Source organism: Stenotrophomonas sp. HMSC10F07 (genome assembly GCF_001807895.1).
In the GTDB taxonomy this organism is placed as follows: Bacteria; Pseudomonadota; Gammaproteobacteria; order Xanthomonadales; family Xanthomonadaceae; genus Stenotrophomonas; species Stenotrophomonas sepilia.
The window spans coordinates 1-57275 of the sequence record NZ_KV791320.1 but is presented as its reverse complement, the minus strand read 5'-3'; the positions used below and the strand labels follow the sequence as shown (position 1 = coordinate 57275).

The following is a 57275-nucleotide window of genomic DNA, read 5'->3' as shown; positions in this document are numbered from 1 at the left end:
CGGAATCACCGGTGCCACCATCACGCCCACCGGGATACCCGCGTCATGCAGGCGCTTCATCGCGCGCAATCGTGCATGGGGTGCTGATGCGCGCGGTTCCAGCTTCGCGGAGAGATGCGGGTCCAGCGAGGTCACCGAGAAATGCACACTGACCAGGTTCTCCGCCGCCAGCGGCGCGAGCAGATCAATGTCGCGCTCGACCAGTGCGTTCTTGGTGATCAGCGAAAACGGATGCCTGGTTTCCAGCATCACTTCGATCAGCTGGCGGGTCAGCTTGAACTTGCGCTCGATCGGCTGATACGCATCGGTGTTGATGCCCAGCGCGATCGGCTGCGGCACGTAACCGGGTTTCGACAGTTCCTTGCGCAGCAGCTGAGGCGCATTGGTCTTGGCGAACAGCTTGGTCTCGAAGTCCAGGCCAGGTGACAGGTTCAGATAGGCATGGGAAGGGCGCGCGAAGCAGTAGGAACACCCATGCTCACAACCGCGATACGGATTCACCGACTGGCTGAAGCCGACGTCCGGCGAATTGTTGCGGGTGATGATGCTGCGCGCGGTCTCGGCGCGCACCTCGGTGCGCAGGCGCGGCGCGAGGAACTCCTCACTCTCATCGACCGCCCAGCCGTCGTCCACCGCCTCGCTGACGGTGCTTTCGAAGCGTCCGGCGAGGTGGGACGTGGAACCTCGGCCCTTGATCGCAATACCCATTGCGGCAGCGTACGCCGGGGCTGTCTCAATGGCTGCGACGGCCGCCTGAAGGGTTCAGGGCAAGTCTGAGCCGAGCGTGGGCTCGGCTCTACAGTGGATACGGATACCTTGTAGAGCCGAGCCTACGCTCGGCTGCAATGCATCAAAGCAGCGCCAGGTACCCGCGCACGGTGGCATCCAGCCCGTCATACAGTGCCTCGCCGATCAGCGCGTGGCCAATCGACACCTCCAGCACGTCCGGCACGTGGCCCAGGAAATCGCGCAGGTTGTCCTGCGACAGGTCATGGCCGGCGTTGACGCCCAGGCCCACCGCCTGCGCCCGCCGCGCCGCAGTGGCGAACAGTTCGAGCATTGCCGCAGCGTCGCCCGCCGCATGCGCCTCTGCGTAGGGGCCGGTGTACAACTCGATGCGGTCGGCACCGACCTCGGCGGCCTGCTCCAGCGACGGGTTGCCCGCATCCACGAACAGGCTGACCCGGCAGCCCATCGCCTTCAGTTGGGCAATCAACGGGCGCAAGCGCTCGGCGTCGCGTTCGAAGTCGAAACCGTGGTCGGAGGTGATCTGGCCATCGCCGTCGGGCACCAGGGTGGCCTGCGCCGGACGGGTCTGTTCGCACAGCGGCAGCAGCCCCGGGTACCCCTCGCGCGGCGGCGCAAATGGATTGCCCTCGATGTTGAATTCCACGCCACGCGCGCGGGTCAACGTGGACAGGGCCAGCACGTCCTCGGCGGTGATGTGGCGGCGGTCCGGCCGCGGATGCACGGTGATGCCATGCGCGCCGGCATCCAGGCAGGCCTGGGCGGCGCGCACCACGTCCGGTTCGGCACCGCCGCGCGAATTGCGCAGGACGGCGATCTTGTTGACGTTGACGCTGAGCTGGGTCATGGAACGGAACTACTTGGAAAGAGGGGACGGATCGTTGTCGTTGGCGTCATCGTTGCGGCGCGCCTGGGCCTGCTCGCGCAGGCGGCGCAGTTCCTCGGCATCGATCAGGGTGGCCGGGTCGCGCTGCAGGTCGCCGAAACGGGCCACGTAACGACCGCGTACCCAGGCCAGCAGGAAGCCGAGCGCAGCCAGCAGGCACAGGGTCATCAACCCCGCGCTTGGGGTCTTCAGCGCGAAGGCAAAGCAGCCCAGCGCCAGCAGCAGGTACAACCAGTACATAGTCGGGCTCCCCGGATGATCGCCGCAGTGTAGCGCTGCGTCAGAGCAGCGGCGAGGCCAGCCGGGCGAAGGCCTCGGGCAGGCGGTGCAGCCACAGCGAGCGCCCGGCCTGGTCATGCACCCGGGTGGCGCGATCGAATTCACCCTGCAGCAGCTCGGCCAGGGCCGCCACGCGGTCCCGGTCGCTGATCATCATCGACAGCTCGAAGTTCAGGCGGAAGCTGCGGTGGTCGAAGTTGGCACTGCCGACAATGCAGACGTCGTCGTCGGCGATGAACGCCTTGGTGTGCAGCATGCGCGGGCCGTACTCGTAGATCTTCACGCCGGCATGCAACAGTTCGTCGAAGTACGAGCGCGCGGCCTGGGTCACGAACCAGGAATCGCTCATTTTCGGTACCAGCAGGCGCACGTCCAGGCCGCCCAGCGCGGCCGAAGTCAGCGCCATCCGTGCCGCTTCACCCGGCACGAAATAGGGCGTCACCAGCCACACCCGCTCGTGCGCTTCCTGGATGGCGGCGACGTGCAGCCGGTGGATCGTCTCCCAGCCTGAATCCGGGCCGGACACCAATACCTGCGCGTTGATCGCGCCATCCCCGCGCAGCGGCATATCGGCCGGCCACAAGCGGGCGATATCCATCCGCGAGGGTTCCTGGCCACTGGCGTAGAGCCAGTCCTCGGCGAACACCAGCTGCAGACTGCGCACCACATGACCGCGGATGCGCATGTGCAGGTCGCGATAAGCGTCGGGCCTGCGGCTTTCGTCTTCCTCGTCGGTGATGTTGATGCCGCCAGTGAAGGCCAGGCGGCCATCGACAATCACCAGCTTGCGGTGCGTGCGCAGGTTCAGCCACGGGCGCTTGAACGGTTTCAGCAGCTGCCGTGGGTGGAACCAGATCGCTTCACCGCCGGCGTCGAGCAGGGGCTGCAGGAAACGGCGGGGCAGGGCGGATGAGCCCACCGCATCCAGCAGCAGGCGCACCTGCACACCGGCACGTGCGCGCTCGACCAGGGCATCGCGCAGGGCGGTGCCTGCGTGATCCGGATTGAAGATGTAGTACTCCAGATGGATGTGATCGTGCGCCTGTGCAACGGCTTCCAGCAAGGCCGCGTAGGTCGCCGCACCGTCCACCAGCCAGGTCACTTCGGTGGCACTGCTTGGGGCCAGTCCGGTCGTTGCCTGGGCAACCTTGGCCAGTTCGGTGCAGTCCGAATCGGGCGGGCAGACATCGCTGTAGTGCTCCATGCCCGAGCGTGCACGGCCACGACGCAGCCGTTGCCGCTTCACCTTCTGCGGGCCCAGCAGGTAGTAGATGAAGAGCCCGAGATAGGGGAGCAGTGCCAACGAAAGGATCCAGCTCAGCGTGGCCACCGGCTCGCGCTTCTGCAGCATGATCCAGCCCGCCAGCGCGAACAGGTACAGCAGGTAAGCCACCGCCAGGATCGTGCCGAGGTGGGCGATACCGTCGAGCCAATGGCGCAGGGAATCGAAGAGGGCAAGCATGCGCCGATCATAGCGGCGCATGCTGCCGGATGGGGTCAGATCCCTTTTCCGAAGGAAAGGCGTTCTGACCTCATCCCATGTGCCAGGACGAGGACAAAAAAAAACGCCCCTGTCTCCAGGGGCGTCTGCAGTCGCGTCATGACTGTTGTGTTGCGGTGTCGCGTTTACTGCTGCACAAAACCGATCTTCTTCATCTGAGCATTCTTCGCGGCGGCCAGAACCTTGGCCATCACGTCGTACTCGGAATCCGGGCTGGCGTCGATGCGCAGTTCCGGCTGGTTGGTCGGGTCACGCTGGACCTCCTGCTCCATCCGCTGCTGCAGCTCGCTGGTATTGATCGGGCTGTTGTTCCACGAGACCTGGTTGCTGGCGTCGATCTTCAGTTCGATCGGCGGCGGCGGTTCGACCAGCTGCGGCGGTGGGTTGAGCACGCGCTGCGGCAGGTCCACGGCGATCGGGTACGTCATGATCGGCGCGGTCACGATGAAGATGATCAGCAGAACCAGCATCACGTCCACGAGGGGCGTGACGTTGATGTCTGCCATGGGGCCCTTGCCACCACCACTACTGAATGCCATGGCTTATTGCCCCTTTTCTTTGGTCGCAACGAAGCCGACGTCCAGCATGCCCTGTTCCTGCGCCACCTTGGTCAGGTCGTTGATGACGCGCATCTTGGTGGTGCGGTCACCACGCAGGTTCAGCGGCGGCTGCGGGGTCTGCTGTGCGGCGGTCGCCAAGCGGGACTCGAGAGTCTGCTTGTTGATTTCTTCGTCGTTCCAGTAGATCGAGCCGTCTTCCTTGACTGCCAGCGTGATCGGGTTCGGACGCTTTTCAGCATCTTCCGGCTTCTGGATCAGGTTGGCTTCCGGCAGATCCACCTTGACCTTGTGGGACATCAGGGGCGCCGTGATGATGAAGATGATCAGCAGCACCAGCATCACGTCCACGAGGGGCGTAACGTTGATGTCGGCCATGGGGCCGCCGCTGTTACCACTACTGAAAGCCATAACGGGCTCCGTCTAGATCTTGGTGACTACTTACTTCGTCGCTGGGTGACGCGCGCCGCAATTAGCGGACGCGCGAACCGGTGGCGAAGAAGTCGTGCAGGTCGTGCGCGAAGGTATCGAACTTGCTGATGGTCGCGCTGTTGATCTTGCTGAAGAAGTTGAAGGCGAACACGGCCGGGATTGCGACGAACAGACCGATCGCGGTCATGATCAGCGCTTCACCCACCGGGCCGGCAACGGCGTCGATCGAAGCGGAGCCGGTGGCACCGATCTTGATCAGCGCGCCGTAGATGCCCCACACGGTACCCAGCAGACCGACGAACGGAGCGGTCGCGCCGACGGTGGCCAGCAGGGTCATGCCCGACTGCAGCTTGTTGCTTTCGCGGGTGACGGCCTGACGCAGAGCGCGGTCGACGAACTCCGAACGGCTCAGGTTCTCACCGACGCCGCCGGTAGCACCGCCTTCAGCGCGCTGGTGGTGGGCGGCTGCCTGGGCAGCGTCCAGGGCGATCTTCGAGAACGGCTCCGAAGCCGGCTGCTCTTCCATCGCACGGATGGCGTCCTGCGCGTTCGGGGTGTCCCAGAACAGGCTGACGACGCGATCAGCGGCGCTCTTCAGGCGGGTGGCACGGAAGATGTTGATGACGGTCCAGTACCAGGACATGGCCGACATGGCGATCAGGGTCAGCAGCACGACCCAGGAAACCGCGAAATCACCCGGCTTGGTGGTCATTTCGTGGATCAGGTGCTCGAAGCCCATCTGCGACAGGGCGTTGGACGGATTGCCCCCGGCAGCAGCGGCGATGAAAATTTCCTGCAGCATGACGCTTACCTTTGTTGTGTGTGGTGATAAAGGGTGTAGCTAAGCTAAACAATCGAACCGGGAGCGGGGGTGGCCAGGTGGCCACCCGGGCGCATCAGTTCAGCGCAAAGTTGACCGGGACGCGAACGCGACCTGCCGTCTTCTTACCGCCTGCTTCAGCGGCGTTGAAGCGCCACTTGCGAGCCGCTTCCATCGCAGCACGGTCCAGGTCGCGGTTACGGCTGGACTTTTCCACCGTGACATTGGTGACGTTGCCGCTGGCATCGACATCAATGATCAGGATCACTTCGCCCTGGATACCTGCGCGGAAGGCTGCCGGCGGGTAGCGCGGCGGATTCATGGCCTTCGACGAGATGTCCACGCTGGCCTCGATCGAGGTCGGCGGTGCCGGCGGCGCCGGCGGCGCCGGCGGGGTGACGATATCGTTCGGGCGCGGCTCCGGCACGTCGACAACCGGCGCCTGCGGCGGCGGCGGTACGGGCGACGGCTTCGGCGGCGACAGATTCTTCACCGGCGGTGGCGGAGTATCCTGCGGCGGCGGCGGCGGCGGCGGCGGTGGGGGCGGCGGCGGCGCGTCGACGATGGTCACCATGACGTTGCGCTCCTTCTCCGCGACGGCCTTGGGAGCCACGGCGGGAATCAGGAGCATCATGAAGGCGGCCAGATGCAGGGCAATTACAAACGCGATGCCGACGATGCGAGGCCAGCTCAGCCCCTTGTCATCGGGTTGTTCGTACCGGTGAACGACTAGTTGTTCCGTCATGCGCCAAGAGCTCAATAGTGGGGCCGGAATCCCGGGGGCGGGATCCCTGATCAGCGGTGCATGACACCGCAGGAACCTCCAAGCTTATACCAATCCTGAGCGCCTGCGCATCAACTGAGCAGGCATTCAGGCGTTATTCCTACTTACTTCAGGTTGATGATTTTTTTGGCATCAGCCTGGTTCTTCACGCCCTTCGCCAGCGCCTGCTGGGCGGCCTGCTTGGCCTCGGGGACGCGACCTTCGGCATGCAGGACGCGTGCCAGGTTCAGGTAGGTCTCACCGTCCTTGGAGAGCGGGGCGGCCTTCTGCCACGCATCGATCGCCTGCGGCACCTGGTCGGAGTAGTAGTAGGACTGGGCCAGCGCCAGGTAGACCTGGTAATCCGGCTTCAGGATGCCCTTCTGCAACCCTTCGTTGATGACCGCGATGACGTCCTTTTCCTTGTTCTCGGTGTTGGCATAGATCGAGTACAGCTGCTTGTACTCGCGCTCTTCGGTGAGCTGGCCGCTGCTGCGCAGCTTGTCCATCACCGCGGCGGCCTTCGGCATCTGGTCAGCCTGCATGTACATGTTGGCCAGATTCAGCTGGGCCTTCTTGTCCGACGGGTTCTTGGCCGCCAGCGCTTCTGCGGCCTGCACGGCCTCACCGGTCTGGCCGGCTTCGGAAAGGGCCGCCATCAGCAGCTGGTTCCAGTTGTCCTTCGGCTCGGCAGCGCCCGCGATGGCCTGCTTCAGCACCGGGATCGCTTCCTGGTAGCGCTCCAGCTGGTACAGCGCCTGGCCCTTGGCAATCAGCTCTTCCGGCTTGGTCGACTTGCTCTCGGCGAAGTACTTGTCCAGGGTGGCCAGGCCTTCGGCAGTCTGGTCTTCCTGCAGCTGCAGCTGGCCCAGCATCAGCATCGACTGGAAGTGGCCGTTGTTGTCCAGGCCGTTGAACTGGATGACCTGCTTCAGGTAGGCGATGGCGGCCGGGGTGTCGTCGGTCTGGTAGGCGGCCTGCGAGGCCAGCTGCGCGGCCAGCGACTTGTCGTACTCGTTGGAGGCGCTGTCAGCCAGGATCGCGTCAGCCTGCGTGCGCGTCTCCGGGAACTTTTCCTTGTTGTAGCTGTCGATCATTTTCTGCAGCTTGCTGCCCATCTTGGCCGAGGCCTTGGCGGTCGGCTCCTGGCGGGTCGCATTCGGGTACAGCGGTTCGGCCTTGGCCTGCTTGCTGCTGCCGCCGCGGCTGCCACGGTCGGAGGAACGCGAGGACTGCGCGAAGGCATCGGTGACCACGGCGCCGGTCAGGGCGGTCGCGACGAGGACGGAAAGCACAGCTTTGTGGTTACGGAAAATCATCGTTCACCTCGATCGAACCGCCGGATAGCGGCAAAGTCGGACTGTCAGAAAAATCTGAGCCGCCAAACGTATCAGAAACAGATGGCGTGAGAAATCGTTTTATGTGCTGCAATACAGCATAGAACTGCGCACTCATCCGCACTTTGGCCGCAGCCCGGCCGCCTGGGCCTGCTGATAGACCGGCCCCAGGCCCGGCGCGTCGCGTCGCAGCTCCTGGATCCGGTTGGCCGGATCGGGGTGGGTGGACAGCCATTGCGGGCTTCGACCGCCGCTGGCGGCCATCATGTTCTGCCACAGATCCACGGCCTGGGCCGGGTTGAATCCGGCCTGCGCCATCAGCCGCTGGCCGATCACGTCCGCCTCGCTTTCCTGGGTCCGCGAGCCGGGCAACAGGAAGGCCGCCTGCGCGCCCATGCCGCCCAGCTGATTGACCGTATTGGCGGCACCATCGCCATAGGCGGCACCGGCCAGCGCGCCCAGCACGGCCAGGCCGGTCTGCGCGCCCATCTGCCGGGTAATGCGTTCTTCGTGGTGACGCGCGATCACGTGGCCGATCTCATGACCGATCACGGCAGCCAACTGGTCCTGGTTCCTGGCGACGGTGAAGATGCCGGTGTTCACGCCCACTTTGCCGCCGGGCAGGGCAAAGGCGTTGGGTTCCTTGTCGACGAATACGGCAGTCTCCCACCGTACCCCACGGTACTGAGGCGGCAGCTGTGCGACCAGCGCATTGACCACGCACTGCACGTAGCCGTTCTGGCGGCCATCGGTGCTGATCTTCTCTTTCTGCTTGGTCTCGGCAAACGCCTGCGCACCGAGCTGGTCAAGCTGTGCCTGCGACACACCGCCCACCATCTGCCGTCGTCCGGTTGGCGAGGTGGTGGTTGCACAGGCACTGACCAAGGTGGTGATGACTAGAGCCAGCAGCAGTTGTTTCATGGGTCCGCCCCCGTGTTCATGTGCGCAGTGTGTAGCGTACCTGCTTAATCTTTCGTCAAGCGGGCACGGCGTTACGTTGATCCCAGGAACACCATCGCGGCGAGCGCAACCGCGTTGTTCAGCGCATGCGCGGCAATCGCCGCCCACAGGGTGCCGGTGCGGCGGTACAGCCAGCAGAAGGCGGCGCCCATGCCACCGTACACCAGCCACAGCTGCGCCATGCCCAGCAGCGAGTTCTTGCTGACACCGGGCACTTCATGGACCAGGGCGAACGCCAGGCTGCTGAGGATCAGGCCCAGCCAGGGGCGGCCGGCTTGCCACAGGCGCCCGAACAGGACGCGGCGGAACAGCAGTTCTTCGTAGGCGGGGGCAAGGACGACCGCAAACAGCACCAGGAACAGCGGGAAGCGAGCGATCGCGCTCTGCATCAGTTCCACGTTGGTGGGCACCGGCTCGATGCCGAACTGCTTGGAAAGGAAGGCGATGCCGTTGCTGCCGAGCACGATCAGCGTGGCCACCAGCAGGGTCCAGCCCCAGGTGGACGGCCGCAGCAACGCCTGTCGCGACGCCATGCGTTCGCCGGCGCTTGCCGGGCGTCGCCAGAAGTACAGCAGCAGCGCGGCGCCACCGGTGGCGATCAGGGCCATCAGGATCTGCGCCAGGGCACCGGGCTGGCCCACTGCCGCGCCGACAGCGTCAGGTGTCAGTCCGCCATTGGCCTCGGCGTTGGCGCGGCTGACCACGATTGCACGGTAGAAGCCCCAGAACAGGCCGGAGACCATGCTCAGGCCGACCAGGGTAACGGCGGCGATGCCCAGGTCGATGAAGAAGCCTGCCAACGGTGCCACGGCGCGCGGTGGGGTAGACACCGGCGGAACCGGGGGCGGGGCGGCGGAGACCGGGGTGGATGCGGACATCAGGTACCTGTGTTCAAGGGACGAAGGCCGGTGCAGCTCCCCGCGCACCGGCCAGGTCCCGATTGTGTCAGATATCCAGGTTGGCGACTTTCAGCGCATTGTCTTCGATGAAGTCGCGACGCGGCTCGACGACATCGCCCATCAGGGTGCTGAAGATCTGGTCGGCAGCGACCGCATCCTCGATGCGCACCTGCAGCAGGCGACGGGTCTCCGGGTTCACCGTGGTATCCCACAACTGCTCCGGATTCATTTCACCCAGACCCTTGAATCGCTGGATCTGGCGGCCGCGCTTGGCTTCCTCGAGCAGCCAGTTCTGCGCCTTCGCGAAGCTGTCGACTTCGATCGACTTGGCGCCGCGGGAAATCGTTGCACCTTCGCGCACCAGGCCGTGCAGCAGCTTGGAGGCCTGGTGGATCGCACGCAGTTCGCCACTCTCGAACGCCGACATCGGCAGCACCTGGATGTGCTCCTCGCCCATGTGGCGACGGGTCACCAGCACAGCGGCGGGGCGTTCCTCGTTGGCGTCCTGCAGTTCCAGGCTGAAACGCGGGCTGCCCAGGCTGCCCTGGTTGAGGCGCTTGGCCAGCGCATCCAGGCCTTCGCCTTCGCCCGCATTGCGCAGGCTGTCCATGTCCATCGGCACGAAATCGACCAGCGCTTCGAGCAGGTTGCGGTCATAGCGGTGCGCGTTGCGTTCGATGGAATCGAGCGCGGCGGCGTACGCCAGCAGCAGCTTCTCCAGTGCCAGGCCTTCGATGCCCGGTTCGCCGGTGGCCGGCACCAGCGCGGCGTTTTCCACCGCACTGCTGGCCAGGTAGCTGTCCAGCGCCGGATCATCCTTCAGGTACAGCTCCTGCTTGCCCTGCTTGATCTTGTACAGCGGCGGCAAGCCGATGTAGACGTAACCGCGCTCGATCAGCTCCGGCATCTGACGGTAGAAGAACGTCAGCAGCAGGGTGCGGATGTGGGCGCCGTCGACGTCGGCGTCGGTCATGATGATGATCTTGTGGTAACGCAGCTTGTCCGGGTTGTACTCGTCACGGCCAATGCCGGTGCCCAGCGCGGTGATCAGCGTACCGACCTGGTCGGAGGACAGCATGCGGTCGAAGCGCGCGCGTTCCACGTTGAGGATCTTGCCGCGCAGCGGCAGCACCGCCTGGTTCTTTCGGTTGCGGCCCTGCTTGGCCGAGCCACCTGCCGAGTCACCCTCGACGATGAACAGTTCGGACAGCGCCGGATCCTTTTCCTGGCAGTCGGCCAGCTTGCCCGGCAGGCCGGCGATGTCCAGCGCGCCCTTGCGGCGGGTCAGGTCGCGGGCCTTGCGGGCGGCTTCACGTGCACGCGCGGCGTCGACGATCTTGCCGGCAATCGCCTTGGCTTCGTTCGGGTTTTCCTGCAGGAACTCTTCCAGGCGCGCACCGAAGGCGTTTTCCACCGCCGGACGCACGTCGGAGCTGACCAGCTTCTCCTTGGTCTGGCTGGAGAAGCTGGGATCCGGCACCTTCACCGACAGCACCGCGATCATGCCTTCGCGCATGTCGTCGCCGGTCAGGTTGATCTTGGCCTGCTTGGCGATGCCGTTCTGCTCGATGTAGTTGTTGAGCACGCGGGTCAACGCACCGCGGAAACCGGCGAGGTGGGTACCGCCGTCCTTCTGCGGGATGTTGTTGGTGAAGCAGTACATCGTCTCCTGGTAGGAGTCGGTCCACTGCAGCGCCACCTCCACGACGATGCCGTTGTGCTCGCCGGTGACGGAGATGACATTCGGGTGCAGCGGGGTCTTCAGCTGGGCCAGATGCTCCACGAAGCTGCGGATGCCGCCTTCGTAGTGGAAGTCATCGCGACGGCCGTCGCCACGCTCGTCGGCAAGGACGATCTTGACGCCGGAGTTCAGGAACGACAACTCGCGCAGACGGCGGGCCAGGATGTCGTAGTGGAATTCCACGTTGTCGTGGAAGGCGACGGTGGACGGCCAGAAGCGCACGGTGGTGCCACGCTTGGTGGTGGCTTCCAGCTTGGCGAGCGGGGTCACGGCTGCGCCGTTGCTGAATTCCTGCTGGTAGTGGGAGCCGTTCTGGAACACGTCCACCAGCAGCTTCTGCGACAGCGCGTTGACCACGCTGACGCCGACGCCGTGCAGGCCGCCGGAAACCTTGTAGCTGTTGTCGTCGAACTTGCCGCCTGCATGCAGGACGGTCATCACCACCTCGGCGGCGGAGACCTCGCGACCGAGCTTGGCGCTCATCTGCTCGTGCTTGCCGGTCGGAATGCCGCGGCCGTTGTCGGACACCGAGACCGAGCCGTCAGCGTGGATCGTCACCGCGACATGGTCGGCGTGGCCGGCCAGCGCTTCGTCAATCGAGTTGTCGACAACCTCGAACACCATGTGGTGCAGACCGGTGCCGTCATGCACGTCACCGATGTACATGCCGGGTCGCTTGCGGACAGCCTCCAGGCCTTCCAGGGCGGTAATGCTGTTGGCGTCGTAATTGCCGTTGTTTGCCGGGGTGTTCTGTTCGTCGCTCATTGCGCTTGCCGTAGGCTCCGCAGGTCGGGCACCGCTTGGGGCGATGTGCCGAGAATGAAAGGATTCCAACCCAAATTATACCAGCCGGGGTCGAGTGGCCCTGATGTGCCCACTATGGCACAGCCACGATCTGTGCATGTTCCACGTGGAACCGGGCGATCTGGGTCAATTCCTGCAGGGCCGCCGGAGGTTCAGTAGCGGTGACGAAGATCTGCGCCGGTCCGGTGAGCAGGCGCTCCAATACCCGCGCCTGGTGGGTACGATCCAGTTCGGAGGCCAGATCGTCCAGTGCGATCACCGGCCATTCGCCGCGCTGTTCTGCATAGTCCTCGGCCTGCGCCAGCAGGCACGCCAATGCGGTCAGCTTGGCCTGACCGCGTGACAATGCATCGCGACCAGGAATGCTGTGGAAATCCACGCTCCAGTCCGCCCGGTGCGGCCCAACCGAGGTGTACCCGGCCTGGCGGTCACGATCCCGGGCCAGAAGCAGCGCATCTGCCAGGGGAAGCTCATGCCGACGCCAGCCCGGACTGAGTTCCAGGGCCTGGATGCCGAGTTGCGGCGCCAAACTGGCAGCCAGCGCCACGGCACGCTGCTGCAGCCGCTCGAGGTAGTGCTGACGCCGGCTGGTAAGGGGCTCTCCGGCCTCAGCCAACTCGTGATCCCAGGTGTCCAGCATCCGCGACGGGCCGCCCTGCTTGAGCAGGGCATTGCGCTGCTTCAGCGCCCTTGAATAGCGGCGCCACAAGGACAGGAAATCAGGTTCCACGTGGAACAAACCCCAATCCAGGAAGCGACGGCGGGGCTCGCCACCGCCGCTGACCAGCGCATGGCTGCCGGGCTCAAACGTCACTACCGCCAGCGCTGCGCAGAGGTTGCCGAGCTGAGCCACATCTTCACCGTCCAATCGTCCCTTCCATTCCTGCCCACTGTGGCGCAGGCCGGCCTTTCGGCGATGCGGCGCGTGGTCGGCACGCTGTTCGTCCCATTCCACGAAGATCTCCAGCGCCTCCTGGCCCTGGCGCACCAGTCCATCGCGAACCCTGCCGCGGAAGCTCCGGCCATAGGCCATCAGATGCAGGGCCTCCAGCACGCTGGTCTTGCCGGCACCGTTGTCGCCAGTGAGCAGGTTCAGCCCCGGCTGGGGCAAGAGATCCACCGCACTGAAGCGACGCAGTTGGTGCAAGGCGAGGCGGCGGATAAGCATGGGGCGCGAACGACCATCCGCTCGAGGCGGTAGAGGGGAAGGGAATCCATCAGCTTACTGCATCGGTCAAGCCGGACGCGCTGCACCCGCATCGATGCGGAGCAGAAGCTCCCGCGCACCAACTGATCGCGGGTTCCACGTGGCGCCGGTTCACCGGCATGCCCGTTTCCAGCTCCGGACGCAGCTGAAATTCCTTCAATTCTGCACAGGGTTGCGGGGCGTGGCCCGCCAGATTTCAACGATTTCAAGACCACTTGCCGCAGGTGTTTGATGAGCGCTTGCCCGGCCGGGTGAGCGGGCGGGCGCCCGGTTTCCTCCAAATCTGAGATCCGATGCCCTGCGAGGTTCCACAGATTTCAAAGAATCCGGACCATTCGTTTCACGCTGTCCACAGCGGGGCTGTATGACTTATACACAAGGTATGGGCAATCTGTGGATAAAAAAGCCCTTTTGCCTGGGTCTGGAAACTATCCACAGGTTCCCCCCCAGCCTGAGACGCGTCTATACAGGGGGTTTCGCCCTCATAAATTCCTTTTAAATCATGCAGATAACACATTTTTCCACGAAATCTGGCTCTACCATCACCACCATGCTTTAGATTTATACCCAGATTTAGAAGCTAGGCTTGGCCCGATCTGTCCCGAATGGGTCCTGTGGACAGAGAGGATTTCAGGAACAGCGAGCACGGTCGCCGTAGCGTCGATTCGCTTCGGCATCCGACCAGCCAGGTCCATAGCAACTGCGTTGAGACCCCAGGTACCGGCCCCGATCAAACATGATTCGGAGGCAGTCCCTGGCATCGACTCAAAGTCCCGTCGCCAGTTCGGCCTGGGAAGCAAAGCGCACGCAACCGGGTCCATCAAGGAAGATGCTGTCCGTTCGAAATCCGTGCTGGAAAGTGTTCAGCCCGATGATCCACGTGGAACGTAAAAAAAAACGCCCGGGAGCTTCCCGGGCGTCGTTATGTTCCACGTGGAACCGGGCTGATGTCAGAGACGCAGCGGCATGACCACGTGGCGCGACTTCTCGCTGCTGGACTCACGCACCAGCGCAGAGGAGTTGGAGTCGCGCAGCTGGATGATGACTTCCTCATCGCGCAGGGCGGAGAGGGCATCCAGCAGGTAGTTCACGTTGAAGCCGATGGCCAGATCGCTGACCGTGGTATCGGCTTCGATCTCTTCCTGGGCTTCCTCCTGCTCCGGGTTGTGCGCGCTGATCTTCAGGTTGCCCGGCGACACTTCCACGCGGATGCCGCGGTACTTCTCGTTGGACAGGATCGCAGCGCGCTGCAGCGAGGCGCGCAGCGCTTCACGATCAACCTTCACTTCACGGTCGGCACCGATCGGAATCACCGCTTCGTAATCCGGGAAGCGGCCGTCGATCAGCTTGGAGGTGAAGGTGACATCGTCGCGCTTGACGCGGACGTGGCTGCGGCCGACTTCCAGCTCGATCTCGCGATCACCACTTTCCAGCAGGCGCTGCAGCTCGGTCACGCCCTTGCGCGGCACGATGATCTGGCGCTTGGAACCGCTCGGCTTGGCCAGGTCGGTTTCACACAGCGCCAGACGGTGGCCGTCGGTGGCAACGGTACGCAGGGCGTCACCGCGCAGATCGAACAGCAGGCCATTGAGGTAATAGCGCACGTCCTGCTGCGCCATCGCGAACGCGGTGCGCTCGATGAGCTCCTTCAGGGTCGCTTCGCCGATGGCCACGCGCTCAGTGGCTTCCACTTCGTCAACCGACGGGAAGTCATTGGAGGGCAGGGTTGCCAGAGTGAAGCGGCTACGACCGGCCTGCACGGTGATCTTGTCTCCGGTCTGCGAGACGGTGATCCGGCTGCCATCGGGCAGGGCGCGGATGATCTCGAACAGCTTGCGGGCGGGAATGGTGGTTTCGCCGTCCTGGGCGTCTTCAACCGCGATCCGCGACACCATCTCCACTTCCAGGTCGGTACCGGTCAGCGACAGCTGGCCGTTCTGCACCTGGACCAGGAAATTGGCCAGAACCGGAAGGGTCTGGCGGCGTTCGACCACGTTGACGACCTGTGCCAACGGCTTGAGAAAGGCTTCGCGCTGCAGTGTGAAACGCATGTGGTTCCGTGCCCCTATGCTTTAAAAAATGTGGAATAAATCAAAAGCTTGGTGGTGCTGGTAGAGACAGAATCGCTGGAAAACAATGCTAAGTCTTTGTAAATAAAGGAGTTTCAGGCGTCGAAACCCTCTGTATTACCGACCCCCAAGGGGTGGGGAAAGCTGTGGATAAATTCGACGGGATTTCAGACGCCATTTTTATCCACAACGTGTCCCGCGCTTGCTACCGGATTCTGCACCGTTTTGTGCGATGACGCCTCATCGGCATCCGTGCATCATTCGCTCAGCTTCCGGATCAGCTTGTCCCAGTCCTCGCGGAGCTTGCCGTCGGTTTCCATCAGGGTCCGGATCTGGCGGCAGGCATGCAGCACCGTGGTGTGATCGCGACCGGCAAAGGCGTCGCCGATCTCGGGCAGGCTGTGCTCGGTCAGTTCCTTGGTCAGGGCCATGGCAACCTGGCGGGGGCGAGCGAGCGAGCGGGTCCGACGCTTCGACAGCAGATCCTTGATCTGCAGGCCGTAGTAGTCGGCAACGGTTTTCTGGATGTTGGGAATGCTGATCGCCTGCTGCTGGGCGCGCAGCAGGTCGCGCAGGGTTTCCTGGGCAAATTCGGTGGTGATCGCGCGGCCGGTGAAGTTGGCGCGGGCGGTCAGGGTATTGAGCGCGCCCTCGAGGTCGCGCACGTTGGAGCGCATCTTCTTGGCGATCAGGAACGCAACATCATCGGGAATCTCAGCACCGCGTTCGCGCGCCTTGGCCAGCACGATCGCGGCGCGGGTCTCGAAGTCCGGCGGTTCGATCGCGACCGACAGGCCCCAGGCAAGCCGTGACTTCAGGCGCGCTTCCAGGCCTTCGACCTCGCGCGGATAGCGGTCGCAGGTCAGGATGATCTGCTGCTTGCCATCGAACAACGCGTTGAAGGTGTGGAAGAACTCTTCCTGCGTGCGGTCCTTGCCGGCGAAGAACTGGATGTCATCGATCAACAGCGCGTCCACCTGCTGGAACTGGCGCTTGAACTGATCCATGGTCTTTTCCTGCAGGGCCCGGATCATGGCGCTGAAGAACTGTTCCGAACGCAGGTACAGCACCTTCGCGCCTGGATTGGCCTGGCGCATCGCGTTGCCGGCGGCGAACATCAGGTGGGTCTTGCCCAGGCCGGTGCCTCCGTACAGCAGCAGCGGGTTGTGGGCCCGGTCGCCCGGCTTCTGCGCTGCCTGGAAGGCAGCGGCCAGGCCCAGCTGGTTGCTGCGGCCTTCGACGAAGTTGGCGAAGGTGTAGTGATTGTCCAGGTTGCCGGCGAACGGCACCTGCGGTTCGCTGGACACAGGCGCCGACGACGTGGAAACCGGCGCGTTCTGCGCCTCCACGGGGCGCGGGCGCGAGCCGATTTCAAGAAAAACGTCGCTGAAACCGGCGAAGTGAGCCAGCAGTTCACGGATCCGGGCCAGGTACAGCTCGCGGACCTGGTCGACGATGAAGGCATTCGGTGCATACAGCACCAGGCTGTCCACGCGCAGATCGGCCTGCAGCGGCTTCAACCAGGTATGAACGTCTTCCGGCGGGAACTCCGCTTCGAGGCGCTCGAGACTACGGGACCAGGCATCCATCAGCAATAATCGTCCGGTGGCCGGGGCATGGACGCGACAAGGCGCCCAAACACAGGCCGGAAAGGGGGGAAATGGATGGCTCAGACTACCACCGAGCGCCCGCCTTCGGAATGCTTGTCCCCTACTTATTCACAAAAACATCCACAGCTATTGCACAGCCCGGTGAATTCGCGTAGTCCCCAGGGGTTGACGTGAGGGGGGAGACCTCTCTAGAATTTCCGGTTCTTTCCGTCCCATTCATACGAGAGGCCCCCAATGGCCACGAAGCGCACCTACCAGCCCAGCAACCTCAAGCGTAAGCGCGACCACGGCTTCCGTGCCCGTATGAAGACCGCTGACGGCCGCAAGATCCTGTCGCGTCGCCGCGCCAAGGGCCGCAAAGTCCTGAGCGCCTGATTGCCATGCCGCACCCTGCGGCAGACGCAATCCCTTCGACAGTGAATACTGCAGACCCGCGCAAGCGATTCCCTCGCTCTGCGCGGGTTCGCACGCGTGCCGAATACTCAACGGTCTTCAACGGCGCCCGCCGTGTGTCCGATCCGCTGATGACCCTGCACTGGCTGCCGGCTGACCGGCCGGCCAGGCTGGGTCTGGCGGTTTCCCGCAAGGTCGATCCGAACGCCGTTGGGCGTAACCGGATCAAGCGCGTCCTGCGCGACATCCTGCGTCAGACACGTACCGATATCCAGCCAGGCGACTTCGTCGTCGTGGCCCGTAGTGCTGCGCGTTCCGCCAGCAACGACGAGATCCGCCAGGCCTTCCTGCGCCTGCTGCGTCGCCTGCGTGCATTGCCCGCGCCGGGCGTGGACGGCACAATGCCGCCGCCTGATGGCATCGCAACTCCTTCTTTGACCGAGCCGGCATCGCGTCCCGGCCCCGCCGAGCCTGTCCGCTGATGAACCAGACCCGCGTATTCCTCATTTTTGCCTGGCTGATGGTGGCCGTGCTGCTGTGGATGGAGTGGAGCCGTGAAAAGGCTGCTCCGCCCCCGCCACCGACGACCACGTCGGCCCCGGCTGCCGTACAGAGTGTTCCGGGCGCTGCCTCGGGCAGCATTCCCAGTGCACAGATCCCGGGCGCCCCGGGCCAGGCCGCTGTGCAGGCGCAGGCCAGTGCCACCCCGGCCAGCCAGCGCGTGACCGTCACCACCGACGTGCTGCGCCTGGTGCTTGATGGTGGCCGCGTGCTCGACGCCGAGCTGCTGCAGTTCCCGCAGACCAAGGACGAAGGCAGCCCGCCGGTTCGCCTGCTGACCGAAGACCCCGCGCATCCGTACAGCGCGATCAGTGGCTGGGCCAGCGAAGACAAGAACACCCCGGTTCCCGGCGCCGACGGCTTCAAGCTGGTCGGTGACACCAAGGACTTCGTGCTGGCCAAGGGCCAGAACGAGCTGCAGATCCCGTTCGTGTGGACTGCCGACAACGGCGTGACCATCAAGCGCACCCTGACTGTCTCGCGCAACGAGTACGCCGTGCGCTTCAAGGACGAAGTCAGCAATGCCGGCGCCGCGCCGTGGAACGGCTACGTCTACCGCACCCTGGACCGCACCCCGACCATCCTGTCGCGGAGCATGACCAACCCGGACTCCTTCAGCTTCAACGGTGCCACCTGGTACGACAACGACAAGAAGTACCAGCGTCGTGCGTTCAAGGACTACCTGGAAGACGGCACGCTCAACCAGAACATCACCGGCGGCTGGCTGGCGATGCTGCAGCACCACTTCTTCACCGCCTGGATCCCGCAGAAGGACCAGACCGCACACTACGTACTGTCGCAGGTGGCCGGTCGTGACCTGATCGAAGCGCGTGGCCCGGCCTTCACCGTGGCCCCGGGCCAGTCCACCAGCACCGAAGCCCGCCTGTGGGTCGGCCCGAAGCTGGTCAACCTGATTGCCAAGGAAGACGTGCCGGGCCTGGACCGCGTGGTCGACTACAGCCGCTTCTCGATGATGGCGGTGATCGGCCAGGGCCTGTTCTGGGTGCTGAACCAGGTGCACAAGCTGGTCGGCAACTGGGGCTGGGCGATCGTCGGCCTGGTGGTGCTGCTGAAGCTGGTGCTGTACCCGCTGTCGGCGACCCAGTACAAGAGCGGTGCCAAGATGCGTCGCTTCCAGCCGCGCATCGCGCAGCTGAAGGAACGCTATGGCGATGACCGCCAGAAGTTCCAGACCGCGATGATGGAGCTGTACAAGAAGGAAAAGATCAATCCGATGGGCGGCTGCCTGCCGATCCTCATCCAGATGCCGATCTTCTTCGCCCTGTACTGGGTGCTGGTGGAATCGGTCGAACTGCGCCAGGCGCCCTGGTTCGGCTGGATCCAGGACCTCACTGCACGCGACCCGTACTTCATCCTGCCGGTGATCAACGTGGCGGTGATGTGGTTCACCCAGAAGCTGACCCCGGCACCGGGCATGGACCCGATGCAGCAGAAGATGATGCAGTTCATGCCGCTGGTGTTCGGCGTCATGATGGCCTTCATGCCGTCCGGCCTGGTCCTGTACTGGGTGGTCAACGGCGGCCTGGGCCTGCTGCAGCAGTGGTGGATGACCAAGCGCCATGGCGGCGAGCCGGTCCCGGCCACCACCGCTCCGGCCCCGGTCAAAAAGAAGTAATCGGTAGAGCCGGCCGCTGGCCGGCTGATCGCAGCAAAAGCCCGCCGCAAGGCGGGCTTTTCGCATGCGGCGTTAGAATCGCCTGCACACCGTTCCTCCCATCTTCGAGTCCGCCATGCGTGCGTCGTCGTTCCGACTGTTCCTGCCTTCGCTGTTGTTGACCCTGGTTGTTGCCGGCTGCGGCGACAAGGACGCGAAGGTGCCGGCGACCACCGTCACCCAGGCGAGCGCGCAGGCTGCGGCCGCCGCCGATCCTGCCGCTGCGCCGTTGCTGGCGGCGCTGCAGAAGCAGCTCGATGGCTACCGCCGGATCATCGTGCTGCTGGCCGACGAGGAGCAGCAGTCGACCGCCGACCGTGGCACCTCCACGCGTGTGGGACAGCAGCTGTTCCACGATGGCCTGGAACAGCGCACGACCATCGTCGCGCAGTTCGACACCCTGCTGCGCGGTTCCAGCCCGCAGCGCTTTGCCACTCTCGGCACGGTGCTGGACTACATCGAGTCTGCGCCGGAACTGTTCGACGCCGATCGCCTGGCCTTCCGTGAAGTGCTGCGTGACCTGCATGAGCGGGTCGGCACCGATTCCTCGCTGCCGGCGGTGAAGCTGCACCAGCGCATCGGTGAGGATCTGGAAGCGCTCGATGAGATCGAGCGCAACTACAACCAGGAACTGACCCGCATCTTCAGCCGCTTCGAGCGCACCCGCGCCATCGAACTGAAGCGCGAGAAGTGGGACGACTACATCGCCCACCTGCACAAGGACTACAGCCGTGAAGCGATCCTGCGCGACTACGGGGTGATCGAGCCGTATCCGATGTCGATGAAGGACAGTGACCGCGAGATCTTCGGCCGGGACCTGCCGGCCAAGACCGTGGTGCTGACCTTCGACGACGGTCCGCACAAGGCCTACACCGATGAAGTGGTGGCCATCCTCAAGCGTTACGACGTGCCGGGCGTGTTCTTCGAAGTGGGCCGCAACCTGGGCAAGGTCGAGGCCGATGGCAAGGTCAGCCTCGGCCCGATGGCGAAGATCAGCCGCAACCTGATGGAACAGGGCTATGCGGTCGGCAACCACAGCCTGACCCACGCCCAGCTGTCGCGCACCACCGGCGACGCCCTGCGCCAGCAGGTGCTGGACACCGACACGCTGCTGAAGGATGTCGACAGCAAGCGCGCGCCGCTGTTCCGCTTCCCGTACGGCGCGCGCAATGCCGAAGGCCTGCAGCTGCTCAACGAAGCCGGGCTGAAGTCGATCATGTGGAACATCGACTCGATGGACTGGGCCGACCCGGTGCCGGAATCGATCGTGCAGCGCGTACTCGACCAGGTGAACAAGGAGCAGCGCGGCATCATCCTGTTCCATGACATCCACGATCGCGCAGTGAAGGCGCTGCCGCAGATCCTCGACCGGCTGATCGCCGAGGGTTACCAGTTTGCCGGCTGGAACGGCCGCGACTTCACCGTGGCCCGTGCGCGCAAGGGTGATGCCGCTGCCGCCACCGTCACCACCGGCTACGAGAAGTCGTGGGCGATCGTGGTCGGCATCGACAACTACGCCAAGTGGCCGAAGCTGGAATACGCCAGCCATGATGCGCAGGCGGTGGCCGATACCCTGACCGGGCAGTTCGGCTTCCCGTCCTCGCAGGTGATCGTGCTGAAGAACGAGCAGGCCACGCGCAACAACATCCTCGCGGCCTTCCACGACCGCCTGGCTGACGATCGCACCGGGAAGAACGACCGCGTGTTCGTATTTTTCGCTGGCCATGGCGCGACCCGCCAGCTCGCCTCCGGGCGCGACCTCGGCTACATCATCCCGGTCGATTCGGATCCGAAGGAATTCGCCACCGACGCGATTGCGATGACCGACATCCAGAACATCGCCGAAAGCATGCAGGCCAAGCATGTGATGTTCGTGATGGATGCCTGCTACAGCGGCCTGGGCCTGACCCGTGGCGGCCCGTCGTCGTCGTCGTTCCTGCGCGAGAACGCGCGTCGCAGCGCGCGGCAGATGCTGACCGCCGGGGGTGCCGACCAGCAGGTGGCCGATGCCGGCCCCAACGGCCACTCGGTGTTCACCTGGGTGCTGCTGCAGGCGCTGGCCGGCAAGGGTGACCTCAACGGCGACGGCCTGATCACCGGTACCGAGCTGGCCGCCTACGTGGCGCCGGCCGTATCGGCGGTCTCGCACCAGACCCCGGCCTTCGGCAGCCTGCCCGGTTCGCAGGGCGGCGAGTTCGTGTTCCAGGTGCCGGACAGCCAGGAATTCCTCAATGCCGATACGCGCCAGCTGACCGCCGATGCGATCGCGCTGAACAACAAGGTGGAGGCCGCCAGCGAGGCCAAGGGCAGCCAGGCACCGGTGACGGTGGCTGACCTGCAGGGCGGCAAGGCCAAGCTGGTAGTGCCCTCCGCCGGACCGGCGTCCGACCGCCAGCGCGCGCAGCAGGCCAACGACCGTGGCCTGCAGCTGTACCGCGAGAAGCAGTACGACGAGGCAGCCGCGCAGTTCACCGAAGCGCTGAAGCTGCGTCCGGACTTTGCCCAGGCCGCCAACAACCTCGGCTTCGTCTACTACCGTCAGCAGCGCTACGCTGAAGCCGCACGCTGGCTGGAGAACACGCTGAAGATCGATCCGTCGCGTGCGGTGGCCTATCTCAACCTGGGCGATGCCTACTTCAACGCCGGCGACAAGGCCAAGGCGAAGCAGGCCTACACGACCTACCTGGCGCTGCAGCCGCAGGGCAGTGGTGCCGCGCAGGCACGCGCGCAGCTGGAGAAACTCTGAACCATGAACGACGCGATCCGTACCGACACCATCGTGGCCATCGCCAGCGCTCCGGGCGCTGGCGGTGTCGGCCTTCTGCGCCTGTCCGGTTCGCGCGCTGCGGCGATCGCCCGCGCGCTGGGTGCGCCTGCACTGCGCCCGCGCCATGCACACTATGCGCGCCTGCGCGACGCCGATGGCGACGTCATCGACGATGGCATCGTGCTGTGGTTCCCGGCGCCGAACAGCTTCACAGGCGAAGAGGTGGTGGAACTGCAGGGGCACGGTAGCCCGGTACTGCTGCAGCAACTGGTCGCGCGCTGCATTGCGCTCGGTGCGCGCCAGGCGCGGCCGGGTGAGTTCAGCGAACGCGCGTTCCTCAACGGCAAGCTCGACCTGGCCCAGGCCGAGGCCATCGCCGACCTGATCGCGGCCGGCGACAACCGCGCCGCACGCGCCGCGCGACGTTCGCTGGATGGTGTGTTCTCGCGGCGCATCGACGCCGTGGTCGAGCAGTTGGTGCTGTTGCGCATCCACGTGGAAGCAGCCATCGACTTCGCCGACGAACCGCTGGAGACCCTCGGCGGTGCGCAGGTGCGGCGTGGGCTGGAGCAGGCGCGCAGTGATCTGGCCCTGCTGCGCCGCGACGCCGAACGCGGCCGTCGCCTGCGCGATGGCCTGCACGCGGTGCTGATCGGTCCGCCGAACGCCGGCAAGAGTTCACTGCTCAATGCGCTGGCCGGCAGCGAGCGCGCCATCGTTACCGACATCGCCGGCACCACCCGCGACACGCTGCGCGAGACCATCCGCCTGGATGGCCTGGAGCTGACCCTGGTCGACACCGCCGGCCTGCGCGACGGTGGCGATGCCATCGAACGCGAAGGCATGCGCCGCGCGCACGTGGAAATCGAGCGCACCGACCTGGCGTTGATCGTGCTGGATGCGCGCGATCCGGCGGCCGGGCAGGCGGCGTTGGGTGACGCCGTGGCAGCGGCGCCGCACAAGATCTACATCCACAACAAGTCGGACCTGCTCGGTGTGCTGCCGGCGCTGGACGACCCGGACCGCGTATTCGTTTCGGCAGCCACCGGCGCCGGGCTGGACGACCTGCATGCGCGCCTGCGTTCGATTGCCTCGGCCGGGGCAGGGGAGCAGGTGGATGGCGAGTTCTCCGCGCGCACGCGCCATGTGGACGCGATCGAGCGAGCGCAGGAACACGCGCAGCGCGCCGATGGCGAACTGGCGCATGAGCACCTGGAACTGGCCGCCGAGGAATTGCGGCTGGCCCATGACGCACTGGGCGAGATCACCGGGCAGATGAGTGCGGATGATCTGCTGGGAAGGATCTTCTCGAGCTTCTGCATCGGGAAGTAACTGTAGAGCCGAGCCCATGCTCGGCTGTTCTTCCCGTCAGCCGAGCATGGGCTCGGCTCTACAGATGCAGGCTTCCCCCACCTGTCACATTGCCGCCGCATACTGACGGCCATCACATACCGCTTGGGGAAGTCGCAGTGAAGTCGTGGGGTTGTGCGTTGCTGTTGTCGCTGGCCGTGGCACCATCGGTAGCCATGAGTGCTGAATCCTCCACCCCGGCCGCACCCAAGGTGTCGGTCTACGGCCATCGCGGGGCAAGCGCACTGCTGCCCGAGCACACCCTGGCGTCGTACGCGCAGGCGATCGCCGATGGCGCCGACTACATCGAACCGGACCTGGTGATGACCAAGGACGGGGTGATGGTGGCCCGCCACGAGAACGAGATCGGCGGCACCACCGACGTCGCTTCGCATCCAGAGTTCGCCAGCCGCCGCACCAGCAAGGTGATCGATGGTCAGAAGGTCGACGGCTGGTTCACCGAAGACTTCACACTGGCCGAGCTGAAGACCCTCTATGCGCGCGAGCGCCTGCCGGAACTGCGCAGCACCGCCTACGACGGGCAGTTCCGCATCGCCAGCCTGGACGAGATCCTGGCCTTCCTGGTGCAGCAGGCCGGGCGTGCCAACCGCGGCATCGGCCTGGTGCCGGAGATCAAGCACCCGACCTACTTCCAGTCCATCGGCCTGCCGATGGAAGACAAGCTGCTGGCCGCACTGCGTGGCAACGCGTACACCAATGTCGGGCCGGTCACCATCCAGTCGTTCGAGACCGCCAACCTGCGCTACCTGCGCGGCAGGATCGGCCGGGGCAGCAACATCCGGCTGCTGCAGCTGCTGTGGAAGGGCGATACCCAGCCGGCTGACATCGCCAAGGCCGGCGGCGCGCTGACCTATGCGCAGATGATGGCCCCGGCCGGCCTGAAGGACATTGCCGGCTACGCCGATGGCATCGGCCCCGAGCTGCGTTCGATCATTCCACTGGATGCCAAGGGCGCGCTGGGCACGCCGACCTCGCTGGTACGTGATGCGCATGCCGCTGGCCTGATGGTGGTTCCGTACACCTTCCGCCCGGAAAACCACTTCCAGCCCAGCAACCTGCGCAAGGGTGCCGACAGCGCGCGCAATGCCGAGGGATCGATCGCCGAGATGCGGGCTTACCTGGCGACGGGCATCGATGCGTTCTTCACCGATGACCCGGCGCTCGGCCGGCAAGCGGTGGATGGGATGGGCGCGGCGGGGAACTGAGCGATCCACGCGCCGGGCATGGCCCGGCGCTACCCGGGGGCCGGTGTGCTCTGGTAGGTGCCAACCTTGGTTGGCACACAACAACCGCGCCGACCAAGGTCGGCCACTACCGATTCATGAGGTTGCCGGCCAGCGGCCGGCACTACCGTCACCTAGCTGCGCGGTTCGTCCGGGCGGCGGAACGGGATCACCACGTAGTCCTGGCCCTCGCGCGGCTGCCACAGTACCGGCACGCGCTGCGGTGACGGCGGCTCCAGCTCGTCGTCGGACAGCGGCTCGGCCTCGTCTTCTTCGTCTTCCCAGCTGTAGCGCTGGCGCGGTGGCAGTGGGTCGGCGTTGCGGAACAGCAGCGCGGCGATGATGCCGGCGAAGGCGCCGCCCATGTGCGACTGCCAGGACACACCATCGGCGTGCGGCAGGATGGTCATCAGCATGCCGCCGTAGAACAGCATGCCGATCAGACCGGTGGCGATCGCCGCACGGTCGCGGCGCAGCAGGCCGAGGCTGGCCAGCAGGAACATCAGGCCGTGGGTCACGCCACTGGCGCCCAGGTGCACGCTGCCCGGATTGCCCAGCATCCACGCGCCGAGGCCCGAACCCAGCCACAGCAGGGGCAGCGCGCGTACGGTGGCCTTCGGATACACGCTGCCGGCGAGCGTGCCGAGGATCAGGATGGCGATGCTGTTGGCGGCGATATGCTCGACCGAGGCATGCAGCATCGGGCCGCCGATCAGGCCGAGCAGGCCCTTGGCTTCCAGCGGTGCGACCGCCCACGGTCGCCAGTCGAACGTGCCCTGCAGGGCGAACACGGCCACCAGCACCAGCACGGCGGCCAGGCTGACATTGAACGCCCGCAGGATGCGCGAGCGATCATTGCGGGGGGCCGGCACGTCGCCGGCGGGCAGGGGCGCGTTGTTGTCCATACCTCAGCAATGGCGGTGACTGGCGCGAAACCAAGGCCACCGTAACGGGAGAGTGGAGGCGGCCGGCGGGACAATCCCACCGGCCGCGCCGTTCAATGGATCAGGCTCAGGCCTGGCCTTCGCCTTCCTTCGGCGGGTACTTCAGGCTCAGCACCACGGTGGCGGCGATGATCACCGCGACCACGCCCAGCGAGACCGGGGTCGGGATCTTGAACAGGTCGATGATCATCATCTTGATGCCGATGAAGCCCAACACCAGTGCCAGGCCGTACGGCAGCAGGTGGAAGCGGTCGGCCATGCCGGCCAGCAGGAAGAACATCGCGCGCAGGCCCAGCACCGCGAACACGTTGGAGGTGAGCACGATGAACGGGTCAGTGGTGATCGCGAAGATCGCCGGGATGCTGTCCACGGCGAAGATCACGTCGGTGACCGCAATCAGGATCAGCACGGCGAACAGCGGGGTGAACCAGCGCACGCCATCACGCTTCACGCTCAGCGCGTTGCCGGCGTAGTCCGGCAGCAGGCGCAGGTGCTTGCGCATCCAGCGCAGGGCCGGGTTGGTCTCCAGGTCCGGCTCCTGGCCGGCGGCGAACCACATCTTCCAACCGGTGAACAGCAGGAAGGCGCCGAACACGTAGAGCAGCCAATGGAACTGGCTGATCAGCACGCTACCGGCGAAGATCATGATCGTACGCAGCACGATCGCACCCAGGATGCCGATGATCAGCACCTTCTGGCGCTGCTCTTCCGGCACCGCGAAGTAGCTCATGATCATCAGGAAGACAAAGATGTTGTCGACCGCCAGCGCCTTTTCGACCAGATAACCGGTCAGGAACTCGAGGCCGACCTTGTTGGCCACGACCTGGCCGGCGGTCTCATTCAGGTAGTACCAGAGGCCGGCGTTGAACAGCAGGGCCAGCGCGACCCAGCCGATGGACCACCACAGGGCCTCCTTGAAGGTGACCTTGTGCGGTCCACCATGGCGCATCAACACGAGGTCGACCAGCAGGGCGATGACCACCACCGCTGCGAAGCCGCCCCACAACCACACGTTACCGATCGTCTGCATTGGGAATGTCCGTTGGAAAGATGAATGCCAGGCCGGACGGCGAGGATCTGCAACGGAGGATCGGGAGGGGATCCAGGGACAGAGCTTCGCCAGTACGGCGAAGGTCTCGCTCGCAGTTCCAGTCGGCTGGAACTGCCGTTGCACCGGAGCCTGCGGGCTCGAAATGACGGCGACAACGTCTGGGAGCTACTCCCCTTCTGGGGCCGATTCTGCCGCCTGGCCGGGCCGCCGTCAAATGCCCCTGCACTGGGGTCGGAGCCCCTGCGGGGATCTGACCCCGGCGCCCGGTTTACAATGGGTGGATGAATACCCCCCTTCCCGTTGTCCGCCTCAAGAATGCGTGGCGCTCCAGCCACCCGTGGATCTTCCAGAAACTGGTCGAGAAGCCGACCGTCCGGCCCAAGCCCGGTTCCATCGTCGACGTGGTCGGCATCGATGGCGAGTTCATTGGCCGCGGGTTCTACAACGGGCACTCGCGCATTGCCGTGCGCATCCTTGAAACCGACCAGAACGTACCGGTGGATGCCGGCTGGTTCTCGCGCAAGATCGCCCAGGCAGTGTCGCTGCGCCGTGAGGTGCTCAAGCTCGACGCGGTGTCCGACGCCTGGCGTGTCGTGCACAGCGAAGGTGACGGCCTGTCCGGCCTGGTGGTGGACCGCTACGGCGACCTGGTGGTGGTCGAATTCTTCGCCGCCGGCATGTTCCGCCACCGCGAATGGATCTACGATGCGCTGCGCGAGCAGTTCCCCGGCTGCCGCTTCCACAGCTTCGCCGACGAGCACGTGCAGAAGCAGGAAAGCTTCGACTTCCACGGCAACACCACCACCGAAGCGTCGGTGATCACCGAGTACGGCATCAAGTTCCGCGCCGACCCGGCCGGTGCGCACAAGACCGGTTTCTTCGCCGACCAGCGCGAGAACCGTGAGTGGCTGAGCCAGCAGGTGGAAGGCAAGAGCGTGCTCGACCTGTGCTGCAACACCGGCGGTTTTGCCGTGTACGCGGCGGCGCGTGGTGCTTCGGAAGTGATCGGCATCGACATCGACGAGGACGTGATCCAGATCGCCAAGGGCAATTCGCGCCTGAACAACGTGCGTCCGAAGTTCATCCAGTCCGACATCTTCCCGTGGCTGCGCGACGCCGCCAACCGTGGCGAGCAGTACGACGTGGTGATCCTGGACCCGGCGAAGATGACGCGCGACCGCGACCAGGTCATCACCGCGCTGAAGAAGTACCTGGACATGAACAAGCTTGCGCTGGGCGTGGTCAAGCCGGGCGGCCTGTTCGCCACCTTCTCCTGCACCGGCCTGGTGGCCGAGGACCAGTTCCTCGACATGCTGCGCCGCGCGGCCTATTTCTCCGGCCGCACGATCCAGATCCTGAAGGTGGCCGGCGCCGGTCCGGACCATCCGTTCATGGCCCACGTGCAGGAATCGCGTTATCTCAAGGCCGTGTTCTGCCGCGTGGTGGACTGACCGCAGGACGCTGTAGAGCCGAGCCCATGCTCGGCTGATCTGCCTGACGGCCTCAAGATCCGCCGGGCGTGGCCCGGCGCTACCCAATGTGCGGCCGCAGCGCTATGGTCGGGCTCTTCCCAATGCCGGTGAGAGCCCATGCCATCGTTGCGTCGTCTGTCCGTTGTGCTTGCCCTGGCGCTGAGCGCGCCGCTGTCGGCCCATGCCATCGAGTTCAGTGCGCAGGAACTGGCCCGCGCCAAATCCCTGCAGCAACGCCTGGTCACGCTCGACAGCCACCTGGATACGCCGGCCAACTTTGGTCGCAGCGGTTTCGACATCGAGCAACGCCACGACCGCAACGCCCTTTCGCAGGTCGATTACCCGCGCATGGTCGAAGGCGCGCTGGACGGCGGTTTCTGGGCGATCTACACCGACCAGGGCGACCGCACCGCTACCGCCCATCTGGCCGAGCGTGATCACGGCCTGCAGCGACTGATGGAAATCCGCGAGATGCTGGCGGCCAATCCCGAGCGCTTCGCGCTGGCACTGACCGCCGATGACGCAGCGCGGATCAAGGCTGCCGGCAAGCGCGTGGTCTACATCAGCATGGAAAATGCCAGCCCGCTGGTGGCTGACCCCAGCCTGCTGTCGTTCTACCACCGCGCCGGCCTGCGCCTGCTCAGCACGGTGCACTTCGCCAACAATGAGTTCGCCGATTCGGCCACCGATCCCAAGGGGGCCGAGTGGAAGGGCCTGAGCCCGGCCGGCAAGGAACTGGTACGGGAGGCGGTGAAGCTGGGCATCGTGATCGACCAGTCGCACGCCTCGGACGCGGTGTTCGACGACCTGCTGGCGATGATGCCGGTGCCGTTCGTGCTGTCGCACAGCTCGGCCAAGGCGGTCTATGACCATCCGCGCAATCTCGACGATGCGCGCCTGCGCAAACTGGCCAAGGCCGGTGGCGTGATCCAGGTGAACGCCTATGGCGGCTACCTGATCGATACGGCGAAGACGCCCGAGCGCAAGCAGGCCGAGGAGGCGCTGAGCAAGCAGCTGGGCGGCTGGGAAGGCATGGGCATCGAACAGGGCGTTGCCCTGCTGAAGGCCGAACAGGCGCTGGACCATGAGCATCCGGTGCGCCACGCCAGCCTGGACGACTTCTTCGCCCACTTCGAGCACATCCTCACGGTGGTCGGCCCCGAGCACGTGGGCATCGGCCTGGATTGGGATGGTGGTGGCGGACTGAGTGACCTGCCCGATGTCAGCCAGCTGCCGAAGATCACCGCGTGGCTGCTGCGCAAGGGCTATACCGAGAAGCAGATTGCCGGCATCTGGGGCGGCAACCTGCTGCGGGTGATGCGCCAGGCGCAGGATTACGCCGCAAAGCAGGGCGGTTGAAGCGCCCTGCGGTAGTGCCGGCCGCTGGCCGGCATTGCCCCTGTCAAGAGGATGCGGGTTGCCGGCCAGCGGCCGGCACTACCGGTGATCGGTTTACTTCGCGATCAGTGCGTGGCGGCGGCTGTACAGGAAGTACAACACCAGGCCGGCCACGTTCCACAGCAGGAAGTACAGCTGGGTGGTGTGCGGCAGGCTGATGAACAGGTAGATGCAGCCCAGTGCCGCCAGCGGGCCGACCACGAAAGCCAGCGGCGTGCGGAAGGTACGCTCGCGGTTCGGCTCGCGCAGGCGCAGCACCACCAGACAGATGCCCACCGCAGTGAACGCGGCCAGGGTACCGGCGTTGGCCAGTGCGGCGATCTCGTCCAGGCGCGCCACGCCGGCCAGGGCCGACACCACCACCGCGGTGAACAACGTGGTCGCCACCGGCGTGCCGGTACGTGCGTTGACCTTGGACAGACCACGCGGCAGCAGGCCATCGCGGCTCATCACAAAGAAGATGCGGCTCTGGCCGTACAGGAACGCCAGCAGCACGGTCGGCAGGGCGATGATCGCGATCACGCCGATCACCATTGCCGCGGTCGGATGGCCCAGCTGGCGCATGATCAGCGCCAGCGGCTCGGCGCTGTGGCCGAACACCGCGTAGCTCATCGCACCGACGGCCGCCAGCGCCACCAGCACGTAGACGATGGTGCAGCCGATCATCGAACCGATGATGCCGATCGACAGGTCGCGGCCCGGGTTCTTGGTCTCCTCGGCGGCGGTGGAGATCGCATCGAAGCCGTAGAAGGCGAAGAAGATGATGGCTGCCGCCGCCATCACGCCGTGCTCGACGCCATCGGGGCCCATCGACTTGGCAAAGCCGTACGGCATGAACGGCTGCAGGTTGGCGCTGTCGAAGGCGGGCAGGGCCACGGCGACGAAGATCGCCAGCGCGATCAGCTTGAACACCACCAGGATCGCATTGAGCGTGGCGCTTTCCTTGGTGCCGGCCATCAGCATGCCGGCCACCAGCCAGGTGATGATGATCGCCGGCAGGTTGATCATTCCGCCTTCCACGTGCGGGCCGGCTGCCAGCCAGGCCGGCAGGTGTACGTTCCAGCCGAACTGGGTGTGGACCCATTCGAGGAAGCCGACGAAGTAGCCGGACCAGCCCACCGCCACCGTACTCACCACCAGCGAGTACTCCAGGATCAGGCTCCAGCCCACCACCCAGGCAAACACCTCGCCCAGCGCGCTGTAACTGTAGGTGTAGGCACTGCCGGCGGCCGGCATCATCGTCGACAGCTCGGCGTAGGACAGCGCCGCACAGGCGCAGACCGCACCGGCGATGGCGAAGGAGATCAGCACGGCCGGGCCGGCCAGGTTGGCACCCACGCCGATCAGCGTGTAGATGCCGGTACCGACGATGGCACCGATGCCCAGCGCGATCAGGTGCGGCCAGCTGAGCGTCGGGATCAGACGCCTGCCGGCTTCGTGGACGGTGACGGAATCTAGGGACTTGCGCCGGAACAGGGACATGCAGGCCTCGGAAGGGGTGACTAAGAACGACAAGTTCCCGAGTGTGACCGAACGCAGCGCAGCATTACCACTGACGCGGGTCATACCCGACGCGCCGCGCGCTGCACCGCGATCAGGCTGCCGGAATCGGCATAAAGCAGGCCGGACCCCCGCGCCGGGCGACGTCAGGGCATGGCGGGCCAGTGGCAGCCGTCTTCCTGCCAGGCCTCGACGTCGTCGTGAAAAGAGCTCCTGCGCCCGTCACGGGCACGCTCATAGCGCAGGTCCAGCACCAGCGCGCCCTGGGTACTTAACAGGTAGCGGCCGTTGAGGCGGCCATCGATGCGCTCTTCCCAGACGCTGTCGAACTGGTACGGGCGATCTTCGGCCAGCACCGTGCTTTGCATCGAGATCCGGCGCAGGGGCAGGCGCTTGCGCTGGCCGGCGTAGCGCACGTCGGACTGTCCGTCCTCCAGCCAGCGCCATTCCAGGTGGATGCTGCCGTTGCGACCGCCGGTCAGGCAGCGATGGTCCTGCACGGTGGCGCCAGAGGCGGTGCCGGCGAACAGCAGGGCCAGGCCGAGCAGCGGCAGCCGCCCGTTCATCCGTTCAGCCCCAACCGGATGCCAAACCCCACCAGGAACAGGCCGGCCACGCGGCGCAGCGCGTCGCTGATCCGCGGGTGCTGGATCAGCCGGCGACGGGCCAGGTTGCCCACGCCGATCAGCATCGAGCAGTAGGCCATGCTGACCACCAGGATGATGCCGGCCAGTGCCGCGAAGGTGGCGATGCCCTGGTGTGCCTTCGGATCGATGAACAACGGCAGGAAGGCCATGTAGAACAGGATCGCCTTCGGGTTGAGCAGGCTGACCAGGATCGCCTGCTGGAAGTAGCGGCCCGGCTGCATGCGGATCGGGCCGGCATCACCGCCCTCGTGCTTCGGTGTGCGCAGCAGGCCGATGCCGACCCACACCAGGTAGGCCGCACCCAGGTACTGCACGGCGTGGAACACCAGCGGGTTGGCCTTGAGCAACGCGGCCACGCCGGCCAGCGCCAGCCACATCAGGATCTGGTCGCCGACCAGCAGGCCGGCCAGTGCGGTGTAGCCGCCGCGCACACCGCCACGGCCGGTGGCGGTCAGCAGGGTGAAGGTACCGGGACCGGGCAGGGCGAGAAACACCAGCACGGCGACCAGAAACGTCCACAGGTCCTGGATGCCCATCCACGGCATGGCGGTGTTCTCTCTTACGGGGGGCCGCCATTGTCGGCCAGCGCCGGGACTGGCGACAGGGGGCCGGCAGGATCTTCGGGCATGCCAGACAGCAGAGGTTGCAGGTGCTGGCGCAGCTGCGCGTGCAGCTGCCGCACCGCCGGCGAGAACTGCTTGCGGTGCGGGCAGACCAGCTGCAACGGTATGTGGCTGCCGATGCCATCGAGCAGCAGCTGCAGGCGCCCTGCAAGCACATCCTCGCGCAGGTCCAGCCAGGATTTGTAGGTGATGCCTTCGCCGGCCACCGCCCAGCGCCGCACCACATCGGCGTCATCGCAGACCAACGGGCCGCGCACCGGAATCACGCTGCGGCGCCCGTCGACCTCGAACGACCAGCGATCATAGGCGCGGCCACTGAGCTGGTAGACCAGGCAATCATGCTCGCGCAGATCGTCCAGGCGCGTGGGCATGCCGCGCCGCTGCAGATAGTCGGGCGACGCCGCGAGTATGCGCCGATTGCCTTCCAGCAGGGGCAGGGCGACGTAGTTGGCGTCGTCGAAGTGGCCGATGCGGATGGCCACGTCGACCGGGTCGCGGAACACGTCGGCCACTTCGTCGGACAGGCGCAGGTGCAGGCGCAGCCGCGGGTGCGCGGCGCGAAAGGCGCTCAGCCAGGGCAGCAGCAGATTTCGACCGAAGTCCGACGGCGCCGACAGCTGCAGGGTGCCGTGCAGTTCGGCGTCTTCGCCCTGCACGCGCGCCTGGCCCTCGCGCAGGGTGGCCAGTACCTCCTGCGCATACGGCAGGTACAGCGCCCCCTCGCCGGTCAGGCGCAGGCTGCGCGTGGTGCGCACGAACAGTCGCAGGTCCAGCTCGCGTTCCAGCCGCGCCACCGCCGCAGCGACCTGCCCCGGCAGCAGGTCGGCTTCGCGGGCTGCCTGCGAGAAGCTGCCCAGTGCGGCAGTGCGGACGAACAGCTGCAGATCGTCGAAGCGGATCATCTTCATCGCCAGAGTGAAAGTGCTGCCCGATTCTGCGCCTTTCCGAGGGACCGCGCGCGGCGCAACCTGTCGCCTCCTTCCCCACTGGACCGCTGCCATGCGCGCCATTGCCTACACCCAAGCCGGCCTGCCGATCGATGATGCCCAGGCCCTGATCGACATTGAACTGGAACTGCCGCAGCCCGGCCCGCGTGACCTGCGCGTGGCGGTACGCGCGGTGGCGGTGAACCCGGTCGACACCAAGGTCCGCCGCGGCGTGGCCACCGATGGCCCGCGCGTGCTGGGCTGGGATGCGGTCGGCATCGTCGACGCGGTGGGCAGCGAGGTGACCCTGTTCCAGCCCGGCGACGCGGTCTACTACGCCGGCGTCATCGACCGCCCGGGCAGCAATGCGCAGTACCAGCTGGTGGATGAGCGCAGCGTCGGCCGCAAGCCGGCCAGTCTTGACGATGCCGCCGCCGCGGCGCTGCCACTGACTGCAATCACCGCCTGGGAGCTGCTGTTCGACCGCCTGCGCATCCCGGAGGGTGGTGGCGAAGGCCAGACCCTGCTGGTGATCGGTGCTGCCGGTGGTGTCGGTTCGATCCTGGTGCAGCTGGCACGGAAGCTGACCAGGCTGACCGTGATCGGCACCGCCTCGCGCCCGGATACCCAGGACTGGGCGTACGCAATGGGGGCACACCACGTGATCGACCACAGCCTGCCGCTGGCCGAGGGACTGGCGCGGCTCGGCATCAGCGAGGTGCAGCATGTCGCCAGCCTGACCCACTCCGACCAGTACTACGCGCAGATCGTGGAACTGCTGGCACCGCAGGGCCAACTGGGGCTGATCGATGATCCTGGCCAGGTGGACGTGATGGCGCTCAAGCGCAAGGCGTTGTCACTGCACTGGGAGTCGATGTTCACCCGGCCGCTGTACCGCACTGCGGACATGCAGCGCCAGCATGACCTGTTGAACCGTGTGGCCGAGCTGATCGACACGGGCGTGCTGCACACCACCCTGGGCGAGCACTTCGGGCGCATCGACGCGGCCAACCTGCGGCGCGCCCACGCGCTGCTGGAAAGCCAGCGTGCCAAGGGCAAGATCGTGCTGGAAGGCTGGTAACACCGGCGGTTCCCGCGCGCCCTTGGGGTCAGATCCCTTTCCCCCCAGGGAAAGGGATCTGACCCCTGCCTCAGGCCACGCCGTTGTCGACGTGGGTGGCGAAACCGGGCTGCTCGCGCAGCCGTTCGAACCACGCCGAGAGGTGTGGCAGCACGGGCTTGTTGCCAGGTGTGCTGCGCCAGCGCTGGGCCGACAGCCCGAGCACGATGTCGGCCAGAGTGAAGGCGTTGCCCGTCACGTGGCAGTGGCCACCGGCCAACTGTGTGTCGAGTACGCCCATCAAGTGGTTCCACTGCGCCAGGCTGGCCTCGGCGCGGGCATCGTCCGGGTAGTCCGGATGCCGGCGCACGCGCGCCATGAACACGTGCCGCCAGGCGCTGTTGAGGTCGCTGGCCTGCCAGTCCATCCACTGCTCGACCCGGGCGCGGCCCTGCGCCGTACCGGGCAGCAGGTCATCACGGCCAGCACGTACGGCCAGGTAGCGGCAGATGCTGTTGGATTCCCACAGCACGAAGTCGCCATCGCGCAGGACCGGCACCTGCCGGTTGGGATTCAACGTGGCCAGCAGGTCCGCCGGTGGTTCTGGCTCGTGTTGGAGTGGCAGGTCGAGGCCGGCGCACAGCCACAGCACCTTGCGCACGTTGATGGAGGTGGGCTTTCCGTACAGAGCGAGCATGGTCCTGACGCAGCAGCTGAGACTCGGCCAGCCTACACTTGCCCCATGCAAACCGAATATCTGCTCATTGCCGGCCTTCTATTGGCCGTGCTCATCCTGCAGCTGGTCGCCCTGCTGCGCCGCCCGCCGCATGACCGCCTGGAACAGGCCGTGCGCGAGGAGGCCCGCGCCGGGCGCAGCGAACTGCGCGAACAGCTCGATGGCTTCGCCCGCGCGCTGACCGATCTGTCCACCCGCACCGATCAGCGCCTGGACCTGCTGCGCGAAGCGCTGGGCGAAGATGCCCGCAAAGCGCGCGCTGAAGTGGCCGACAGCCAGCAGCGCGGCGCAGCATTGATGGGGCAGCGGCTGCAGGAACTGCGCGGCCAGCTGGAGACCTTCGGCCAGCAGCAGGAGGCACGCATCCATGCGTTTGGCCAGCAGCTGCAGGAGCTCACTGCGCGCACCGATACCCAGCTCGGGGCGCTGCGCCAGACCCTGGTGGACGATGCACGCAAGGGCCGCGAGGAGGGCGCGCTGTCGCAGCAGCGCCTGACCGACAGTCTGGGCCTGCGCCTGCAGGAACTGACACAGCGCAACGAGCAGCGCATCGCTGAGATGCGTGCCACGCTGGAGGAACAGCTGCGCGCGCTGCAGAACGACAACGCGCAGAAGCTGGAGCAGATGCGCCACACCGTGGACGAGAAGCTGCAGTCAACGCTGGAAACGCGGCTGGGCAATTCCTTCAAGCTCGTCTCCGAGCGCCTGGAACAGGTGCAGCGTGGCCTCGGCGAGATGCAGCAGCTGGCCACCGGCGTGGGCGACCTCAAGCGCGTGCTGACGAACGTCAAGAACCGCGGCAGCTGGGGCGAAGTGCAGCTGGAGAACATCCTCGAGCAGACACTCACCCAGGAGCAGTACGCGCGCGCGGTGAGGGTGCGCCCGGATAGTGGCGAGATGGTCGATATCGCCGTGCGCCTGCCGGGCCGCAGCAGCGACGACACGCCGGTGTGGCTGCCGATCGACTCCAAGTTCCCGCGCGAGGACTACGAGCGCCTGCTGGACGCACAGGAACAGGGCGATGCCGAAGGCGTGCGCCTGCAGGGCATCCAGCTGGAGCGCGCGGTGCGCGTGCAGGCCAAGTCGATCTGCGACAAGTACATCGTGCCACCGCACACCACGGACTTCGCGGTAATGTTCCTGCCCACCGAAGGCCTGTATGCCGAGGTGATCCGGCGCCCGGGCCTGGTTGACCTGCTGCAGCGCGAGTACCGTGTGGTGGTCGCCGGACCGACCACGTTCACTGCGTTGCTCAACAGCCTGCAGATGGGCTTTCGCACGCTGGCCATTGAAAAGCGATCCAGCGAAGTGTGGAGCCTGCTGGGTGCGGTCAAGAGCGAGTTCGGTAAGTTCGCCGGCATCCTGGAAAAGGCCGAGAAGCAGATCACTACCGTTGGCCGCAGCATCGGCGAGGCCAGCCGCAAGACCCGCACCATCGAACGCCGCCTGCGTGGCGTGGAGTCGCTGGCGTCCGAACAGGCGCAGTCGCTGCTCGGCGACCTGGCCGAGGGTGATGCGGTGGCCGAGGAGGAAGGCAGTGATGGCGAGGGCGACGAGGCCTGAGCCACGCTGACACGCCGCCTGCATCGCCGATGGGTATGCTGGCGGCCTGTCCGCTTCGACCAGGTACCGCCATGCGCCTGCCCCGCTTCACCAGCCTTGTCCTGACCGCGCTGCTCGCCGCCTGCGGCAGCGCGCCAACGACCGTGGGCACGACCACGCAGGCCGCCTCCAGCACCCCCGAAGCGGTCGAAGCCTACCGCGAAGCACGTGACGTCGACTGCCAGGCCGCCGGTGGCACCCTGCAGCGGCTCGGCCGGCTGCAGCGCGAGCAATGCGTGATTCCCTATGCCGACGCCGGCAAGGCCTGCAGCCGCAAAAGCGACTGCACGGGCCAGTGCCTGGCCGCAGGCGAGGCAATGGCCGGTGATGTGGCGTCCGGTACCTGCCAGCGTGATGCCAGCCAGAACTTCGGTTGCCGCCAGCGTATCGATGACGGCAAGGCGCAGGGCACGATCTGCGTGGATTGAGGATGCCTGTAGAGCCGAGCCCATGCTCGGCTGCCATGGCATCAGCCGAGCATGGACTCGGCTCTACAACAGCGCGCGCGGCGCTATGCTGGTGGGCCATTCCCGCCGTAGCCGGAGCCCCGCGTGAGCACCCCGATCCAGGACATTCCCCTCACCACCATCGACGGCCAGCCGTCCTCGCTTGCCGACTACCAGGGCAAGGTGCTGCTGCTGGTCAACGTCGCCTCCAAGTGCGGCCTGACCCCGCAGTACGAAGGCCTGCAGGCGCTGTATGCGGAAAAGCACGCGCAGGGCCTGGAAGTGCTGGGCTTCCCCGCCAACAACTTCCTCGGCCAGGAGCCGGGCAGCGAGGCCGAGATCCAGCAGTTCTGCCAGCTCACCTACGATGTCAGTTTCCCGATGTTCTCCAAGATCAGCGTGGCTGGCGAGGACACCCACCCGCTGTACCGGCAGCTGACCGCCGCGCAGCCGCAGTCGATCGGCGAGGGCCCGCTGCGCGAGCGCCTGGCCAGCAAGGAGATCCCGATCCATCCGGCACCGGCGGTGCTGTGGAACTTCGAGAAGTTCCTGGTCGGCCGTGATGGCAAGGTGGTTGCACGCTTTGCCCCGGACGTGGCGGCCGATGACGTGCGCCTGCGTGACGCCATCGAGGCCGCGCTGGCGGCCTGAGGAAAGCGTGCCAACCGAGGTTGGCACCTACCGGAAAAGAAAAACCCCGCCGAGGCGGGGTTTTCTCATGCATCGCAGAGCGATCTCAGTGGGTCCATTGCGGCATCGGCATCGCATCCACGGGGATCGGCGAATTGGCATCATCATGGCCGCGGTCGCGCTTGCTGCGCAGGTCGTTCTCGATCTGGTAGTTGCGGCGCTGCATCCACGCATCGCGCACCAGCGAGTACTCGTCCACGGCGGTGTCGCGCAGATCATCGATCGCCAGCAGCTGTGCGCGGGTGTCGACCAGCTGCAGGCCCTGCAGGCCGATGCGGACCTTGTCTTCCTCGATGCGGCGGATCGGCGACAACGGGATGTCACCGGCCAGGCCGAACACATCGCGCACGGTACGCGGGCCGAAGAACGGCAGTTCCACGTAGCGCGAACGACGCCAGCCCCAGGCTCCCAGGGTCTGGCCGAAATCTTCATTGCGACGCGGCACCATCGCCTTGCTGGCCGGATCGAACAGGCCACCGATGCCCAGCGTGCTGTTCATCAGGAAGCGGCCGAGGCTGTCCCACGCATCGGCACCGCGGCCCTGCAGCAGCTGGTTGGTGATGGTCACCGGCGCACGCAGGTTGCTGAAGAAGTTGCTGACGCCGGTCCGCGCGAAACGCGGCACCACGTGGGTATAGGCGGTGGCCAGCGGGCGGGCCACACCGCGGTCGACCGCATTGTTGAACTTGTGGACCTTGCGGTTGAACGGTTCCCACGGATCGTAGGCCGCGGCACTGCCGGTGTTGCCGGTGCCACCATACAGGGCGTCGAAATCATCGTCGCTGGCGGCGGTGGATGCTGCGGTCTTCGGTGGGCTGGCCTCTGCGCCCTGCGGCGCAGTTGTCGGCACCGCAGCGGCAGGCGTTGCCGGGTTGGCCACGGGAGCGACCGGAGCAGTACCGACCACCCCGGTATCGGCCGTTGCGGCCGTCGCTTCGGCAGCAGGGCCGGGCGCGACCACGGTGCTGGCGACCGGTGCGTCGCTGCGCGCGGGCTTGCCGGCACAGGCGGTCAGGGCGGTGGCCAGGAGGATCAGGGGGAAAGTGCGTACGACGTTCATGTCAGCTCGCAGCAGAAGTAGCGTTGAAGTCCAGGTCGGGCGACAGCCGGTAGGCTGCGCTCAGCTCGTTGAAGCCGGCCGGCGCGCCGGAAATGGCCAGCGCATGGCCCGCCTTGCGTGCCCGGGCGGCCAGTTCGGCCAGCAGAGCCAGGCCGGCGCTGTCCACGCGCTCGACCTCGCCCAGCTCCAGCCGCGCCAGCTGGGCTGGCAGGGCCTGCAGTTGCGGCCACAGTGCAATCACCGCGGCACGGTCGAGCACCCCGCGCAGGCGCAGGGTGTCGCCTTCCAGCAGCGCCAGTGCGTTACTTGCCATTGCCCGCCGGCCCGGCCTGCAGGCTGCCGCTGTGCAGCTCGCTGGCCACCTGCTTGATGCCCTTCTGGCGCAAGGGCGTATCGAACTGGTTGCGGAAGGTCTGCACGTAGGAAATGCCTTCGATGTTGACGTCGAAGATCTTCCACTGGCCGTTGACGTTGCGCATCCAGTACTCGACCGGGGTCGGTTCGTTGCCGGCGCGCACCAGTTCGGTGCTGACGCGCACGCCACGGTTGCCCGGCAGCGGGCTTTCACCCTTCAGGCGGAAGCTCGGTTTGCCCTGGATGTTGAGCAGGGTCGAACCGTAGCGCTGCATCAGGCTGTCGGCCATCGCATCGGCGAACAGCTTGATGTCGCCGTCGGAGGCGCCGCGGGCGTGCGGGCCCAGCACCAGGCGTGCCGCATAGTCGCGGTCAAAGGTGCGGTTCAGTTCGCTGTCGATGTAGCTGCGCAGGCTGGCCGGGTTGCTGCTGAACTCGCTGCGGCGCTGCTGCAGCGTGGTGAGAATGCGCGTGCTGGCATCGATCACCACCTTGCCGGCCTGGCCCTGCGCTGCGGCAGCGGCGGGGGCGGCCGCCTGGGCCTGGGCAAGGAACGGAGTGGCCATCAGCAGCGCCGAGGCGAGCAGGGCGGGAATCAGTTTCATTTTCATGGTTGCGGTTCCGTTGCAGGCGCCTGAGCGCCATCGTTGGGCTTCTGGGCAGCGCCACCACCGGCGCCGCCACTGAACATGTACTTGCCGACCAGCTGGATCAGGTCCACCGCCGGCTGGGTGAAGACGATCTCGTCACCGGCCTTCAGCACGTCCGGGTCACCGCCCGGCTGCAGACCGATATAGCTCTCGCCGAGCAAACCACTGGTGAAGATGCCCGCCGAGGTGTCCGCCGGCAGGTCCTTGACCTTGCTGTCCATGCGCAGGGTCACGATGGATTCGAACTTCACCGGATCCAGGTCGATGGAGGCGACCTGGCCGACGGTGACGCCGCCGATCTTCACCGGCGCCTGCTTGCGCAGCTGGCCGACCTGGGAGAAGCGCGCCTTCAGCTCGTAGCCCTGGCTGCCCCAGCTCCAGCGCTGGTTGGTCGAGGCCACGGCCAGCACCATCAGCGAGGCCAGGGCCAGCAGCAGGAATGCGCCGACAGAGAATTCGAGTCTGGGACCGCGGATGGCCATGTGGATTACCTGATCGAGTCGTGGTGGCCGCGCGCGCCTGCGCACCGCCGGTGGAGGGGTTAGGTGAACAACATTGCCGACAGCACGAAGTTGAACATCAGCACCAGCAGCGAGGCATTGACCACCGCACGGGTGGTCGCCACCGAGGTGCCCTCGATGGTCGGCTCGGCGTGGAAACCAACATAGGCGGCGACCAGCGCTGCGGTGCCGCCGAAGATCGCCGACTTCAGCATCGCCACGCCGAAGTCGTCCCAGAAATCGACGCTGTTGCGCAGTGCCGACCAGAACACGCCATTGTCCAGGCCCAGCACATGCACCGCTTCGAAGTAGCTGGCGCTGATCGCCAGCGAGCAGAAGATGCCGGTCAGCAGCGGCACGGTCAGCACCGCCGCCCAGAAGCGCGGCGCGACGGCCTTGGCCACCGGGTCGATCGCCATCAGCTCCAGTGCCTTGATCTGGTCGGTGGCGCGCATCAGGCCCAGTTCGGCGGCGATCGAGCTGCCGGCGCGGCCGATGAACAACAGCGCGGTCAGCACCGGCGCCAGTTCCCGGTACAGCGACAGGCCGAGCAGGGTCGACAGCGCGTCGGCCGCACCGAAGGTGGTCAGCGTGCGGTAGCCCTGCAGGGTCAGCACCAGGCCGACGAAGGCACCACCGACGGCGATGATCGGCAGCGAGCGTGCGCCGATCTTGTAGATCTCGCGGGTCAGCTCGGCCAGGAAATCACGGGTCGGCAGCGAACCACGCAGCACGGTCAGCGAGAACAGGCCGGCGCGACCCAGCGAGCGGGTGGCTTGGACGAACGGCATCAGGCGACCCTCGCGCGCGGCGCGGCATCGAACGGAATGGGGCCATCGGGCTGGCCGTGCAGGAACTGCCGAAGCAGCGGGTCCTGACTGGACTGCAGCGCCTCGGGCGTGCCTTGGAACACGATGCCGCCATTGGCGATGGCGATCACCTGGTCGCAGATCGGCAGGGTCTCGTGCACGTGGTGGCTGACAATGATGCTGGTCAGGCCCAGGCTGTGGTTGAGGCGCTGGATCAGGCTCATGATCACGCCGGAGGCGATCGGGTCCAACCCGGTCAGCGGCTCGTCGTAGATCATCAGTGGCGGATCCAGTGCCAGCGCGCGGGCCAGCGCGACCCGGCGCGCCATGCCACCTGACAGTTCGCGCGGCCAGGCATCGGCAGCGGCCAGCAGACCCACGGCATGCAGCTTCATTTCCACCAGGCGGCGCAGCACGGCGGTCGGCAGGCGGGTATGCGTGCGCAGTGGCAGCGCGACGTTTTCGGCGACGGTCAGATCGGTCAGCAGGCCGTTGCCCTGCAGCAGCACACCCACGCTCTTGCGCATCTCCAGCAGCGCGCCGCTGTCATGCGGAATCGGCCTGCCGAACAGGGTGACCTCGCCGGCGACCGGACGCAGTTCGCCGGTCAGTGCCGCCAGCAGGGTCGACTTGCCACTGCCGGACGGGCCCAGCACGGCCGTGATGCTGCCCTTGGGCACCTGCAGCGACACGTCACGCAGGATCGTGCGCCCGCTCCGGTCGATGCGGACGTTGGATAACTGCACCAGACTGGAGGCGGAAGCCGACATGGGCACCATTAACGTTTTTTAGACATCGAAGGATCGGGCCCATCGGCTGAACATAAGCAGACTGGACGGTCCAGTATTGTGGCACGGCATGACCCTTGCCAGGCCGGGACAATCGGCCGGCAGCGCGGAACAATCCGTACCGGCGATGGGCTGGCCATTGAATACTGCCTGCCGTGCTGCACACTGTGCATGATGAGTGACCCGGGCAGCGATTTCCGCCTCTACCATTCCAACTCCCTGGACGTGCTGGCTGCGCTGCTGGCGCGCAACGTGCGTTTGCCGGTTCCGGGCCAGCCGTTGCTCGCGCCGGAGGTGGTGCTGATCCCGCAGGTGGCGATGCGGCGTTGGCTGCAAGCGACACTCGCTGCCGAATATGGCGTGGCCGCCAACCTCGAGTTCCTGACCCCGGGCGAATTCGTTGCCCGTGCACTCAATGCCAATGTGCCGGGCGAACGCGACGACCTGGACGCCGCGGGCCTGCACTGGAAGCTCTACCAGGCATTGCGCGACCCGGCGCTGCTGGCGCAGCCACCGATGCGCGCGCTGCAGTCCTATCTTGCCGGCGGCGACGCCCTGAAGCCGTGGGCACTGGCCGGTGAACTGGCGTCGGTGTTCGAGAAGTACCAGGCCTGGCGCCGCGACTGGTTGCTGCGCTGGGAGGCCGGCGCCGACCCGGCCGACCCGCAGGCGATCCTCTGGCGCACCATCGCCCATGGCCGCGACTACCGCGCGCGCCGCATCCAGGCGTACCTGGATCGCTTCGAGGGTGCCGGCCAGCCGCTGCCGCAGGGCCTGCCACCGCGGATGTCCGCGTTCGCGACGCTCAACATCTCGCCCGACGTGCTGCGGGTGATGGCCACCCAGGCGCGGGTGGGCGAGCTGCACTTCTATATGCCCACTCCGGTGCAGTCGTACTGGGGTGACCTGCAGACGCTGGCCGAGCGCCTGCGCAGCGGCGCGCCCGATCCCTTCGGTGAAGCGGCCGGTGAGAACCGCCTGCTGGAGGCCTGGGGTGCGGCCGGCCGCGACTTCATGGCGGTGCTGGGCAGCTACGAGGTGGTGCACCCGGCCGGCGAGATTGCCGCGTATTCGGATCCGGAAGAAGACACCCGGCCGACCCTTGACGAAGGCGGCCTGTCCGACAGCCTGCTGCATCGCCTGCAGCGCGATCTTTTCCATCGCCGCGCGTTGCCCTCGGGCGAGCTGCGCGATGGGCTGCGCAGCGACGACCCCAGCCTGCAGGTGCATGCCTGCCACACCCGGCTGCGCGAGCTTCAGGTGCTGCACGACCAGCTGCGCAGCCTGCTGCAGGACCCGCGCTTCGACCCACCGCTGCAGGCGCGCGAGATTGCGGTGCTGGCGCCGGACATCGATCCCTATGTGCCGTACCTGGAGGCGGTGTTCGGCGGCCGCGGGGGGGAGGACGAGCACATTCCCTACGCGCTGGCCGACAGCAGTCCGCTCGCGGGCGAGCCGCTGGCCGATGTGTTCGTGCACCTGCTGGGCCTGCCGGTATCGCGCTTTGGCCTGAATGAAGTGCTTGACCTGCTGGCCAGCGCGCCGCTGGCCGAAGCGGCCGGACTGGAGGCGGTGGACTTCGATCGGCTGCATGGCTGGCTGCAGCAGGCCGGCGCACGCTGGGGCCTGGATGCGAAGCACCGCAACCAGCACCAGGCGCCGGCCGACGACGCTTACACCTGGCAGTTTGCACTGGACCGCCTGGTGCTCGGTCACGCCACCGGCAGCGAGGCGGACCTGGCCGGCGTGGCGCCGTGGATCGAACTGGAAGGCGGCGCGCTGGAAGCACTGGACCGGCTGCTGCGGCTGCTGCGCGTGCTGGCGGTCTACCAGCGTCGCCTCGGCGAGCTGCTGACCCCGGCGCAGTGGCGGCAACGGCTGCTGTCGCTGCTGGACGCGCTGCTGCCGACTGCGCCCAGTTCACCCAACAGCCAGCGCGCCCTGGAGCGGCTGCGCAAGCTGCTGAACCAGTTCGCCGACGATGCCGCCAAGGCCGGTTTCGAAGACGGCGTGCCGCCTGAGGTGGTGCGTTCGCACTTCGCCGGCGTACTGGGCGAGGCCGATACGCGCGCGCCGCTGCTGACCGGTGGCATCAGTTTCGGCCGCATGGTGCCGATGCGCCTGCTGCCGTTCCGGGTGATCTGCGTGCTCGGTCTCAATGACGGCGATTTCCCGCGCCGTGACCCGGCCGCGGGCCTCAACCAGCTCACCGCCGAGCTGGACACGCCGCGCCGCCGCCCGGGCGATCGCTCCACTCGCGAAGACGACCGCTTCCTGTTCCTGCAGCTGTTCGCCGCCGCGCAGGAGGTGTTCTACCTCAGCTACCTCGGCGCCGATCCACGCGATGGCAGCGTGCGTGAGCCGTCGGTGCTGGTCAGTGAACTGATCGATGCCGCCGCCGCGTATCACCTCGATCCGCCTGCGGCGGTCCGCGACTTTACCGTGCGCCATGCACTGCAGCCGTTCTCACCGGCGGCGTTCGGAGAGGGTGATCCACGCCGCTTCAGCTATCGGCGGCAATGGCATCCCGCTGCCGGCCGCCTCACCGGCCAGCGTGGTGGCCTGCAGCCGTGGTTCGATGCCCCGCTGCCGCCGCCGCCCGACGATGCCGTGGAAGACGAGCTCGCGCTCGACACCCTGCGCCGCTTCCTGTGCGACCCGGCCGGGCAGTTCCTCGCACAGTCGCTGGGCCTGCGCCTGGCCGACGATGCCGGGGAAGTTGATGACCTGGAACCGCTGGTGCTGTCATCGCGCGGCCCGGAAAAGCGCAGCGTGCAGGCGGCGGTGGTGCGCGCAACGCTCAGCGGTGATACCGAGCCGTTGTACCCGCGGCTGCGCGCGCGTGGCCTGTTGCCGTCCGGTCCATTGGGCCAGCGCCAGTTCGAGGTGGAGCAGCTGAAGACGCGTCCGTATGCCAGTGCGCTGCTGGGCTGGATGCAGGGCGAACCATTGGAAAGCCGTCGCTACGAAGTGGACATCGATGGCGTGCGCCTGCACGGCCGCGTGGCCGATCGGCATCCCGAAGGCCTGGTGCGGCTGCGCGCCGGCACGCTCAATGGCAATGCAGTGATCCGCCAGGGCCTGGACTGGCTGCTGGCCAACGCCGCCGGCGACGCACTGCCTCTTGTGCAGTTCCACGATGGCGGCGACGCCGGTCCCGGCCCGCATGTACTGCCGGCACTGAGCGCGCCTGCTGCACGCGCGGCGCTGCGCGCGCTGCTGCAGTTGCGCCAGCGCGGCCTGCGTGAGCCGCTGCGCTTTGCCCCGTATACCGGCTGGGTGCTGTACAACGCGCCGGCAGAGAAACAGCGCAGCGAGGGCTGGAAGCAGTGGCATGGCAGCGACCGCAGCTGGGGTGAATCCAGCAGCGACGCCTGGCAGCTGCTGCTGCGGGGTGCCGACCCGTTCGCCTCCGATGCCAGCTATGCCGACCTGCTGCGCAACAGCCAGGTGGTCTTCAGCGCGGTGCGCGAAGGCCGCACCCTCGGCGCCGAAACGCGCCAGGAGGGCAGCGCATGAGCCCCGCCTTCATCGATGAGCGAGCCCAGTGCATGGCGGTCGATCCCTATCTGGCCCTGCCGCTGGATGGCATCCGCCTGATCGAAGCCAGTGCCGGCACCGGCAAGACCTTCACCCTGGCTACGCTGTTTACCCGCCTGGTGGTGGAACAGGGCCTGCGCATCGGACAGATCCTGGCGGTGACCTTCACCGATGCGGCTACCCAGGAACTGCGCAAGCGCATCCGCGAGCGCCTGGCGCTGGCGGCGCGACTGGTCGATCTGGAACCGGGCGAAGGCGAAGCGCCGGACGTGCGGCTGACCCGCGAGGTGCTGCTGCGGCATCTGCAGGGAGGTACCGAGCGCGCCGCCGCACTGAAGCGCCGCCTGCAGGTCGCCGCCGATGAGATCGACCTCGCGTCCATCTTCACCATCCACGGTTTCTGCACCCGCGTGCTGCGCGAGCACGCGCTGGAAAGCGGCCACACGTTCGATCCACCGGAGCTGCTGGCCAGCGACCGTGAGTTGCTGGAAGCGCTCGCGGCCGACCTTTGGCGGGTACATGCCAATGACCCGGCCACGCTGGAACCGCTGACCTGGCTGTGGTCCACCCCGGACGCACTGGCCGCCGATCTGCGCGCGCTGCTGGCCGCGCCGCCGCTGCACCCGTTGCCACAGGCGGTGGCGCTGCCCGATCCGCAGGCCGCCCTGCAGAGTGTTGCCGAAGAGCTGTCCGCAAGCGTGCGCGAGCATGGCGAGCAGTTCTTCATCGACCTCTGCGATGCGGTCGACAACAAATGGATCAACGGCGTGTCCTACAAGCTGGGCTGGCTGCACCCGCTGGGCCGGCAACTGCTGGGCTGGGCCGAGCGCGCCGATTCGCGCGAGCTGCTGACCAGCGAGCGCCTGCCGGCACTGCTGCCGGAGGCGCTGGCAGCCAAGACCAACAAGAAATTCGCCGAGCGCACGCCATCGTCACCATTGCAGGCGCCGTTGGCCCGCTATGTCGCGCTTCTGACCGAACGCGATGCCTGGCTGCGTGCCACCGCGTTGAACTTCCTGCACGTGCTTCGCGACGAAGCCAGACAGCGCCTGCAGGCGCTGAAGCGCACCCGCCGGGTGCAGACCTACGACGATCTGATCGATGGCGTGGCACTGGCCCTGGAAGGCCCGCAGCGGCTGGCACTGATCAAGCAGCTGCGCGCGCAGTACTGCATCGCGCTGGTCGATGAGTTCCAGGATACCGACGACCGTCAGTGGGGCATTTTCCACACCGTGTTCGGCGATTCACCGGAGGTGCGCGAGCTCGGCCTGGCACCGGCGCTGTTCCTGATCGGCGATCCCAAGCAGGCGATCTACGGTTTCCGCGGCGGTGATATCCACACTTACCTGAAGGCCAAGCGGGTAGCGCAACAGGCGCCGGTGCTTGACCAGAACTTCCGCTCGCGACCGGCCGTGCTGCGCGCGCTGCAGGCGCTGTACGACAACGGTGGCGAAGACGCCTTCCTCGAGCGTGGCATCCAGTTCGAGCCGGTGCGGCCCGGTGGCGTGCGCAGCGATGCGGACTACCAGCGCGATGGCCATGCCGCCCCGGCACTCACCCTGCGCGTGCTGCGCAGTGGCGGTGACAAGGCGATGAGTGCCGATGCCTCGCGCGAAGCAGCGACCCAGGCCTGTGTGGCGGCGATCCACCAGATCCTGGTCGCGGCACGTGCAGGCAGTGCTGTTCTGCGTGGGCGCCCGGTACAGCCGGGTGACATCGCGGTGCTGGTGCGCTCGCATCGCGAGGCCACGCTGGTGCAGCGCGCGCTGGCCGCGGTCGGCATTCCTGCCGTGGCAGCGGGCAAGCAGAGCCTGTTCGCCACCAGCGAAGCGCGTGATCTCCGTGCACTGCTGCTGGCGCTGCTGCAGCCGGCGGACGAAGGTCGCCTGCGCGCAGCGCTGGCCACGGTACTGCTCGGCCAGCGTGCCAGTGCGATCGCGGCGATGGAGCGCGAGGGCGACCTGCAACGCGGGTTCCAGGCGCAGCTGCTGCATTGGCGCGAGCGCTGGCAGCGCGGCGGCCCGTTCGCGGTGATCGCCGACGTCTGCGCCGCACAGGGCGAACGCCTGCTGGCGCTGATCGATGGCGAGCGCCGCCTGACCAACTACCTGCAGCTGGGCGAACTGCTGCAGGAAGCCTCGGCGCAGGCGCTGGGCATGCACGGCCTGCTGGACTGGCTGCAGGGCCAGATGGCCAGCGCCGACCAGGATGACGAGCAGCAGTTGCTGCGCCTGGAATCGGATGCGCGCCGCGTGCAGATCATCACCCTCCACAAGAGCAAGGGCCTGGAGTACCCGCTGGTGTTCCTGCCCTTCGTGGGCATCGACGGCGGTGCGCCCAACACCGCCTCGCACTGCACGGTGCATGTGGGCGGCCAGCGCCAGCTGCACTGGAAGCTGGGCAAGGACGAGGCCTGGGAAGCGGCCACTGCGCAGCGCGAGCGCGAGCAGCGTGCCGAAGATGCGCGCCTGCTGTATGTCGGCCTGACCCGCGCCGAGCACGCGCTGTGGATCGCCGTGGGTGATCTGGCCGGGCTCGGCAGGACGCGGCTGGCACCGCTGCTGGGTGACCTGCAGGCGCTGCGCGCGCATGCCGATGTGCGCATCGATGACAGTGAGGTACCGGCTGCGCTGCCGCAGCTGGCGGCCGAAGTGGAAGGGGATCTTCCGGCGGTGCGTGCACTGACCCGGCGCGTTCCGCACGACTGGTGGGTGTACAGCTTCACCCAGCTGGCCCACGCCGATGCCGGCGCGGGCAGTGACATCGAAGCCGCTGCCACCGCGCTGCCGGCGCCGGCAGCCGACGAACCCACCGGCCCGGAGCTGCCGCTGGAACCGGCACTGCCGGAAGCCGCCACGGCGGCCGAGGACAGCGCGCCGCTCGACCCGCGTTTCATGGGCAGCCGCTTCGGCAACGTGCTGCACGAGGCAATGGAAAACGTCGACTTCGCCGCATGGGCTGACTGGCAACCAGGCCGGGAAGCTCCCGAGGGCCAGGCCGAGGTGCTGCGCAAGGCGCTGCACGATGAGGGCTATGCCGACGTCGATCTGGACGATGGCGTGGCGGTGCTGGTGCCGCTGGTGGGCCACACGCTGACCGTACCGCTGCCCGAAGGCGGTGCGCTGCACAGCCTCGGTGAAGGCGAGCGCCGCGCCGAAATCGACTTCCATTTCGCCATCGAGGCGACCACCGTGCCGGCGCTGTTGCAGGTGCTGCATGCGCATGGTGTTTCCAGTGGCCGCCGCGGCTTCGGCCAGCGCCGCCGCCTGGAGGGGCTGATGACCGGCATGATCGACCTGACCTACGTGCGTGATGGCCGGTGGTACGTGCTCGACTACAAGTCCAACCGCCTGCCCGGCTACAGCCCGGACCTGCTGGCCATTGCCATGCGCCACAGCGAATACGATCTGCAGGCGCTGATCTACACCGTGGCCCTGCATCGCTGGCTGCGCTTCCGCTTGGGCGCGGCCTACGACTACGAGCGCGACATGGGCGGCATCCGTTACCTGTTCTGCCGCGGCCTGGATGGCACGGGCAACGGCGTGCACGTGGATCGTTTCCCGTTCGCGCTGGTGGATGCACTCGACGCGCTGTTCGCCGGCGGCGAGCAGGCCCAGGCCCAGCTCGCCGCGCGTGCCCGTGGAGCCAGCGCATGAGCCTGCTGAAGGAACTGCATCAGAAGGGCCTGCTGCGTACCCTCGACCACGCATTGGCGACCATCCTGCAGCGGCTGCGCGACGACACGCCCGACAGTGTGGCACTGGCGGCGGCGCTGGCTTCGCTGGCGGTGTCCCAGGGCCACGCCGCGTTCGATCCGGCACAACCGCAGCGGGTGCTGGAAGGCGTGCCCGAGTGGCCCGCCGCGCAGGCCTGGCTGGCGCAGCTGCGCGCATCGCCATGGGTGGCCACACCGGAGCAGGCTGACGCCATCGCCGGGGATGCCCCCTTGGTGCTGGAGAACGGGCTGCTGTACCTGCGCCGCTACCGCGAGTACGAGCGCCAGTTGGCCACCGGTCTGCAGCGCATCGGCCGGCATCCGCTGCCGGCGCCGGACATGGCAGCGTTGGCGCCATTGTTCGCGCAGCTGTTCCCGCACGCATCGCACGGCGAAGATCACCAGGCACGCGCAGCCGGCGTGACGCTGCGCCATCCGCTGGCGCTGGTCACCGGCGGCCCCGGCACCGGCAAGACCACCACCATCGCGCGCCTGTTGCTGCTGCTGGCGGCGCAGGCCCGGCATGCCGGCCAGCCGCTGCCCGAGGTGGCGCTGGCCGCGCCCACCGGTCGCGCCGCCGAGCGGATGGCCGAGAGCCTGCGCATGGCCGTGCAACGCCTGCAGGAACAGGGACTGGATCCGACGCTTTGCGCGGCACTGCCCAGCAGCGGCACCACCCTGCATCGACTGCTCGGCGTGATTCCCGACTCACCACGCTTCCGCCACCACGCCGACAACCCGCTGCCGGTGGACGTGGTGGTGGTCGACGAAGCGTCGATGATCGATCTGCCGATGATGGCCAAGCTGGTCGACGCGATCGCCAGCGGCACCCGGCTGATCCTGCTCGGCGATCCCGATCAGTTGCCCTCGGTCGAAGCCGGTGACGTGCTCAGCGCGATCCTGCGCGCCAGCGGCGATGGCATCGGCACCCGCGCCGACGATGCGCTGGCGCTGCATGGCCTGCTGGCACCAGCCACCTTGCAGCCGCAGGCCGCACCACGCGCCTTCGCCGGCCGTCGCGTGCAGCTGCAACGCGGCTACCGGCAGAGTGATGCGCTGGACCTGGCACCGCTGGCGCATGCCGTGCGTGAAGGTGACAGCCACACTGCATTGCAGCTGCTGCGCGGTGGTGGATTGGCTGGCGTGCAGTTCCACGAAGGTGAGGCGGACCCGCTGCGTGGCCAGCGTGAGCACCTGCTGGGCCACTGGCGTGCACTGGCCGAGGCCGCGGATCCGGTACGTGCCCTGCAGCAGGCCGGTCGCCTGCGCGTGCTGACCGCGCTGCGTGAAGGCCCGCAAGGTGCGCGCGGGCTGAACAGCCGTATCGAGCAGCTGCTGGCCGGCAATACCCCGGGCTACTTCCAGGGCCGCCTTCTGCTGGTCACCGAGAACAGCTACCGGCACCGCCTGTTCAACGGCGACATCGGTATCTGCCTGCGCGACGACAGCGGCGCGATGGTGGCCTGGTTCCCGGGCGACACCGTCGAGCAGCCACGCGCCTTCCACCCGGCCGCACTGCCCGCGCACGAAAGCGCCTTTGCGATGACCGTGCACAAGGCACAGGGCTCGGAGTTCGATGAAGTGTGGCTGCAGCTGCCACGCCAGGACAGCCGCGTGCTGTCGCGCGAGCTGGTCTACACCGGCCTGACCCGCGCCCGCCAGGTACTGCATGTGGCCAGCAGCGCCGACGTGCTGCAGGCCGCACTGAAACGCCACGCCAGCCGGTTGGGCGGCCTGGCCTGGCGGTTGGGTGCCGAAGATGTGGCCGAACAACCGGCGCGCATCGAACAGCCTACGGTGCAGGGCACGTTGTTCTGACGCGGGCGTGATGCGCTGCCTGTAGAGCCGGGCCATGCCCGGCTGATGGGCCACGGAGTCGAGCGTGGCTCGACTCTACAAAAGCGCGCTTCGATCGTTCTGGTGGTCATCCACGCATGGCGTGGATCTACGCGATGAGTACCAACCCATCAGGAAACACGATCGCCGCTTCATCCGCACTCACGTCGAAGAAGCCCACGCCGTGCTTCTCGGCCAGATCCTGCACCCGCCCGTGCGCGCGCTCGGCCACCGAGTAGGCGAATGCGCCGTAGATCACCTGCCGGCCGATGCTGTACTCGGTCACCTCGGCGCGGTCGTCATCGTCGTTGCTCAGTGGTCCGTTCAACGGCGGGAATTCCTGTGCCATCTCCGCAAACCACGCTCGCAGCGCCGGGCTGCTGACGGCCGGGTCGTCGTACTCGTGGCGCTCGTTCCACTGCGTCTGCTTTTCGAACCAGGCGATGAAAGCCGCCGCCTCGCGTGGCGCGGCGCTGGCCTCGAACACCATCATGTCGTAACTCATTGAACCGTCCTGTGGGGATCGCGAGTGGCCGCCGGGCATGGCCCGGCGCTACCGAACCACGATGGTAGCGCCGGGCCGCGCCCGGCGGATCGCATTACACGGACGGCGATTCGGCGCCTACCCATCCCGGCGCCAACGCCTTGGCCTCCGGGAACAGCGCGAAGCGCAGGCCGATCAGGCCCATCAGCGCCTCGTCGCGGGCCTTGCACGCCGCCACGCTGCCAACCCGGCCCAGCGAGGTATCCAGCCGCTCGCGCAGCGCCTGGTCTGCAGCAATCGGCTTGCGCGCCGCGATCTGCCGCCGGTAGTGCCCAGCGATCTCTTCCAGGATGTGCTCGACGGCTTCGCGGCTGCGCTCGGGCAGTTCCAGCCGTGCACGACGCAGCTGCAGGATGTTCAGGCCGATGCGCGCCTCGTTGAGCATGTCCACCGAGGCGATGTCGCTGCCCTCCGGCGTCGCTGCCAGGCGCGGTGCGAGCAGGCCCAGCAGGTCGAGCATGCGTGCGGCGAAGCGTTGCCGATCCTGCTGGCCACGTCCTTCGGCGGCTTCGGCCAGCGTGGTCCAGCCCTGCCGCACCAGCCGGCGCGCGGTCCACTCGGCACCCACCGAACGGAACAGGCGGGTCATCACCACTGCAAAGCCAATGCCGATGAACATCGCGATCGACGAATTGAGGAAGGTCTGGATGTTGGCGCTGTAGGTGTTCTGCAGGCTCAGCAACGCAGCCAGATTGACTGTCAGCGGCAGCGCGAACAGCGCACTCTTGGGATGATGCAGCAGCAGTCCCAGCGGCAGGAAGGCCACCGCCAGCACAAGCGCCAGCAGGCCGAAGTCGTGCACGGCTGGGAACACGCCGAACAGGTACACGCCCGCCACTACCGAGGCGACCATCGCCCACACCAGGAACTGCACCATGCTGGGGGCCGGATCGTCCTGTGCGGCGAAAAATGCGGCCGTCACCGCCGCCATCATCGCGCCGTTGCCGCCGCCTTCCCAGCCCAGCGCGATCCACAGCACGCAGTAGCTCATCAGCGCTACGCCGGCACTGAGCGCGGAGAACAGCGCCATGCCGTAGTCGACGTGCTTGTCGGCGGCCACGCGTTCGGTGCGGATGCGGTAGTGCGCGCGATCCAACGGCGCCGTGCCCTGGTCGATCGCGTGCTGCAGGGTGCGGCAGTCCTGCCACAGGTCCACCAGTTCTTCCAGGCGCAGCAGCAGGCTGGCCAGCTGCAGGTGCTGCAGGTCGCGGTCCACCTGCGGCTTCAGCGCGCTGATACGCGCGCGCAGCCGCGCGTACTCGCTGGCGTTGGTCGGGCCATCCAGCCACTCGCGGATGTCGTCGACCAGCGCCGGCAGCCCATCCGGCAGGGCCTGCCCATCGCTGCGCAGCGCGCTCAGGCGATCGGCGATCGACGACAACACCGGCAACAGCAACAGCATGCGCTCGCGCAGCCGCTCCATCGACACCGCAGACCCGGCATGGCGTGGATCGTCGCGGCGCAGGAACTCGATCAGTGCCTCGAACTGCACCAGGTCGGCAGCCAGCCGGTTGCGCGGCGCATGCGCGCGGCCACGCTCAAGGATCTGCCGGCACCACTGCGCAGCGTCCTCCATCCAGTTGCCGATCCGGGCGCGCAGCATCGGCCGCACCGAGGCCGGGAACAGCAGCGAGGCGAACAGCACCGCCACCACCGTGCCGAGGATGATCTCCTCGCTGCGCGCCACCACGGTGTCGAAGATGGTCTCCGGCGAAGTTACCGCCGGGAAGCCGATGAAGGCGGTGGTGTAGCCGGCCAGCAGGAACGCGTAGCCGCGAGGGCCGCGATTGAGCAGGGCCATGAACAGGCAACCGGCCAGCCAGATCGACATCGCCGCACTCAGCACCAGCGGGGTTTCCACCAGCGCCGGCAGTACCAGCAGCGTGGCCAGCCCGGCCACCAGGGTGCCGACAATGCGGTACACGCCCTTGGCGCGGGTCGGGCCCAGCAGCGGCTGGCTGACGATGTACACCGTGCCCATCGCCCAGTATGGGCGCGACAGGTTGCCGGCCATGGCGATGTACAGCGCGGCCACCGCGGCCAGGTAGGTCTTGATCGAGAACAGCCAGGCCTGGCGATCGGTCAGCGCGTTCATGGCTTACTTCGCCGTGGCCTGTACGGTGGACGGTGCGGCCGGGGCAACCGATGCCTGCCAGCCGCCACCCAGCACCAGGAACAGGTGGATCTGGTCGCGCGAGACCTGCGCTTCGGCGGCGGCCAGGGTGGCGTCACTGGTGGCCAGGCTGCGGTCGGCATCCAGGCTGGACAGGTAGGGTGTGCGGCCGCCCTGGTAAAGCCGGCGGTTCTGGTCGGCGGCCAGCGCGGCCTGCTCCTGCGCCACGCGCAGCGATTGCAGGCGGCGCAGGTCCTGCGCATAGCGGTCCAGCGCGGTCTGGGTCTCGCGCAGTGCCTGCAGCACGGTGTGGTCGAACTCGGCCAGGGCCGCGTCGGCACCGGCTTCGGCGGCGTGGATGCGGGCATGCGTGCCCGAAGAGGGCAGTGTCCACGAGATCAGCGGGCCGATCGACCACTGCTGGGTCATCGGCGTGCCAAAGTCTTCCAGCAGGCCGGCGGCGCCCACCGAGGCACCCAGGCGGATGTCCGGATACAGCTCGGCGGTGGCCACGCCAATCCGCGCGGTGGCCGAGGCCAGCTTGCGTTCGGCCTGGCGCACGTCCGGGCGGCGCTGCAGCAGCGCACGGCCATCACCGACCGGCAGCGGCTGCGCCAGGCTGGGCGCGTGCGCGCAGTCGATCACGCCGGCCGGCAGCTGGCCCGGGGTCTGGCCCAGCAGTGCGGCCAGCGAATAGGCCGCGGCCGAACGCTGCGCGCGCAGCGGCGGCAGTGCCGCCTCCAGCAGCGCCACCTGCGCATTGGCCCGGGCCAGTTCCGGCGGCGTGCCGCGGCCGGCGGCGATCAGGCGCTCGGTAACGGTGCGGCTGCGCTGCTGCAGCTGCAGCGAATGCTCGGCCACGTGCAGCTCGTGGTTGGCGTGGCAGATCTCCAGGTAGCTGTCGGCCACCTGCGCCACCACGCTGACCTGGGCCAGATCGCGCGCCGCGGCGACCGATTGCTCGTCGGCACGCGCCGCTTCGGCGCCGCGCTTGAGCTTGCCGAACAGGTCGAACTGGTAGCTGACCGCGAACTTGCCATCGGCCAGGTTGATCACCGGCAGCTCGTGCTCCTGCAGGAACGATTCGGCCGACAACTGCGCGCGGCTGACGCCGGCCTCGGCCTCGTACTCGAAGCCGCCGGCGTCCAGCGCCTGTTCGTACACGGCGGCGGCGCGGCGCAGGTGCGCATCGGCGGCCTTCAGTTCCACGTTGTCACGCAGTGCCTGGGTGATCAGCCCGTCCAGCACCGGGTCGTTGTACAGCGACCACCAGCGGTCGGGCAGCGCCTGGTTGGCGGCAATCTGCGGGTTCTGCGTATCGATGAAGGCCGCATTGGCCTGCGTGCGCTTGAACGCCGAGCCTTCCGGCAGTGCATAGTCCGGGCCGACGGTTTTGCACGCGGCCAGGCTGGCCAGTGCGACGATCAGGCCGAGACGGGGCAGGGCGGCGTTCACAGGCCCGCCTGTGTCGGCGAAGTGCCGGCCTTGCCGTTGTGCGGATGGCGGCCGGTGTCCACGGTTACCGTGGCGGTGCGCCCGGCGATCAGTTCCACGCCCTTGGGCACTTCGTCGATGGCGATGCGCACCGGGATGCGCTGCGCCAGCCGCACCCAGTCGAAGGCCGGGGTCACGTTCGGCAGCAGGGTGCTGCCGTTGCTGCGGTAGCGGTCCTCGATACCGGCGGCGATGCTCTCGACATGGCCGTGCAGCGGTGCCGATTCGCCCATCAGGCGGATGTCCACGCGCTGCCCCGGCGCCACGCCGCGCAGCCGGGTCTCCTCGAAATAGCCATCGATGCGGAACGAGCCGGTATCCAGCAGCGCCAGCACCGGCTTGCCGGCCACCACGTAATCGCCCACGCGCATCGTGCGGTCACTGACCCGGCCATCGGCCGGGGCGCGCACCTCGGTGCGGCCGAGGTTGAGCTCGGCCAGGTCGACCGCAGCCTGTGCGGTGGCCAGCGCCGCCTGTGCGGCCTGCAGCTTGGCGCGGCGCACCTCGGCGTCCTCGGCGGCGACCAGGTCCTGCAGGCTGCGGTCGCGGCTGATCTCGCGGCGCAGCTGTGCCACCGAGGCCTGGCGCTCGGCCAGGCTGGCCTTGGCCTGCTCCAGCGCGATGCGGTAGCGGGCGCGATCGACGACGAAGAGCAGGTCGCCCTTCTTCACCGACTGGTTGTCGGCCACGTTCACCGTTTCCACCAGCCCGGACACGTCCGGCGCCACCTGCACCACGTCGGCGCCGACGTGGGCGTCGCGGGTCCAGGGTTCATCCATGTAGTAGACCCACAGCTGGCGCAGCACCAGCAGGGCGACGATCACGGCTGCGCTGGTGAGCAGCACCGGCAGGGTCTTCTTCACGATCTTGTTCACGATTGCATCCAACGCAGGAGGTGGAACAGCAGGCCAAGCACGATCCCGTACAGCGCCAGGTTGAACAGCGCCGGGTGCCATACATGGCGGTAGGCGCCGGCCCGCTGCAGCAGCGCGTGCAGGCCGCTGTTGACCAGATAGGCCAACACCATCAACCCAAGCAGGGTCGGGACGAACACTCCGTGGAGACTGAATTCACCGGGCATCGGTAGGGGGCGGGGACGAGGTGGGGGAGGGGAGGGACAACGAAACAACAGCAACGGGCAAAAGCCGCTGGCGTGTGCACGGCAGCGGCGGTGTTCGGGGGCAGCGCTCTTACGTGATGCGGTCGGCGGCCTCGGCCAGCAGGCGCCATGCCTTCAGCACGGCGTGCAGTTCATCCATGGAAAGCTCGCCGAACACGTCCTGGCGCAGGCCGATCAACTGATCTTCCAGTTCGCTGACCAGCGCATGGCCCTCGTCGGTCAGCCACAACAGATTGGCGCGGCGGTCGCTGGCGTCGCTCTCGCGGCGGACCAGGCCACTGGCACACAGCTTGTCCAGCAGGCGTACCAGGGAAGGACCCTCCATGCCCAGCTGCTGGGCCAGCGCCACCTGGCGGATGCCACCGCCGGAGCGGCCGATCATCAGCAACGGCATGGTGCAGGCGGTGGAGATGCCATAGCTGCCGAGCCGGCTGTCGGCCAGGCGCTGCCACTGCCGCCCTGCATAAAGCAGGCCGGAGCTGAGCTGCATCTGCAGCACGGTGCGCTCGTCGAGGGGTCGGTCCATAAGAGATAGATAGGATACTACTAATTTCATTCCTATCAATAGGTTTTTCTGAATGGGTGGGTGTGTTGAGGAAAGCGTTGCGCCTGCCTGGTGTCGGGTGGGCAGCGGGGGCCGGACGGGGCAGGACACGCCGTAAACCCCCCTCCGGGGTCCGGCCCAGCCGCTGGCGGCTCTGCGTTCGGGCGCTTGCGAGGCATGCCTCGCAAGCAAAGCGCCCTCACCCTTGGGGGCTCGGCCGCGGCATCCATGCCGCGGACGGTCCTGCCCCGCCCGGCCCCCGCTTCCCTCCCATCACCCCGCGGGCGCGGTGGGTTGGCTCTTATGAAGCAAGAGCAGAAGCAGTGCGGACCAACGGTCCGCACCCACCAAAGCAGAAGACGCCACAGCAGCGGCGCGCTGCTTCCGAAGTCATGAACCCCCGCTTTTGCCCCCGCTTTCGGGCGGTCCGGCCGCGCCTGCAGGAAACTGTCAGGGATGGGGAAGGGCGGCAGGGCAGGACCGTGAGGCGCATGGATGCGCCGACCGAGCC

48 protein-coding genes and 1 pseudogene (1 of these 49 running past the window's edge) are annotated in these 57275 nt (G+C 66.9%); 15 read left to right on the top strand and 34 right to left on the bottom strand.

The genetic code is table 11. The annotated features are described in order from the left end of the window. The 15 genes from HMPREF3114_RS01490 to dnaA form a co-directional block, all read right to left on the bottom strand. Window positions 1-708: the 5' portion of a PA0069 family radical SAM protein gene (locus HMPREF3114_RS01490; RefSeq protein ID WP_053496723.1), read on the bottom strand. It extends 384 nt beyond the left edge of the window; only the first 708 of its 1092 coding nucleotides appear in the window; the start codon lies at window positions 706-708; its stop codon lies beyond the left edge, outside the window. A gap of 142 nt (window positions 709-850) precedes the next feature. Further along, complete coding sequence (locus HMPREF3114_RS01485; protein ID WP_005421190.1) at window positions 851-1594, bottom strand: pyridoxine 5'-phosphate synthase; 744 nt, start codon at window positions 1592-1594, stop codon at window positions 851-853. Window positions 1595-1603: 9 nt separating this feature from the next. After that, complete coding sequence (locus tag HMPREF3114_RS01480; protein WP_005421192.1) at window positions 1604-1873, bottom strand: hypothetical protein; 270 nt, start codon at window positions 1871-1873, stop codon at window positions 1604-1606. Window positions 1874-1913: 40 nt separating this feature from the next. Next, window positions 1914-3374, bottom strand: coding sequence for a cardiolipin synthase (cls, locus tag HMPREF3114_RS01475; protein ID WP_005421195.1), 1461 nt, complete (start codon window positions 3372-3374; stop codon window positions 1914-1916). A gap of 164 nt (window positions 3375-3538) precedes the next feature. After that, entirely contained in the window at window positions 3539-3952 is a 414-nt protein-coding gene (locus tag HMPREF3114_RS01470) for an ExbD/TolR family protein (protein ID WP_005411740.1), read from the bottom strand. 3 nt (window positions 3953-3955) lie between these two features. Further along, window positions 3956-4381 (bottom strand): ExbD/TolR family protein, encoded by a 426-nt coding sequence (locus tag HMPREF3114_RS01465; protein ID WP_005421196.1) that lies wholly within the window; start codon window positions 4379-4381, stop codon window positions 3956-3958. 61 nt (window positions 4382-4442) lie between these two features. Continuing rightward, window positions 4443-5204: a TonB-system energizer ExbB gene (gene exbB / locus HMPREF3114_RS01460; protein WP_005411738.1), complete on the bottom strand. Its 762-nt coding sequence runs from the start codon at window positions 5202-5204 to the stop codon at window positions 4443-4445. Window positions 5205-5298: 94 nt separating this feature from the next. Beyond that, window positions 5299-5856: an energy transducer TonB gene (locus tag HMPREF3114_RS01455; protein WP_176746362.1), complete on the bottom strand. Its 558-nt coding sequence runs from the start codon at window positions 5854-5856 to the stop codon at window positions 5299-5301. A gap of 254 nt (window positions 5857-6110) precedes the next feature. Then, a complete protein-coding gene (locus HMPREF3114_RS01450; protein ID WP_005421200.1) occupies window positions 6111-7304 on the bottom strand; it encodes a tetratricopeptide repeat protein in 1194 nt (397 codons plus the stop codon). 132 nt (window positions 7305-7436) lie between these two features. After that, a complete protein-coding gene (locus HMPREF3114_RS01445) occupies window positions 7437-8243 on the bottom strand; it encodes a M48 family metallopeptidase (protein ID WP_053496725.1) in 807 nt (268 codons plus the stop codon). A 71-nt stretch (window positions 8244-8314) separates the two neighbouring features. Beyond that, entirely contained in the window at window positions 8315-9160 is an 846-nt protein-coding gene (locus HMPREF3114_RS01440) for a CPBP family intramembrane glutamic endopeptidase (RefSeq protein WP_032954741.1), read from the bottom strand. A gap of 67 nt (window positions 9161-9227) precedes the next feature. Further along, a complete protein-coding gene (gene gyrB / locus HMPREF3114_RS01435) occupies window positions 9228-11687 on the bottom strand; it encodes a DNA topoisomerase (ATP-hydrolyzing) subunit B (RefSeq protein ID WP_005421206.1) in 2460 nt (819 codons plus the stop codon). A 112-nt stretch (window positions 11688-11799) separates the two neighbouring features. Then, window positions 11800-12894 (bottom strand): DNA replication/repair protein RecF, encoded by a 1095-nt coding sequence (gene recF / locus HMPREF3114_RS01430; RefSeq protein WP_053496726.1) that lies wholly within the window; start codon window positions 12892-12894, stop codon window positions 11800-11802. A gap of 989 nt (window positions 12895-13883) precedes the next feature. Beyond that, window positions 13884-14984: a DNA polymerase III subunit beta gene (dnaN, locus tag HMPREF3114_RS01425; RefSeq protein ID WP_005411731.1), complete on the bottom strand. Its 1101-nt coding sequence runs from the start codon at window positions 14982-14984 to the stop codon at window positions 13884-13886. Between the two features lie 275 nt (window positions 14985-15259). Continuing rightward, a complete protein-coding gene (gene dnaA, locus HMPREF3114_RS01420; RefSeq protein WP_049417185.1) occupies window positions 15260-16591 on the bottom strand; it encodes a chromosomal replication initiator protein DnaA in 1332 nt (443 codons plus the stop codon). Window positions 16592-16846: 255 nt separating this feature from the next. Here dnaA and rpmH point away from each other — a divergent pair, with 255 nt between their 5' ends. From rpmH to HMPREF3114_RS01390, 6 genes are all read left to right on the top strand, one after another. Continuing rightward, the gene (rpmH, locus tag HMPREF3114_RS01415) at window positions 16847-16987 is read left to right on the top strand and encodes a 50S ribosomal protein L34 (RefSeq protein ID WP_005411729.1); all 141 of its coding nucleotides are present in this window, start codon (window positions 16847-16849) and stop codon (window positions 16985-16987) included. Between the two features lie 5 nt (window positions 16988-16992). Beyond that, window positions 16993-17487 carry a ribonuclease P protein component gene (gene rnpA, locus HMPREF3114_RS01410; protein WP_072168770.1) on the top strand — a complete coding sequence of 165 codons (495 nt, stop codon included), beginning with the start codon at window positions 16993-16995 and terminating at the stop codon, window positions 17485-17487. Continuing rightward, window positions 17487-19202, top strand: coding sequence for a membrane protein insertase YidC (yidC, locus tag HMPREF3114_RS01405; protein WP_053496727.1), 1716 nt, complete (start codon window positions 17487-17489; stop codon window positions 19200-19202). The genes rnpA and yidC overlap by 1 nt, the downstream gene beginning before the upstream one ends. 115 nt (window positions 19203-19317) lie before the next feature. Continuing rightward, window positions 19318-21987, top strand: a complete 2670-nt coding sequence (locus HMPREF3114_RS01400; protein WP_053496728.1) for a polysaccharide deacetylase family protein — start codon at window positions 19318-19320, stop codon at window positions 21985-21987. Window positions 21988-21990: 3 nt separating this feature from the next. Then, on the top strand, window positions 21991-23340 hold the full coding sequence (gene mnmE, locus HMPREF3114_RS01395) for a tRNA uridine-5-carboxymethylaminomethyl(34) synthesis GTPase MnmE (RefSeq protein WP_053496729.1): 1350 nt from the start codon (window positions 21991-21993) through the stop codon (window positions 23338-23340). Window positions 23341-23477: 137 nt separating this feature from the next. Continuing rightward, window positions 23478-24584, top strand: coding sequence for a glycerophosphodiester phosphodiesterase (locus HMPREF3114_RS01390; RefSeq protein WP_053496730.1), 1107 nt, complete (start codon window positions 23478-23480; stop codon window positions 24582-24584). Between the two features lie 152 nt (window positions 24585-24736). On the opposite strand, the gene HMPREF3114_RS01385 is transcribed toward HMPREF3114_RS01390, so the two are convergent. Both HMPREF3114_RS01385 and HMPREF3114_RS01380 read right to left on the bottom strand, forming a co-directional pair. Beyond that, window positions 24737-25507 carry a rhomboid family intramembrane serine protease gene (locus HMPREF3114_RS01385; protein WP_053496731.1) on the bottom strand — a complete coding sequence of 257 codons (771 nt, stop codon included), beginning with the start codon at window positions 25505-25507 and terminating at the stop codon, window positions 24737-24739. Between the two features lie 106 nt (window positions 25508-25613). Further along, on the bottom strand, window positions 25614-26576 hold the full coding sequence (locus HMPREF3114_RS01380; protein ID WP_010487446.1) for a TerC family protein: 963 nt from the start codon (window positions 26574-26576) through the stop codon (window positions 25614-25616). A 302-nt stretch (window positions 26577-26878) separates the two neighbouring features. Between HMPREF3114_RS01380 and HMPREF3114_RS01375 the strand changes: the two genes are divergently transcribed. Together HMPREF3114_RS01375 and HMPREF3114_RS01370 are read left to right on the top strand one after the other, a co-directional pair. Continuing rightward, window positions 26879-28048, top strand: a complete 1170-nt coding sequence (locus HMPREF3114_RS01375) for a class I SAM-dependent rRNA methyltransferase (RefSeq protein ID WP_005421231.1) — start codon at window positions 26879-26881, stop codon at window positions 28046-28048. Window positions 28049-28186: 138 nt separating this feature from the next. Further along, entirely contained in the window at window positions 28187-29428 is a 1242-nt protein-coding gene (locus tag HMPREF3114_RS01370) for a dipeptidase (protein WP_070488828.1), read from the top strand. Between the two features lie 93 nt (window positions 29429-29521). Here HMPREF3114_RS01370 and HMPREF3114_RS01365 read toward each other — a convergent pair whose 3' ends face one another. From HMPREF3114_RS01365 to HMPREF3114_RS01350, 4 genes are all read right to left on the bottom strand, one after another. Beyond that, window positions 29522-30949, bottom strand: a complete 1428-nt coding sequence (locus tag HMPREF3114_RS01365) for an amino acid permease (protein ID WP_049417155.1) — start codon at window positions 30947-30949, stop codon at window positions 29522-29524. A 164-nt stretch (window positions 30950-31113) separates the two neighbouring features. After that, window positions 31114-31533: a hypothetical protein gene (locus HMPREF3114_RS01360; RefSeq protein WP_053496733.1), complete on the bottom strand. Its 420-nt coding sequence runs from the start codon at window positions 31531-31533 to the stop codon at window positions 31114-31116. Then, window positions 31530-32159, bottom strand: coding sequence for a leucine efflux protein LeuE (leuE, locus tag HMPREF3114_RS01355; protein ID WP_053496734.1), 630 nt, complete (start codon window positions 32157-32159; stop codon window positions 31530-31532). The genes HMPREF3114_RS01360 and leuE overlap by 4 nt, the downstream gene beginning before the upstream one ends. 14 nt (window positions 32160-32173) lie before the next feature. Next, the gene (locus HMPREF3114_RS01350) at window positions 32174-33145 is read right to left on the bottom strand and encodes a LysR family transcriptional regulator (protein ID WP_053496735.1); all 972 of its coding nucleotides are present in this window, start codon (window positions 33143-33145) and stop codon (window positions 32174-32176) included. Window positions 33146-33236: 91 nt separating this feature from the next. Between HMPREF3114_RS01350 and HMPREF3114_RS01345 the strand changes: the two genes are divergently transcribed. Then, window positions 33237-34244, top strand: a complete 1008-nt coding sequence (locus tag HMPREF3114_RS01345) for a zinc-binding alcohol dehydrogenase family protein (protein ID WP_049417166.1) — start codon at window positions 33237-33239, stop codon at window positions 34242-34244. Between the two features lie 70 nt (window positions 34245-34314). Here the strand turns inward: HMPREF3114_RS01345 and HMPREF3114_RS01340 are convergent, their stop codons facing one another. Then, window positions 34315-34920, bottom strand: coding sequence for a glutathione S-transferase family protein (locus HMPREF3114_RS01340; protein WP_005421243.1), 606 nt, complete (start codon window positions 34918-34920; stop codon window positions 34315-34317). A gap of 45 nt (window positions 34921-34965) precedes the next feature. Here HMPREF3114_RS01340 and rmuC point away from each other — a divergent pair, with 45 nt between their 5' ends. The 3 genes from rmuC (at window position 34966) to HMPREF3114_RS01325 (ending at window position 37658) form a co-directional block, all read left to right on the top strand. Further along, window positions 34966-36522 (top strand): DNA recombination protein RmuC, encoded by a 1557-nt coding sequence (rmuC, locus tag HMPREF3114_RS01335; RefSeq protein ID WP_053496736.1) that lies wholly within the window; start codon window positions 34966-34968, stop codon window positions 36520-36522. 71 nt (window positions 36523-36593) lie between these two features. Then, on the top strand, window positions 36594-36989 hold the full coding sequence (locus HMPREF3114_RS01330; protein WP_053496737.1) for a hypothetical protein: 396 nt from the start codon (window positions 36594-36596) through the stop codon (window positions 36987-36989). Between the two features lie 123 nt (window positions 36990-37112). After that, entirely contained in the window at window positions 37113-37658 is a 546-nt protein-coding gene (locus HMPREF3114_RS01325; protein ID WP_053496738.1) for a glutathione peroxidase, read from the top strand. Window positions 37659-37743: 85 nt separating this feature from the next. Here the strand turns inward: HMPREF3114_RS01325 and HMPREF3114_RS01320 are convergent, their stop codons facing one another. From HMPREF3114_RS01320 to HMPREF3114_RS01295, 6 genes and pseudogenes are all read right to left on the bottom strand, one after another. Then, window positions 37744-38757, bottom strand: a complete 1014-nt coding sequence (locus HMPREF3114_RS01320) for an MlaA family lipoprotein (protein WP_070488825.1) — start codon at window positions 38755-38757, stop codon at window positions 37744-37746. A 1-nt stretch (window position 38758) separates the two neighbouring features. After that, a complete protein-coding gene (locus HMPREF3114_RS01315; protein ID WP_005421254.1) occupies window positions 38759-39070 on the bottom strand; it encodes an STAS domain-containing protein in 312 nt (103 codons plus the stop codon). Continuing rightward, entirely contained in the window at window positions 39060-39722 is a 663-nt protein-coding gene (locus HMPREF3114_RS01310; protein WP_053496740.1) for an MlaC/ttg2D family ABC transporter substrate-binding protein, read from the bottom strand. The genes HMPREF3114_RS01315 and HMPREF3114_RS01310 overlap by 11 nt, the downstream gene beginning before the upstream one ends. 56 nt (window positions 39723-39778) lie before the next feature. Further along, window positions 39779-40243 (bottom strand): annotated as a pseudogene (mlaD, locus tag HMPREF3114_RS01305) (outer membrane lipid asymmetry maintenance protein MlaD); the annotation flags it as partial. A 59-nt stretch (window positions 40244-40302) separates the two neighbouring features. Further along, entirely contained in the window at window positions 40303-41052 is a 750-nt protein-coding gene (locus HMPREF3114_RS01300; protein ID WP_005414955.1) for an MlaE family lipid ABC transporter permease subunit, read from the bottom strand. Beyond that, a complete protein-coding gene (locus HMPREF3114_RS01295; protein WP_049402893.1) occupies window positions 41052-41840 on the bottom strand; it encodes an ABC transporter ATP-binding protein in 789 nt (262 codons plus the stop codon). Before HMPREF3114_RS01295 ends, HMPREF3114_RS01300 begins: the two co-directional genes overlap by 1 nt. A 189-nt stretch (window positions 41841-42029) precedes the next feature. Here HMPREF3114_RS01295 and recC point away from each other — a divergent pair, with 189 nt between their 5' ends. The 3 genes from recC to recD are packed head-to-tail and all read left to right on the top strand — an operon-like array spanning window position 42030 to window position 50931. Beyond that, window positions 42030-45377, top strand: a complete 3348-nt coding sequence (recC, locus tag HMPREF3114_RS01290) for an exodeoxyribonuclease V subunit gamma (RefSeq protein ID WP_070488822.1) — start codon at window positions 42030-42032, stop codon at window positions 45375-45377. After that, window positions 45374-49054, top strand: coding sequence for an exodeoxyribonuclease V subunit beta (recB, locus tag HMPREF3114_RS01285; RefSeq protein ID WP_070488820.1), 3681 nt, complete (start codon window positions 45374-45376; stop codon window positions 49052-49054). Before recC ends, recB begins: the two co-directional genes overlap by 4 nt. Continuing rightward, window positions 49051-50931, top strand: a complete 1881-nt coding sequence (gene recD / locus HMPREF3114_RS01280) for an exodeoxyribonuclease V subunit alpha (RefSeq protein WP_070488817.1) — start codon at window positions 49051-49053, stop codon at window positions 50929-50931. Before recB ends, recD begins: the two co-directional genes overlap by 4 nt. A gap of 127 nt (window positions 50932-51058) precedes the next feature. Here recD and HMPREF3114_RS01275 read toward each other — a convergent pair whose 3' ends face one another. The 6 genes from HMPREF3114_RS01275 to HMPREF3114_RS01250 all read right to left on the bottom strand — a co-directional run bounded on the left by HMPREF3114_RS01275 (window position 51059) and on the right by HMPREF3114_RS01250 (window position 56746). Then, window positions 51059-51454: a hypothetical protein gene (locus HMPREF3114_RS01275; protein WP_070488814.1), complete on the bottom strand. Its 396-nt coding sequence runs from the start codon at window positions 51452-51454 to the stop codon at window positions 51059-51061. Window positions 51455-51548: 94 nt separating this feature from the next. Beyond that, window positions 51549-53588: an FUSC family protein gene (locus HMPREF3114_RS01270; RefSeq protein ID WP_053496746.1), complete on the bottom strand. Its 2040-nt coding sequence runs from the start codon at window positions 53586-53588 to the stop codon at window positions 51549-51551. Between the two features lie 3 nt (window positions 53589-53591). Continuing rightward, window positions 53592-55061 carry an efflux transporter outer membrane subunit gene (locus tag HMPREF3114_RS01265; protein WP_070488811.1) on the bottom strand — a complete coding sequence of 490 codons (1470 nt, stop codon included), beginning with the start codon at window positions 55059-55061 and terminating at the stop codon, window positions 53592-53594. Further along, window positions 55058-55975 carry an efflux RND transporter periplasmic adaptor subunit gene (locus HMPREF3114_RS01260; RefSeq protein ID WP_070488808.1) on the bottom strand — a complete coding sequence of 306 codons (918 nt, stop codon included), beginning with the start codon at window positions 55973-55975 and terminating at the stop codon, window positions 55058-55060. Before HMPREF3114_RS01260 ends, HMPREF3114_RS01265 begins: the two co-directional genes overlap by 4 nt. Further along, window positions 55972-56181, bottom strand: coding sequence for a DUF1656 domain-containing protein (locus HMPREF3114_RS01255; RefSeq protein WP_025875651.1), 210 nt, complete (start codon window positions 56179-56181; stop codon window positions 55972-55974). The genes HMPREF3114_RS01260 and HMPREF3114_RS01255 overlap by 4 nt, the downstream gene beginning before the upstream one ends. A 109-nt stretch (window positions 56182-56290) precedes the next feature. Beyond that, window positions 56291-56746: a MarR family winged helix-turn-helix transcriptional regulator gene (locus tag HMPREF3114_RS01250; RefSeq protein ID WP_005421298.1), complete on the bottom strand. Its 456-nt coding sequence runs from the start codon at window positions 56744-56746 to the stop codon at window positions 56291-56293. Window positions 56747-57275: the final 529 nt, after the last annotated feature.

Coding starts and splice junctions, on each gene's coding strand:
- HMPREF3114_RS01485 (WP_005421190.1), bottom strand. CDS start 1,594: ATGACCCAGCTCAGCGTCAACGTCAACAAGATCGCCGTCCTGCGCAAT.
- HMPREF3114_RS01480 (WP_005421192.1), bottom strand. CDS start 1,873: ATGTACTGGTTGTACCTGCTGCTGGCGCTGGGCTGCTTTGCCTTCGCG.
- cls (WP_005421195.1), bottom strand. CDS start 3,374: ATGCTTGCCCTCTTCGATTCCCTGCGCCATTGGCTCGACGGTATCGCC.
- HMPREF3114_RS01470 (WP_005411740.1), bottom strand. CDS start 3,952: ATGGCATTCAGTAGTGGTGGTGGCAAGGGCCCCATGGCAGACATCAAC.
- HMPREF3114_RS01465 (WP_005421196.1), bottom strand. CDS start 4,381: ATGGCTTTCAGTAGTGGTAACAGCGGCGGCCCCATGGCCGACATCAAC.
- exbB (WP_005411738.1), bottom strand. CDS start 5,204: ATGCTGCAGGAAATTTTCATCGCCGCTGCTGCCGGGGGCAATCCGTCC.
- HMPREF3114_RS01455 (WP_176746362.1), bottom strand. CDS start 5,856: ATGATGCTCCTGATTCCCGCCGTGGCTCCCAAGGCCGTCGCGGAGAAG.
- HMPREF3114_RS01450 (WP_005421200.1), bottom strand. CDS start 7,304: ATGATTTTCCGTAACCACAAAGCTGTGCTTTCCGTCCTCGTCGCGACC.
- HMPREF3114_RS01445 (WP_053496725.1), bottom strand. CDS start 8,243: ATGAAACAACTGCTGCTGGCTCTAGTCATCACCACCTTGGTCAGTGCC.
- HMPREF3114_RS01440 (WP_032954741.1), bottom strand. CDS start 9,160: ATGTCCGCATCCACCCCGGTCTCCGCCGCCCCGCCCCCGGTTCCGCCG.
- gyrB (WP_005421206.1), bottom strand. CDS start 11,687: ATGAGCGACGAACAGAACACCCCGGCAAACAACGGCAATTACGACGCC.
- recF (WP_053496726.1), bottom strand. CDS start 12,894: ATGCTTATCCGCCGCCTCGCCTTGCACCAACTGCGTCGCTTCAGTGCG.
- dnaN (WP_005411731.1), bottom strand. CDS start 14,984: ATGCGTTTCACACTGCAGCGCGAAGCCTTTCTCAAGCCGTTGGCACAG.
- dnaA (WP_049417185.1), bottom strand. CDS start 16,591: ATGGATGCCTGGTCCCGTAGTCTCGAGCGCCTCGAAGCGGAGTTCCCG.
- rpmH (WP_005411729.1), top strand. CDS start 16,847: ATGGCCACGAAGCGCACCTACCAGCCCAGCAACCTCAAGCGTAAGCGC.
- rnpA (WP_072168770.1), top strand. CDS start 16,993: ATGCCGCACCCTGCGGCAGACGCAATCCCTTCGACAGTGAATACTGCA.
- yidC (WP_053496727.1), top strand. CDS start 17,487: ATGAACCAGACCCGCGTATTCCTCATTTTTGCCTGGCTGATGGTGGCC.
- HMPREF3114_RS01400 (WP_053496728.1), top strand. CDS start 19,318: ATGCGTGCGTCGTCGTTCCGACTGTTCCTGCCTTCGCTGTTGTTGACC.
- mnmE (WP_053496729.1), top strand. CDS start 21,991: ATGAACGACGCGATCCGTACCGACACCATCGTGGCCATCGCCAGCGCT.
- HMPREF3114_RS01385 (WP_053496731.1), bottom strand. CDS start 25,507: ATGGACAACAACGCGCCCCTGCCCGCCGGCGACGTGCCGGCCCCCCGC.
- HMPREF3114_RS01380 (WP_010487446.1), bottom strand. CDS start 26,576: ATGCAGACGATCGGTAACGTGTGGTTGTGGGGCGGCTTCGCAGCGGTG.
- HMPREF3114_RS01375 (WP_005421231.1), top strand. CDS start 26,879: ATGAATACCCCCCTTCCCGTTGTCCGCCTCAAGAATGCGTGGCGCTCC.
- HMPREF3114_RS01370 (WP_070488828.1), top strand. CDS start 28,187: ATGCCATCGTTGCGTCGTCTGTCCGTTGTGCTTGCCCTGGCGCTGAGC.
- HMPREF3114_RS01365 (WP_049417155.1), bottom strand. CDS start 30,949: ATGTCCCTGTTCCGGCGCAAGTCCCTAGATTCCGTCACCGTCCACGAA.
- HMPREF3114_RS01360 (WP_053496733.1), bottom strand. CDS start 31,533: ATGAACGGGCGGCTGCCGCTGCTCGGCCTGGCCCTGCTGTTCGCCGGC.
- leuE (WP_053496734.1), bottom strand. CDS start 32,159: ATGCCGTGGATGGGCATCCAGGACCTGTGGACGTTTCTGGTCGCCGTG.
- HMPREF3114_RS01350 (WP_053496735.1), bottom strand. CDS start 33,145: ATGAAGATGATCCGCTTCGACGATCTGCAGCTGTTCGTCCGCACTGCC.
- HMPREF3114_RS01345 (WP_049417166.1), top strand. CDS start 33,237: ATGCGCGCCATTGCCTACACCCAAGCCGGCCTGCCGATCGATGATGCC.
- HMPREF3114_RS01340 (WP_005421243.1), bottom strand. CDS start 34,920: ATGCTCGCTCTGTACGGAAAGCCCACCTCCATCAACGTGCGCAAGGTG.
- rmuC (WP_053496736.1), top strand. CDS start 34,966: ATGCAAACCGAATATCTGCTCATTGCCGGCCTTCTATTGGCCGTGCTC.
- HMPREF3114_RS01330 (WP_053496737.1), top strand. CDS start 36,594: ATGCGCCTGCCCCGCTTCACCAGCCTTGTCCTGACCGCGCTGCTCGCC.
- HMPREF3114_RS01320 (WP_070488825.1), bottom strand. CDS start 38,757: ATGAACGTCGTACGCACTTTCCCCCTGATCCTCCTGGCCACCGCCCTG.
- HMPREF3114_RS01315 (WP_005421254.1), bottom strand. CDS start 39,070: ATGGCAAGTAACGCACTGGCGCTGCTGGAAGGCGACACCCTGCGCCTG.
- HMPREF3114_RS01310 (WP_053496740.1), bottom strand. CDS start 39,722: ATGAAAATGAAACTGATTCCCGCCCTGCTCGCCTCGGCGCTGCTGATG.
- HMPREF3114_RS01300 (WP_005414955.1), bottom strand. CDS start 41,052: ATGCCGTTCGTCCAAGCCACCCGCTCGCTGGGTCGCGCCGGCCTGTTC.
- HMPREF3114_RS01295 (WP_049402893.1), bottom strand. CDS start 41,840: ATGTCGGCTTCCGCCTCCAGTCTGGTGCAGTTATCCAACGTCCGCATC.
- recC (WP_070488822.1), top strand. CDS start 42,030: ATGATGAGTGACCCGGGCAGCGATTTCCGCCTCTACCATTCCAACTCC.
- recB (WP_070488820.1), top strand. CDS start 45,374: ATGAGCCCCGCCTTCATCGATGAGCGAGCCCAGTGCATGGCGGTCGAT.
- recD (WP_070488817.1), top strand. CDS start 49,051: ATGAGCCTGCTGAAGGAACTGCATCAGAAGGGCCTGCTGCGTACCCTC.
- HMPREF3114_RS01275 (WP_070488814.1), bottom strand. CDS start 51,454: ATGAGTTACGACATGATGGTGTTCGAGGCCAGCGCCGCGCCACGCGAG.
- HMPREF3114_RS01270 (WP_053496746.1), bottom strand. CDS start 53,588: ATGAACGCGCTGACCGATCGCCAGGCCTGGCTGTTCTCGATCAAGACC.
- HMPREF3114_RS01255 (WP_025875651.1), bottom strand. CDS start 56,181: ATGCCCGGTGAATTCAGTCTCCACGGAGTGTTCGTCCCGACCCTGCTT.
- HMPREF3114_RS01250 (WP_005421298.1), bottom strand. CDS start 56,746: ATGGACCGACCCCTCGACGAGCGCACCGTGCTGCAGATGCAGCTCAGC.